Below are 57436 nucleotides of genomic sequence, written 5' to 3'. Positions count from 1 at the left end.
GAGCGTCTGGGGCTGGACGTGCTGGTGCATGGCGAAGCCGAACGCAATGACATGGTCGAGTACTTCGCCGAACAGCTGGATGGGTATGCCTTTACCCGCTTCGGATGGGTGCAGAGCTACGGTTCGCGCTGTGTGAAACCGGCAATCATCTATGGCGACCTGAGCCGTCCCAAAGCCATGACGGTCGACTGGATCAGCTACGCGCAGAGCCAGACCGACAAGGTCATGAAAGGCATGCTTACCGGTCCCGTGACCATGCTGATGTGGTCATTCCCCCGCGAAGACGTGTCACGCAAAGTCCAGGCGCAGCAACTGGCCCTCGCCCTGCGCGATGAGGTGCTGGATCTGGAAGCCGCCGGCATCAAGATCGTACAGATCGACGAAGCGGCGTTCCGCGAAGGGCTGCCACTGCGCCGGGCGCAATGGCAGGAGTATCTGGAGTGGGCGGTAGAGGCGTTCCGCTTGAGCGCCAGCGGTGTGCGTGACGAAACGCAGATTCACACCCACATGTGCTACAGCGAGTTCAACGATGTGATCGAGGCCATCGCAGCGATGGACGCCGATGTGATCACCATTGAAACCTCGCGTTCGGACATGGAGTTGCTGCAAGCCTTTGAGGCGTTCGACTACCCGAACGATATCGGTCCGGGTGTCTACGACATCCATTCGCCACGGGTGCCGGACACCGCCGAAATGGTCAAATTGATCAGCAAGGCCGTCAAGCGGATCCCGGCCGAGCGGCTGTGGGTCAACCCCGATTGTGGTTTGAAGACCCGGGCGTGGCCGGAAACCGAGGCTGCCTTGGTGAACATGGTCGCCGCGGCACGACAACTGCGCAGCCAACTGGCTTGAGGACGATAACGGGAGTGGTTCAACCGCTCCCGTTATCGCGTGTCAGGCCTGATCGAAATGTCGCAATACCGTTGACCGTTTGCCAATGTCGGCATAGGGCAGGGTGGCGTCATCGGCGTGGGTCAGATACCGGTACTGCGGCAGTTTCAGGTGCGCCTTTTCGAATTCGGCGAAGGCGGGTGTGGCCTTGCTGTAATGAAAATGGGCGTACCACAACACGTTGGACGGGACGCTGGTCAGGTCCCAGATTTCGTATTCCTGCAGGTAGTCGGCTCGGCCACCCGGGCGTTTTCGCAGGCTTTTGATCGGGCTGGTTTTACGTATCTCCACAGCGTTGTGGGTAATCAAGTCATCGAGCATGCCATCCGTAGGGTTTTTGCTCAGTAGCGACTGCCGAGTACGCATCTGGCGTCCGGTGGCGATCAGTTCCGTCGCCTTGTTACGCAGTTGCTCGATGACGGGGCTCTGTGGAACAACGGCTTCGATGTCCAGCGCCCGCCGCGTCAGCTCGCTGGCTTCACTGACCATCATGTGCTCCAGATCGACCGGGAGCATGTCTTGCGCCGCATAGGTTTCGATCTTCGACTGGTAGGCCTGCTGCGACTGAAGGCGGTTACGGGCGTCTTCGAGCATGGCGGCAGGGTTCCTTTGCGCGGGACGAGCGGTCGGCGCTGCTGGATTGAGCAAGCGAAACTTGCCGTTTGCACCCTGTTCCCACGTTTCCTGGACACCACCCTGGCCAGTCAGGATGTATTGGTGCTTCTGGGTTGTCGGCTCCCAGCGTTCGACCCCGATTAACAGATGGTCGTCTTCAGTGGTGAAGATTTTCTTGCTGCGTTGCCCGGAGGGCAGGGCTGGAGCCGGTTGGTCGATAGCCTTGCGTGCCCGTTCGGCCATTTTCTCGATACCCTCGAGCAAGGGCGCAACAGCGTCGAGATGAAAGTGCCCGGGGTAGCTGGCGGTCCAGGCGTTCATGCCGCGACGAAATTGCTGATAGTGCTCAAGGCACTCCTGAAGAATCTGATTGCGCTGGGCTCGGTTGGCGGTGACTTCCGGCAGGCTGTATTGGGTAAACAATGCACGGTCGACTTTGGTCCGCAGGCTGTCGACCTGGGCCTGTAGATGGAACCAGGAGAGATCCTGTGTCGTGTCGAAGCGCTGGACGGTTTCCAGCAAATGCCCGGTTTTCAAGTAAAGCAGATTGGCTTCACTCAGGCGTGCGTTCAACATCGTTACTTCGGGCGTCATTTGCGCCTTTTCGGTACTGATCGTAATGCGCTCGTACCACCGCTTGAGCTCGCCCATTGCCGTTTCCATCTGCCCCAGGTGGCCGATCAGTTCGACGCGAATTTTTCGGATGTCTTGCAGAATCCGAAGGCGTTCGGCGTGCGCGTTGTCCGGTAACTCGTCCAGTTGGTCGATTAGAGCGTCGATCCTGTCCATGAGCGGGTTAGCTCGATGATTGATGAAAAAGACCCGCTGCTTTTGGCGATCGGCGATCACGAGGGCATCATTACTTTGCATGTCCTTGAGTACACGCCGTTTGTTGCCATGTGTCAGGGGCGCCAGTTCGACCAGCGTCTGATAGTGCCTGTTGACTATTTCGATGTCGCTGAGACAGGCTGTATCGGCGGCTGGCAACAGGTCCGGGCGGGCTTCGACGGGGCTGCTGTTGTACCGGTTCAGCGTTGCGTTAGTGCCCTGGATCCGGGTCTCGATTTGCGGCGCCAAGTCATCGGCGGCTTCGGTCAATTCATGGTGACGACGAAACACCCGATCGGCCCACCAGCGTGGCAGTCGCTCGCGAATGGCGGCCGGCCAGAGCGGGTCGAAGGTGTCCGCCAGATGTCCGAGCACGCCACCACCACCCAGCCCGCCGCCGTCGAAAGTCGACCCGTAAACACCGAACCAGGTGTCCCACCGGCCTGCTTCATCGAGAGCGATGGGTTGCTTGTAGGTTTTTTTATGAGTGCCGCTCAGTCGCCAGCCGCGTGAGTCCTTGCTCAGTTCAGCCTGGAAGATTCGGCCATGGCGCGTGATGAAGTCACCATCGGCATGACGGTACACATTGCGATAGACACCGTGCTCGACCGGTTGCAACCCGACGAGGGAGATTGGTTTTTCATACTCGTAACCGGCGAAACGTTGGGCGATGTGCCGCGCCTGGTGTTTTGAGGTCGGTGGCAAGGCCAGGGTGCCTTTGCCAAGCGCCTTTAACTGACGAGCACGCGTCAACGTGCGGGCGGCTGCGGCCGATCGGGTGCCCATCGTACTGGGAAGGAGGTCTATGGCGGCATCGATCAGAGACAACAGCACCGACTCTATCTCTGTCAGGCCTTCACCCGCGTCCGCGCGTAACAGCGCTGCGACAGCCCGATTGGCGCTGCTCCAGGCATCGTAGAGAGCAATGGCTGCGCCCACGTAGGGCACAAGGCCCAAGGCCATTTTTATGTAGTTCAACGCCTTCGGTCCGCTGAGCGCGTAGCGTTCCAGGAATAACGCTTCGTTGGAACGCGATGTGCCGCGATGGGCTTCGATCAGGCGTCCCATCTGGGTATTGAGCAGGTGCGCGGCCAGTGAAGTGACCGCCGGCCAGCGTGCCCCGACACCGATCATGGCGTCGAAGTGTTTGAGGACGGCCTGGTTGATCCGGCTTTCATGAGCCCGCACGTCTCCCTGCAAAGCGCGATCGGCCAGGTAGCTGACCATCTCACTGCGCAGGCACAGGTTGAACAGGGCCTTGCGCGCGTCTTCGAGGCTGTCGTGACGGCGCAGGAACTGGCCATCGGGACTGTCGGGCAGGTACAGCAAAGTCATGCCGCTGACCTGTTCGTGAATGAACGTCACCCCGGACAAGGTCACCGGGCCCTCGTTGGGGGTGTCCTTGCCGCCCGCGCTCAGGTAGGCCGGCAATAATTCGATGCGCTTGCCGCCCGCGAGCCAGGCTTGCGGGGTATCGGCGTCGATGGCGGCGTTCAGGACGAGCAGGTCGTCGAGGCCGATGTGTCGTTGCAGGCGTGCACACTCCCCTTGCAGCTTGAGGGTCTGGCGCCAGGGCTCGATCAGGCATTCCCGGCGATGTTCCCTTACAAACAGCGGTTCGCCGTGACTGCCCATGAACGTGTCATAGATGAGTTGTTCGTAGACCTTGGGCAAGTCGAGTTCCGGCAGCGTCTTGCGCAGGTAGGCATGGGTGATGCCGGTTGTCAGGGCCTGGCGTTCGCCGTCGTCCGGCGCCTTGACTTCCACCCGCATGAAGCCCAGGCGCAAGGACAAGGGCTCAAGCTGCATCGACGGCTTGTTGTCGATGTTGAGTTGGGCGAGTTCTTCGAGTGACATCTTGCTTCTGGCGGTACTGGGCACCGTCACCAGTTTTTGCGGGGTACCGGGAGCCGCGCCGTCCGTCAGTTGTTTTTGCAGCGTGACGGAGTCGGGCAAGTCCAGTTGGACGTCGAAGTCGCCTTTGAGCGAGAAATCCTGGCGCAGGCGCGCCTGAAGGTGTCGACGGGTGAAGACTTCGCGAGGCGCCAGGGTTTTTTCCAGTTGTTCGTGGCCGCGTTTCATGGCCTGGATACAAGCGCTGGTCAGGCTCTTGAGCCTGGCACGGTCGGGAGCTGCCAAGGTCGTCAACCAGGTGGGAAGCCTGGCAACCATCGCGGCGCTGCGCTGCTGTTCCAGAATATGCATGAGCGCCAGGCTTCTCGCTGCGTTCACCGGGACCTGCAGTAGTGCCAGCGTTTGTTTGCGCAGCTTTTCCAGTGCCTGCGCACGTTGTGTCGCCTGGCCGCTGTCAGGATAGCGCTGGCGTGTTTGCGCGGCTTGTTCTTCGAAAAAGCTGATCTGTTGATTGAGGCTGTATAACAGCGGATCGGTCGTGATGGTCTTCAGGTGCAGGGCCAGGACCGGGTCCCGTCCCTGGATTTTCAACAACTGCTCTTCCAGGTCCTTGCGGTTGGCGAATCGTTGCAAGCCGCCGCCAATACCGGGCCAGTAGAGCAGCAGGCTGTGAGGGGATTCTGGATCGGACAGCGCGTGTGTCCGGCCAATCACAAACACCCCTTTGAGCTCATGGGGCAAAGGATCGCCGGCGTCTGTTCTCACACTCAGCATCAGGCTGGCGAATGCAACGTCAGGGTCTGGCTCGGCGGCTGTGTCCAGCAGGCCCCTGAGCAATTCGAGTTCCGTGCTATCGAGCTGATTAAGCGTGCGTTGCAGTTCCACCTCGGCCTTCAGGCCGTCTTTGTGTGCCTGGTAGAGTGCGTTGAAGCCACGATTGAACGTTATCAGGTCCAGTGTGCGCGATCGGTAGAGCAAGGTGGATGCGGCAGCGTCTGCAGCAAGCTCTGCGGTTTCCAGCGCCTTGAGTGTGTCCTCAAGTGCTTGTTGAAGGTCACTGTCCAGCGCCTCACCCAGCAGTGTTTCGAGCACCGCACGCTGTTTGCCAAGCGAGGCCTGGCGCAGCGACAGTGGAATATCCGCAGACAGGCTATCGAATAGCGATGATTGATCTTCATCGCCAACGCCTTCGGTCTGATCCAGGTCCTCAAGGGGCGGCGCTTGGGCGAATACCTCGGCGAGGCGCCCTTGCGGTCCGGGCGAAAACAGGTCCGCGATGCCTGTCGTCAATGGCCCGGTCCGGGCCGTGTATTCAAACCTGTAATGGCTGGGGAGCTCTGGCGGGGCGAGTAGTTGCGCGGACAACCAGTGCTCCATGTCGCTGCGGTCTTTGAAGGCCTGGACGGGGACCGGTCGAGACGGCAAGTACAGCAATTGCGCGACGGGGTGCTGGTTGCCCACGCTGATCACCCAGGCCGCGGGAAGTTTGAGGATGCTGTTGTCGCTCAGCTTCAGCGCCAGGTGTTCGCAGTGGATCAACTGATCGTCCAGCTGCATTGCCTGGGGCCCTGAATCCAAAACCAACCACAACGGTTTCAATTGTTCGGCGCTCACGGTGCTCAGGGCGAATGCCACCTGGGCCGCGGCTTCGATATGTTCGCGGTACAACTGACTGGCCCGATCACGCCGTGACAGCGGTGTTCCGGGGGCGCGGGCATCCCAATAGGCATTGGCGTCTTCGCTGCGCGGCGCGTCGGCGAACAGCGCCTGCAAACCTTCCTTGCATGCTTGCCAACGGGTCAAGGCGCCTTGCAGCAGGCTCTGATCGATATGGCTCGGCAGCGTCGAGAACTCGGGGATGGGGATTAGAGAGGGGGTGGGGAGAGTTGGGGGCAGCAGCGTCGGGAGCAGTCTTTCGGTCATGGTGGAGGGCTCTTCTACGGGGAGCGGCAAGTCCACTCCTGATCCAGCGCCATTAAAAAAAAATCCCCCAGGCCCGTGGTACTACATAGTTACCGCAGCGACCGCTGAGCGGCATTCATCAAATTGTCATGCAACTGTGGCAGCGCGCTTGAACAAACTTCATCAGACTTTCGCTCTACTGGGGTTCTGCGTTTCGGTGTTTTTCATGCGTGCACGATTTTTATCGACAGCGGCCTTTTTGGCCGCGTTGTTGTTGAGTTTTCCTTCTTTTTCGGCGTCCCGCTGTGACGTCAATGTGGCCACCGAGCGGGTCGACCTGGATCAGGTAAGCCTGGCGTACCAGAGCATCGGTCGCGCCTCGGACCCGGCGTTGCTGCTGGTGATGGGCCTGGGGGGGCAGTTGATTCATTGGCCTGACGAAGTGGTGGTTGCGCTCTGTCAGCAAGGGTTCCGGGTGATTCGCTACGACAATCGCGACGTCGGCCTGTCGACCTGGCGGCAACCCCCCGTCGAGGCCAACCTGACCTTCGAAGTGTTGCGCTATAAGCTCGGCTTGCCCGTGTCGGCGCCATACTCCCTGACCGATATGGCGGATGATGCACTGGGCCTGATGGATGCGTTGCACATCGAGCAATTTCACGTGCTGGGCGCCAGCATGGGCGGGATGATTGCCCAGCACATGGCGGCGATGGCGCCACAGCGGGTTGAAAGCCTGACCCTGATCATGAGTACTTCCGGCGCCGAAGGTTTACCCGCACCCAGTGCGGCGCTGCTGCAGTTGCTGGCGCGCCGGGGGGCGCCCAATCGTGAAATCGCACTGGAGCAACAGGCGGACCTGCTGGCGGCGCTGGGCAGCCCGTCGGTGACCGATGATCGTCAGGCACTGTTGCATCAGGCGGCACTGGCCTATGACCGGGCATTCAATCCCGAGGGGGCCAAGCGGCAGATCCTGGCAATCCTGGCCGAGCCTAGCCGGGTGGCTTTGCTCAACCAGCTACGGGTGCCGGCGCTGGTGGTGCATGGCACGGCCGATCCGTTGTTGCCGGTGATGCACGGTGTGCACCTGGCGGCGCATCTGCGTGGCAGTCAGTTGAAGTTGATACCGGGGTTGGCTCATCGTTTCCAGGAAGCGTTCAAGGCGCCGTTGCTGGCGGCGGTGTTGCCGTACCTACGGGCGCATCGAGAGGACACTTCGCATTGGGCGCAGATTGAGCCCGTGGCGGAACACAATCTTCTGTAACACCGCCTTCTCCTGTGGGAGCGAGCCTGCTCGCGAAAGCGGTGGCACAGTCAACATTGGCATGACCGACCCTCCGTCTTCGCGAGCAGGCTCGCTCCCACAGGGGAATTGTGATCAGGCCTGTAAGCGAATCCAAACTGTGACCAGCGCCGTCGCCGCGATCAACCACGCTACCGCCGCCACGGCCAGCGATGCCTCGAGGCGCAGGCGATCGACCAGCACATAGAGGGTTGCCAGGTAGATGAAGTAAGGAATGATCGACCACATGCCAAATATGATGGTGGTCTTCAAGTCATCCAGCGAGCGACCCTTGCCGACAATGTAGTGGGCAATCAGTGCAAAGGTCGGAAACAGTGGCACCAGTCCGGCGATGTAATAGTTTCTGGTCTTGGCCAGGGCGGCGAGGATCACCACCACTGCCGCGCCCAGGGTTGCTTTGAGAATCAGGTCCATCAGTGGCTTAGCCCGTACTTTTTCACTTTGTCGAACAGCGTGGTCTTGGCCATGCCCAGTTCCTGGCTGGCCTGGGTCAGGTTGCCGCCGCTGCGTTGCAAGGCATCGCTCAGCAAGTTGCGTTCAAAGGCCTCCACCGCTTCAGCGAACGCCAGGCCTTGGGCGGCACCGCCCGCACCCGGTTTCTTGAATGCCGGCAGGCCCAGGGCAAATCGCTCGGCGACGTTGCGCAATTCGCGCACGTTACCTGGCCAATCGTGGCTCATCAGGTTAGACAGGGTCTGGTTATCCAGCTCCGGTACGGCGCGGTCGAAACGCAAGGACGACTGCTGCAAGAAATACTCGAACAATTGCAGGATGTCTTCGCGGCGCTCGCGCAGAGGTGGCAGTTCCAGGGTCACCACATTAAGGCGGTAATACAGGTCGCTGCGAAATCCACCGGCCTTGCTCGACTCGTCGAGATCGGATTTGGTGGCCGCGATCACCCGGCAGTCCACCGCCACGCTCTGGTTCGAACCGAGGCGTTCGAGGGTGCGCTCCTGCAATACCCGCAGCAGTTTGATTTGCAGGGGCAGGGGCATGCTTTCCACTTCGTCGAGGAACAGCGTGCCGCCGTCGGCATGCTCGATCTTGCCGATCCGCCGTTTGCCTGCGCCGGTGAAGGCGTTGGCTTCGTGGCCGAAGATTTCACTTTCGAACAGGTTTTCCGGCAGGCCACCACAATTGAGCGCCACGAATTGCCGGGTGTGCCGACGACTGAAATCATGCAGGCAGCGCGCGACCAGTTCCTTGCCGGTGCCGGTTTCGCCTTCGATCAGCACGTTGGCTGACGTATCGGCAACATTGGCAATGAGTTCGCGCAAGTTCTGCATGGCTGGCGAACGGCCGATGATTCGACCTTCCAGTGAGTCGCGCTCGGCCAGTTGCCGGCGCAACGACGAGACTTCTCGTGCCAGGCTGCGTTGCTCCAGGGCACGGCGCGCTACATCCACCAGGCGTTCGGGAGAGAAGGGCTTCTCCATGAAGTCGTAGGCGCCTTTCTGCATGGCGCCGACGGCCATGGAGATGTCGCCGTGACCGGTAATCAGCACTACCGGCAAGCTGCGGTCGCGGGCCTTGAGTCGGTTCAGCAGTTCCAGTCCATCGATGCCGGGCAGGCGAATGTCACTGATGACGATGCCGGCGAAGTTTTCGCCCACCCGCTCCAGGGCTTCCTCGGCACTGCCGACACCGATGCAGGGAATATCTTCCAGGGTCAGTGCCTGCTGGCAGCCGAGCAAAACATGGGGGTCGTCTTCGACGATCAATACACTAAGGTCGTTGTTCATATTGGCTCAGCGGAAGTGGGGCTTACCAACGGTAAACTGAGGACGAAAGCAGTACCACCGCTGGCCGGGTGTTCGACACCCAGGTGACCGCCAGTGGCAGCGGCCAGGCTCGCGGAAAGGGTCAGGCCTAGGCCCAGGCCTTGTTCGCCGGGCTTGGTGGTGAAAAATGGTTCGAACAGGTGTTTGCGCGCTTCGGCATCGATGCCGTGGCCATTGTCCCGTACACGCAGCCGATATTTACCCTCCAGTGCTTCGCCTTCAAGCCACAATTCGGGCTGCGGCTGCGCCTGCATGGCGTCCAGGGCGTTGCCAACCAGGTTGACCAGGATCTGCTCCAGGCGCGTCTGATCGATCTGCATTTGCACATCGTCGAAGTGGCGATGCACCTGCAGATGGGCGTTTTCCACACGCCCGCCGAGCAATTGCAAGGCGGCGTCCACGGCTTTGCCAAGACAAGCCTGGCCCTTGTCGTCACCGCGCCGGGCGAAGGAGCGCAGGCTGGCGGTGATCCGGCCCATGCGGTCGATCAATTCGTTGATGGTCTTGAGGTTGGTGCTGGCCACATCCAGTTGACCGCGCTCGAGAAACCGCACGGTGTTGCCGGACAAGGTGCGCAGCGCCGCCAACGGCTGGTTCAATTCGTGGGCGATGCTGGTGGACATCTGGCCAATCGCGGCGAGTTTCCCGGCCTGCACCAGTTCGTCCTGGGCACGGCGCAGCGTCTCTTCGGCGTGACGACGCTCGCGGATCTGCCCCTTGAGCCGCTCGTTGCTGGCGCGCAGGTCGGTGGTGCGTTCGGTAATCCGACGCTCCAATTGGTTGTTGGCTTCCTGCAAGGCTTCTCGGGCAGCGAGGCGGGTGGCGATCACTTTGCGCCGCTCGTTCCAGGCGATCAGCAGGAACGCCACAAGGGCAAAGGCCACGGCCACCAGAATCCCCTGGTTGACCGCTTCGCGGCGCAGATCCTGCAGTGGCGTGAGCAGGGTGAAATTCCACGGTGTATCGCTCAGGGGACGAGTTTGTGACAGGTAGCTGATGTTTTCGTCATCGGAAACCAGTTCGCTATTGGCGGGGAAGGTGAGTTTCTCCACGCCCTCGGACAGGGTTTCCCGGGCCAACGGTTGCAATTCGTTCAGTGGGAACCAGTAGTACTGGAGACTGCGGGCGAGCTTTTCCTTGGTTTCTTCGCTCAGCGGCACCACCGATTTCAGGCGTCGAGCGGGGTCACTGGAGAGAATGATGATGCCGTTCTCGTCGCTGACGAAGGCTTCAAGGCGCGCGCGTTGCCAACGCTCCTCCATGGCCTCGAGGCGGACCTTGACCACCGCGACGCCGATGATCTTGCCGTGTTCTTCCAGGCCATGGGCCAGGTAGTAACCGGGTTCGCCGTTGGTGCTGCCAATGCCATAGAAGCGTCCGGGCTGGCCACGCACGGCGTTCTGGAAATAGGCACGGAAAGACAGGTCTTCACCCAGGTAACTGTCGACATCGCGCCAGTTGCTGGTGGCCATGACGCGGCCGGTGGTGTCCATCACGTAGATGGCCCGGCTGCGGCTGCGCCGGTTCAGGCCTTCTAGGTAATCATTGACGGTCTGCCGGTGCTCCGGCGTCGGGTCGGCCAGCAACTTCGAAACACTGGTTTCGAGTTCCAGCAGGCTGGGTAGGTAAGTGTATTTGCTGATCTCGCTCTCGACAGCGCGGGCGTGCAGTTCCAGCTGGCGCTGGCCATTTTCGCCGAGGCTGCGGATTCCGTAGTGTTCACTGGTCCAGAAGCCGATATAACCCAGTCCGATCATCAGGGCGATGATCAGCGGCGGCAGGAACAGATGGCGAATCAGGCGAGGTTTCACGGCGAGTGATGGCGACGCGGCGCGATAGAGATTGGGGTCGCATTTCATCACAGATGCCTTGGGTCAACCAGCGTCGGCCTCCTGTAGGAGCGAGCATGCTCGCGATGGTCGTCAACGAAGACGCGTTCATCCTGGATGTACGCGGTGTCTTTGAGGTCATCGCGAGCATGCTCGCTCCTACAGAGGGGCGGCCGTGTTGCTGTTAGTGTTGCAGGATCTTGTTGAGGAAGTGCTGCGTACGCTCGGCGCGGTGGCTGATGTCGCCGAAGAACTCCTCTTTCTTGCAGTCTTCGATGATCTTGCCCTGGTCCATGAAGATCACCCGGTCGGCCACTTTACGGGCGAAACCCATTTCGTGGGTTACGCACATCATGGTCATGCCTTCGTGGGCCAGTTGCACCATCACGTCCAGCACTTCGTTGACCATTTCCGGGTCCAGCGCCGAGGTCGGTTCGTCGAACAGCATGACGATCGGGTCCATCGCCAGCGCGCGGGCAATCGCCACACGCTGCTGCTGGCCACCGGAGAGTTGGCCCGGGTGCTTGTGGGCGTGAGCCGAGAGGCCAACACGTTCAAGCAGTTGCAGGCCTTTCTTGGTGGCCTCTTCCTTGCTGCGGCCCAGCACCTTGATCTGCGCGATGGTCAGGTTTTCAGTGATGGTCAGGTGCGGGAACAGTTCGAAATGCTGGAACACCATGCCCACGCGCGAACGCAGTTTCGGCAGGTTGGTCTTCGGGTCGGCGATGGAGGTGCCGTCAACCACGATGTCGCCTTTCTGGAACGGTTCCAGGGCGTTGACGCACTTGATCAGGGTCGACTTGCCGGAACCGGACGGCCCGCATACCACGATCACTTCGCCTTTCTTGACCTCGGTGCTGCAATCAGTCAGTACCTGGAAGTCCCCATACCACTTGTTGATGCTTTTGATAGAGATCATACGGCGAACCTTTTTTGCAGACGCTTGACCAGCAGCGAGGCGGAAAAGCTGATGATGAAGTACACGAGACCCGCGAAAATCAGGAACTCATTGGAGCGGCCAATGATGTCGCCACTGGCGCGCGAGGCATTGAGGAAGTCCACCAGACCGACGGCGTACACCAGCGAGGTGTCCTGGAACAGGATGATGCTCTGTTGCAGCAGCAGCGGGGTCATCTTGCGGAACGCCTGGGGCAGGATGATCAGGCGCATCATCTGGCCGTAAGTCATGCCCAGTGCCTTGGCAGCCCCCATCTGGCCCTTGGGAATCGACTGCACGCCAGCACGGACGATTTCGCAGAAGTACGCCGCTTCGAACATCATGAACGCCACGATGCAGGAGGTGAACGCACCGATCGGGGTGTCTTCGCCGGTGATCCAGCGCAGCACGAACGGCACCGCCAGATAGAACCAGGTGATCACCAGCAGCAACGGGATCGAGCGGAAATAGTTGACGTACGCGCCGGCCAGGTTCGACAGCAATTTGTTGTGCGACAGACGGCACAGCGCCAGGATGGTACCGAGGATGATCCCGCCGATCACGCCCATGGCCATCAGCTTGAGGGTCATGACCATGCCGTTCCACAGGCCCGGCAGGGACGGGATGATGCCCGAGAAGTCGAATTCCATCATTTACCCCCTACGGAAATCAGGCCCGGTACGGCGACTTTCTTCTCGACCAGGCGCATCAGCAACATCAGGCTCATGTTCAGGGTGAAATAGATCAGCGTGGCCAGGGTGAAGGCTTCGAACAGGTTCGCGGAAAACTCCGCAGTCTGTTTGGTTTGCGCCAGCAGCTCCATCAAACCGATCAGCGAGGCCACGGAGGTGTTCTTGAAGACGTTGAGGAATTCCGAGGTGAGCGGTGGAATGATGATCCGATACGCCTGGGGCAGCAGTACGTTCCAGTAGATCTGCGGCAACTTGAAGCCCATGGCGCGGGCTGCAGACTCCTGGCCGCGGGGCAGCGCCTGGATACCGGTGCGCACCTGTTCGCAAACGCGGGCGGTGGTGAACAGGCCCAGGCACACGACAACGCTGAGGAATGCCGAGGTAGTCGGGTTCAGGTCCTGCTTGTACCACTCTTGCAGGTCGGCAGGCAGCAGGTCGGGTACCAGGAAGTACCAGATGAACAGCTGAACCAGCAGCGGCACATTACGGAAGAGTTCGACGTAGCAGGTGGCGATGCCCGATACGATGCGGTTCGGCACGGTACGCATGACACCCAGGATCGAACCCAGTGTCAGGGCAATGATCCAGGCCGCGATGGCAATGCCGATAGTCCAGCCCAGGCCGGCGATGTACCAGTCGAGATACGTCTCGCTGCCAACGCCAGTGGACTTGAAGAACACGCCCCAGTCCCAGTTGTAATTCATTAGGGTCTCCCCTTGAGATCAATCGATGTACCCGCTTGGGGGAAGCTCCGTTCCCGCCCGAACGAGATGCTCGGGCACACGCCACCGGCTCGACAGCCACCAGTTCGAGTGTTTCCAGAAATGCCAGCAGGGAGTGACAACCTCCCGAGAGGGCAGTGGCCCTCTCAGGAGATAAGGTTAGTCAGAAATCAGGATTTCTTGTCGTCAGCCGCTTTATCGGTCGGATTGGCGATCAGGGCCTTGAGCTCGTCGCTCATCGGGAAGTTCAGGTTCAGGCCTTTTGGCGGGATTGGCTGCATGAACCATTTCTCGTAGATCTTGTTGATCTCGCCCGATGCGTAGGTGGCCTTGATGGCGTCATCCACGGCCTTTTTGAACGGCTCGTCGCCTTTGCGCACCATGCAGCCGTAGATTTCGTAGGACTGTGGCGTACCGGTCACGGCCCAGTCACTGGCTTTCTTGGCCTTGGCCGCTTCACCGGCCAGCAGGGCGTCGTCCATCATGAACGCAACGGCGCGACCGGTTTCCAGCATCTGGAAGGACTCGCCGTGGTCCTTGGCGGAGATGACGTTCATGCCCATCTGCTTGTCGGCGTTCATCGCCTTGAGGATGCGCTCGGACGTGGTGCCGGCGGTGGTCACGACGTTCTTGCCTTTGAGGTCGTCGAAATCCTTGTACTTGGAGTCTGCCTTGGACAGCAGGCGCGTACCGATTTCGAAGATGCCAACGGAGAAGTCAACTTGTTGCTGGCGCTCGACGTTGTTGGTGGTCGAACCGCACTCCAGATCCACGGTGCCGTTCTGTACCAGCGGAATTCGGGTTTGCGAGGTGACGAGGTTGTACTTGACCTGCAGGTTCGGCAGATCCAGTTCTTTTTTCAGGGCCTCGACGACTTTGAGCTGGATGTCGTGGGAGTAGCCGACCGGTTTGCCGGAAGCGTCCGCAATGTAGGAGAACGGGATGGAAGCGTCACGATGCCCGAGGGTGATGACACCGGACTCTTTGATCTTTTTCAGGGTGCCGGTGAGTTCGGCGGCGAAAACTGGCGTGCTGATCAGAGCGGCAGCAATGGCTGCGCCCAGGATATGGGGAACGATGCGCATCAAATTTTCCTCGACATTGTTTTTTTTATGGAGCCAGTTCGTCGGCCCTTTTGTGCTTCGAATGCCCGACGGCTCCTGGAGCGTCGGTACAACAAACATTCGTCCAAGAGTGTAGAGCATGACTCGTGCCAGGCCAGGCTCTATGGCTCAATGCATTGATTTATAAGGAGATTAAATATTTATTGAGGTTTTTTTTGGTAACGGAAATCCGGTTAACCGAATCGACCGGCAAGTCGCGTTCGGAAAACCGAATGCAAAAAGATCGCAACCTGCGGCAACTCGCTCTGTAGGAGCTGCCGCAGGCTGCGATCTTTTGATCTGCTGCTCTATTCAAGCAATCCGTCAGGCTGCTTCGATCTTGCTGCGGTTCTGCTCGACCTTGCTCAAGTAATCGGCGAGCCTTTGCTGTTGTTCGGGGGTGGTGAACAAGCCGAGCTTGCTGCGCCGCCACAGAATGTCGCGGGCGCTGGTCGCCCACTCTTCGCTGCACAGGTAATCGACTTCGCGGGTGTAGAGACCGCCGCCAATGTGTTCGCCCATGTCGTTGAGGTTCTGTACGCCTTCGAGCATGCGCCAGGTGCGACTGCCGTAGGTGGTGGCCCAACGGCGCGAGATTTCGCTGGGGATCCAGTCGAATTTGTCACGGATCTGCGCGCTCAGCGCCTGCGGTGTGCTCATGTCTTCGCCGCCCGGCAGGGGGGCGCTGGCGGTCCAGCTTGGCAAGATGTGCGGGAAGTGCGACGCCAGTTGCGCCAGCGCCGATTCGGCCAGCTTGCGATAGGTGGTCAGTTTGCCGCCGAATACCGACAGCAGGGGCGCTTCCTCGCCACTGCCCGACAGCGCCAGGGTGTAGTCGCGGGTGACGGCCGACGGGTTGTCGGACTCGTCGTTGCACAGCGGACGAACGCCGGAGTAGCTGTGCAGGATATCGCCACGGCCGATCTGTTTTTTGAAGTGGGCGTTGACCACTTGCAGCAGGTAATCGGTTTCGGCCTCGGTAATCGCCACTTTTGCCGGATCACCGGTGTACTCGCGGTCGGTGGTGCCGATCAGGGTGAAGTGATTGAGGTATGGAATGGTGAAGACAATGCGCTGATCTTCGTTTTGCAGGATGTGCGCGTGATCGCCTTCGTACAGCTTCGGTACGATCAGGTGGCTGCCCTGGATCAGGCGGATGCCGTAGGGCGATTCCATTTTCAGGTCGTCACGAATGAACTTGGCGACCCAGGGACCGGCCGCGTTGACCAGCGCCTTGGCACGGATCGAAAACAGGCTGCCATCGGCGCGCTCCAGGTGCAGGTGCCAGAGGCCTTTGGTGCGACGCGCGCTGACGCAGCGGGTCTGGGTGTGGACGTGGGCGCCTTTTTCCCGGGCCGCCATGGCGTTCAATACCACCAGGCGTGCATCGTCGACCCAGCAGTCGGAATACTCGAAGCCTTTGGTGATTTCACTTTTCAGCGCGCTGTCGGGACCGAACTTCAGGCTTTTGGAACCGGCCAGCTTTTCCCGTTTACCCAGGTTGTCATAGAGGAACAGGCCAGCGCGGATCATCCAGGCCGGACGCAGGTGCGGGCGATGCGGGAGTACGAAGCGCATTGGCTTGACGATGTGCGGGGCCTTGGCCAGCAACACTTCGCGCTCGGCCAGGGCTTCGCGCACCAGGCGGAATTCGTAATGTTCAAGGTAACGCAGGCCGCCGTGGATCAGCTTGCTGCTGGCCGATGAGGTGTGGCTGGCCAGGTCATCCTTTTCGCAAAGGAACACCGAGAGCCCGCGGCCCGCGGCGTCTGCCGCGATCCCTGCGCCATTGATCCCGCCACCAATGACGGCGATATCGTAGACCTCGGCGAGAGGAGGCGTAGGTGAAATAGAAGTGGGCATCGGCTAAGGCCTCGGAATTCTTTGATTTTCTGTATTTGAATTCGAACATTAATGTTCATTTGCGAAAATCTTAGCCCATAAAGACACGCACAGCCAGTCGACTTCGATTGAAAAAACTCATCGAAGGGCGGTTAAAGGAAAATATTCGAACATTCTCGCGCTGATCGTTCCCACGCGGAGCGTGGGAACGAGAATCGCGCAGGGGTTAAACGACTTCGAGGCGAATCTTGTGTTGATTCAACAACTGCGTCAGCGCCGGCACCGGCTGCTGGTCGGTCACCAGGCAATCGATCAGGCTGATGGGCCCCAGGCGGATCATGGCGTTGCGCCCGAATTTGCTGGAGTCGGCGGCGAGAATCACTTTGCGCGCGTTGGCGATGATCGCCTGGGATACCCGCACTTCCTGATAATCGAAATCCAGCAGGCTGCCATCTTCATCGATGCCGCTGATGCCGACCAAGGCAAAGTCGACCTTGAACTGGTTGATGAAGTCGACGCTGGCCTGGCCGACCACGCCACCGTCTCGCCGCACATTGCCTCCGGTCAGCAGGACGTCGAAGTCGTCCTTGGCGCTGAGCATCGAGGCCACGTGCAGGTTATTGGTGATGATCTTCAGGTGATTGTGATTGAGCAGGGCGCGGGCAATCGACTCAGTGGTCGTACCGATATTAATGAACAGCGAAGCGTGGTCGGGGATCTGTGCGGCAATGGCTTCGCCGATGCGCTGTTTCTCGTCGCGCATCTGATCGGCGCGCATGGCGTAGGCAGTGTTTTCAACACTGGAATCGTAAGCCGCGCCACCGTGGTAGCGGCGCAACAGATTGGCTTCCGCCAGCTGATTGATGTCGCGGCGGATGGTCTGCGGGGTAACAACGAACAGCGTGGCCATTTCCTCGATGCTCACATAACCGCGTTCGCGAACCAGTTCGAGGATTTGCTGCTGACGGGGAGGCAGATTCATGGGGCGTCCTTTGGGCTGCCGTGCAAAATTTGCCCATGATGCCGCAGGAATCTGCTCCCTACCAGTTACATCCCGATACGAGCCTTACAGCCTGGCTTATTCAGCCCCTTCGTGAGGCTCCCAATCGCGTGTGCGGCTGACGGCTTTTTTCCAGCCGGCGTAGAGTTTTTCCTTCGCCGCTTCATCCAGGGTCGGTTCGAACTGGCGCTCGATCACAGCCTTGCCGCGCAACTCGTCCAGGCTGCCCCAGAAGCCACAGGCCAGTCCCGCCAGGTAAGCGGCGCCCAATGCCGTGGTTTCGCGCATCTGCGGACGCTCGACCTGGGTGCCGAGAATGTCGGCCTGGAACTGCATCAGGAAGTTGTTCGCCACTGCACCGCCGTCAACGCGAAGGGCCTTGAGGCGTTCGCCGGCATCCTGCTGCATGGCGTCGAGGACGTCGCGGGTCTGATAGGCAATCGATTCCAGCGCGGCGCGAATGATGTGGTCGACGCGCACGCCACGGGTCAGGCCGAACAGCGCCCCACGGGCGTAAGGGTCCCAGTACGGCGCGCCGAGGCCGGTGAAGGCTGGCACCAGGTACACGCCGTTGCTGTCCTTGACCTTGTTGGCGAAGTATTCGGTGTCGTGGGCGTCGTTGATGACCTTCAACTCATCGCGCAGCCATTGGACGGTGGAGCCGCCGTTGAACACCGCCCCTTCCAATGCATAGGCGACTTCGCCGCGTGGGCCGCAAGCGATGGTGGTGAGCATGCCGTGGTTGGATTTCACGGCTTTGTCACCGGTGTTCATCAGCAGGAAGCAACCGGTGCCGTAGGTGTTTTTCGCTTGGCCGGATTCGACGCACATCTGCCCGAACAGGGCGGCCTGCTGGTCGCCAGCGATACCACCGATGGCGATGCCGCTTTTGGTGTGGCCGTAAATTTCCGAAGAGGACTTCACCTGCGGCAACATTTCCCGGGGGATGTCCAGCAACTCCAGCATCTTCGCATCCCACTCCAGGGTGTGGATGTTGAAGAGCATCGTGCGCGAGGCGTTGGTGTAGTCAGTGACGTGCACCTTGCCGCCGGTAAATTTCCAGATCAGCCAGCTGTCGACAGTGCCGAACAGCAGCTCACCGTTGCGCGCGCGCTCGCGGCTGCCCTCGACGTTGTCGAGAATCCACTTGAGCTTGGTGCCGGAAAAGTACGGGTCGGTAACCAGTCCCGTGGTTTCGCTGATGTATTGCTCATGGCCATCGCGCTTGAGCTGTTGGCAGATTTCGGTACTGCGCCGACATTGCCAGACGATCGCGTTGTAGATCGGGCGGCCGGTATTCTTGTCCCAGACCACCGTGGTTTCACGCTGGTTGGTGATGCCGATGGCTGCGACCTGATCGTGATGCAGGCCAGCTTGCGCCAGGGCCTCGACCATCACCGCGCTTTGGGTGGCGAAGATTTCCATCGGATCGTGTTCGACCCAGCCGGCTTGTGGATAATGCTGCGCGAACTCGCGCTGTGCGGTGCAGACCACGTTGGCGTCACGGTCGAAAATGATCGCGCGCGAGCTGGTCGTACCCTGATCGAGGGCAATGATGTAATTCTTGTTCTGAGTGTCGGTCATGTCGATTGCCTTGGACGAAAAAGGGAAGTGAGGTCTGGCGCGCGAGCAAACGGGCAGGTTTCGCGCGCCAACGCTATCAGGAAATTCTGGGCTTGCCGTCAATGGCCGGTGTTGCATCCTGTGTAGCAGGCGCGGCGCCAGGCAAGTGACGGGCAATCAAGCCGCGGTAGGCGGCAGCACCCAGGCAGGCACCGACAATCGGCGCAAAAACCGGAATCAGGAAGTACGGGATATCGCGGCCGCCAGTGAAGGAAATTTCACCCCAGCCAGCGAAGAAAGTCATCAGTTTAGGACCGAAGTCCCGTGCCGGGTTCATCGCAAAACCGGTCAGCGGGCCCATGGAACTACCAATCACCGCAATCAGCAGACCGATCAGTATCGGCGCCAGCGGGCCGTTGGGCAGGCCATTGTTATCGTCGGTCAGCGACATGATCACGCCCATCAGGATGGCGGTGATGATCACTTCGACAAGGAACGCCTGGGCCGTGGACAAGCCTGGATTGGGGAAGGTGGAGAACACCGACGCCAATTCGAGGCTGGCCGCACTGCCGCGAACCATTTGGTGAGTTTGTTCGAAATCGAAGAATAGATTGCTGTATAGCGTGTACACCAGTAATGCGCCGCAAAAGGCACCCGCCACCTGGGCGACGATGTAGAAAGGCAGTTTGCGCTTTTCGAAGTCGGCAAAAATGCTCAGTGCGATACTGACGGCAGGGTTCAGGTGAGCGCCGGAAACCCCGGCGGTCAAGTAGATCGCCATGCTCACGCCAATACCCCAGATAATGCTGATTTCCCAGAGGCCAAAGCTGGCACCCGCGACCTTGAGCGCGGCAACGCAGCCCGTACCAAAGAAGATCAGCAGCGCAGTGCCCAGGAACTCGGCCATGCATTGGCTCGACAGCGACGGTTGTTGTAAAGCAGTTGTCATTGAAACCTCATTTTTTTTCTTGTCTGGCGCTTTCATTTCATCATGGTCGAAGCGCGTTCTTCATTGAGGCAGGATCCCCATCCTGTTCCCGTTTTGCAGCTGGGTACTGCGGTAAGACATTTCATACAGTTTCAGAAACGAAAAAATATAGACAAGAAACGCTGATGTCAAAGGTCGAAAGTGAACCGCTGGTCACAAATAATCTATTAGTTCTGTGAATGATCGCGTCGGTGAGTGTGCAAAATCACATGGGCTTTTTTAAGGCAGTGCCGCAATAGAGCCTTTTGTGGGTCAATGTCTTAGAATCCGGCCGAGGATTTCTACCGCCACCCAGTCTGGAGCTGTCATGACACCCGCATTGGATTTGCTGAAAAAGGTTCGCGCCGAACACCGTGTGCACAGTTATGAACATGACCCGAAGGCCGCTTCCTATGGGCTGGAAGCGGCGGAGAAGCTCGGACTGGACCCGGCGCAAGTGTTCAAGACCTTGCTGGCGGCCAGTGAGAAAGGCGAATTGCTGGTTGCGGTGGTGCCCGTCGGCGGAAGCCTGGACTTGAAGGGCCTGGCCCATGCGGCCAAGGTGAAGAAGGTCGAAATGGCCGACCCTGCGGCGGCGCAACGCTCCACCGGTTATCTACTGGGCGGTATTAGCCCGCTGGGACAGAAGAAGCGCTTGCGGACCTTTATCGACAGTTCGGCCCAGCCGTTGGCGAGCATTTTTGTCAGTGCGGGACGGCGGGGGTTGGAGGTCGAACTGGCACCGGCGGTGCTGGCGGAGCACACCCAGGCAACATTCGCCGATATAGGCCGAGCTTGAACTTGGGTTGAAAACGAAAAGATCGCAGCCTGCGGCAGCTCCTACAGGGAGCGCATTCCAATGTAGGAGCTGCCGCAGGCTGCGATCTTTTGCTGTTGATCAGTGCGCAGTGCTGTAGCGCCGAACCCCGGAATCAACCGTCGGAATATGCGCCGCCGTACTGCCGGACGCCTGGAACAGCACCAGGTGTTCCGCTGCCACACGAATGCCGACTTCTGCGCCGATCAGATGATCGACGTGGCTCGGGAAAATCGATTCCAGTTGTGCGCCGGTCAGCATTTGCAGGCGGTAAAGCGTCGAGGCACCCTGGAAAGACTTGCCGACGATCCGCGCCTTCAATGCACTGTCTGGCGCATAGACGATATCGTCCGGACGCAGCAATACATCCACCGCACCGCCGACCGGCCAGGTGTAGGCGCGGTTGCCGCGCAATTCACCGAGTTCCGTCTGCACCGACTCCGGGCTGCTCAACTGGCCGCGAATGAAGTAACCCTGGCCGATGAAGCTGGCCACATAGGGTGTCAGTGGTTCGTGATAGAGGTTGTAGGGCGTATCCCATTGCTCAAGCCGGCCTTCCTTGAACACGCCGACGTGATCGCTGACCGCGAAGGCCTCTTCCTGGTCGTGGGTCACCAGGATCGCGCTGGTGCCACGGGCCTTGAGGATGTCGCGCACCTCGTGGCTGAGTTTGCGGCGCAATTCTCCGTCGAGGTTGGAGAACGGTTCGTCCAGCAGCAGCAATTGCGGTTCTGGCGCCAGGGCGCGAGCCAGGGCGACCCGTTGCTGCTGGCCACCGGAGAGCTCGTGGGGGTAACGCTTGCCGAGGTTTTTCAGGTTGACCAGTTCGAGCAACTCTTCGGTGACGCGATCCTTGTTCGGATGTTTGCGAATGCCGAAGGCGATGTTGTCAGCCACGCTCAAATGCGGAAACAGGGCGTAGTCCTGGAACACCATGCCGATGCGACGTTTCTCGGGCGCGAGGGTGAAACCGGCACTGGAGATGGTCTCGCCAGCCAGCTGGATGTCACCTTCGTGCACCGGTTCGAAGCCGGCAATGGCACGCAGGGTGGTGGTCTTGCCGCAGCCCGAGGAGCCCAGCAGGCAGCCGATGTCACCGGCGTTCAAATGCAGGTTGAGGTTTTGCACCACGCGCTGGTCTTGATAGCCGCAGGCGAGGTTGCGCAGGTTAAGCAGTAATGGCTGGCTCATGCGTGGTGGTACGCCGCTTCGACCAGAAACTCGAGCAGGGCCTTTTGTGCGTGAAGCCGGTTTTCAGCCTGGTCCCATGCCACCGAGCGCGGGTCGTCGAGCAGGTCGAGGCTGATCTCTTCGCCGCGGTGAGCTGGCAAGCAATGCATGAACAGTACGTCCGGGGCGGCCAGGTCGAGCAGGGCACGGTTGACCTGGTATGGAGCAAACAGCTGCAGGCGCTTGGCAGTTTCTTCTTCCTGGCCCATGGAGGTCCAGACGTCAGTGCTCACCAGATGCGCACCGCGCACGGCGTCCTGGGGATCACGAACGATGGTCACCCGATCGCCGGCCTTGGCCACGAATTCGGGATTGGGTTCGTAACCTTCCGGGCAGGCGATGCGCAACTGGAAGTCGAACTGGATCGCCGCTTCTATATAACTGTTGCACATGTTGTTGCCGTCACCGATCCAGGCAACGGTCTTGCCCTGGATGGAGCCACGGTGCTCGAGGAACGTCTGCATGTCGGCCAGCAACTGGCACGGGTGCAGGTCGTCGGACAGGCCGTTGATCACCGGCACACGGGAGTTAGCGGCGAATTCGGTCAAGTTGCTGTGGGCAAAGGTGCGGATCATCACGGCGTCGAGCATGCTCGACATGACGATCGCGCAGTCGCCGATTGGCTCGCCACGGCCCAATTGGGTATCGCGCGGCGACAGGAAGATCGCCTGGCCACCGAGCTGGATCATGCCGGCTTCGAACGAAATTCGGGTGCGGGTCGAGGACTTTTCGAAAATCATCCCGAGCACGCGGTTTTTCAAAGGCTCGAACAGTACACCGCGGTTACGCAGGTCTTTGAGCTCAACGCCTCGACGGATCACGCTGACCAGCTCTTGGGGCGTGCAATCCATCAGGGAGAGAAAGTGCCTTGCGCTCATCATTGACTACCTTTTTGCTACAAACCGCAGATGCTCAAAGCCTTGTTTAACGGAACAACGGGCGAGACCTGCGGCGTAAGCCGCACGGGGCGACGAAATAGGGGAAGGCGCGATCTTATAATTAAATGTCGCGTCTTACCAATAGGGCTACGGTTTTTAGGGGATTTCAGAGGGGCTATCGGTGGACCGCAATAGCGCTTTTGAAGCCTGTTTCCTGACTGCAGCCAGTCATTTGTACACCGGGGCCTTGGAACTTGGCAATCCAGAGGGGCGGGGATGGCGAACAGACAGTCGGTTTTCGGCCGGTGGTTCGTGACCTTGGTGCCGGGCGCAGCCGATCTGAAATACTTGCGAATGCAAAGTGCTGGGTTATAACTAATTCACGAGTGACGCAGGAAGCTCAGCGATGGAATCGAAAGAACAGCAGCTTATGGAATTGCTCGGCCTCACGGCACGCTCCCTGACTCACCTGACCGCCTCCATGACATCGATGTCTTTCGAACTGCTGCGCAGCGACGACCAGGTCACACGCGACGCAGGACGGCGCATGATCGATCGCATGGTCACCATCAGTGCCGGGCTTGACGAACACTGGCGCCTGATTGGCGAGCTGACCGGTGTGCACGCAGCCCAAGGGCCGGTCGAAACCCTCCAGGAAATCCAGTTGCAGGCGCCGCCGAGGTTGCCTTCGAGCTGATGGCTTGCGGTTATCGGCAGGCCTGATAACCACCGATTCACAAGATGAACGTCGCTGGCGCGCTGGAGGGGCAGGCACCATAGTTTTGTTTCCGCGGTCGCTATTGCCCGCCCAGAACAAGACAGAGACTGGCCATGACCAAGACTCTCCATCACCGTGCGTGCCATTTGTGTGAAGCCATTTGCGGGCTGACCATCGAAACCACCGAGCTCGAGGGCAACCTGCAGATCACCTCGATCAAGGGCGACCCCCAGGACAGCTTCAGCCGTGGGCACATCTGCCCCAAAGCGGTTGCCCTGCAAGACATCCAGAACGATCCGGATCGCCTGCATCAGCCAATGCGACGGGTGGGCAGCGAGTGGCAACCCATCGAATGGGACGACGCCTTCAACCTGGTCGCCGAACGCCTGGCCGCGATTCAGGAGCGCCACGGGCAGAATGCGGTGGCGGTCTATCAAGGCAACCCCAGCGTGCACAACTATGGGTTGATGACCCACAGCAATTACTTCCTTGGCTTGCTGAAAACCCGTAACCGGTATTCCGCGACGTCGGTCGACCAGTTGCCCCATCACCTGACCAGTCACTTGATGTATGGCCACGGTTTGCTGTTGCCGATACCGGACATCGACCACACCGACTTCATGTTGATCCTAGGCGGCAACCCGCTGGCCTCCAACGGCAGCATCATGACCGTGCCCGACGTGGAAAAACGCTTGAAGGCGATCCAGGCCCGAGGCGGCAAGGTCGTGGTGGTCGATCCGCGTCGCAGCGAAACGGCGGCAATCGCCGACCAGCATCTGTTCGTGCGCCCCGGTGGCGATGCGGCGCTGCTGTTCGGTCTGCTGCATACCCTGTTCGCCGAAGGCCTGACCCGCGACAGTCATTTGCCAGTGGACGGTCTGGACCAGGTGCGCGAAGCCGTGACCGGTTTCTCCGCCGACGTCATGAGTCCATTGTGTGCGGTGCCGGCGGAGCGGATCCGCCAATTGGCACGGGATTTTGCCGCCGCACCCACGGCGGTTTGCTACGGACGCATGGGCGTCTCGACCCAGGCATTCGGCACCCTGTGCCATTGGCTGGTGCAGTTGATCAACCTGGTTACCGGCAACCTCGACCGCGTCGGCGGTGCCTTGTGCACGGAACCGGCGGTGGACCTGGTGGCTTCGACGTCGGGCGGGCACTTCAATGTGTGGCAGAGTCGGGTGTCCGGGCGCCCGGAGTACGGTGGCGAACTGCCGGTGTCGGCGCTGGCCGAAGAGATGCTCACCGAAGGCGAAGGGCAGGTCCGTGCATTGATCACCGTGGCGGGCAACCCGGTGCTGTCCACGCCCAATGGACGCCAGCTCGAGCAGGCGCTGGACGGCCTGGAGTTCATGGTCAGTGTCGACCTGTACATCAATGAAACCACGCGTTATGCCGACCTGATCCTGCCGTCTACTTCTGCGCTGGAAAACGATCATTACGACACCACCTTCAATATGTTTGCGGTGCGCAATGTCAGCCGCTTCAACCGCGCCATCCTGCCCAAGCCCGAGGGTGCATTGCACGACTGGGAGATTTTCGTCGGGTTGGCCCAGGCGTTTGCAGCGAAGACCGGCAAGGAGTTGAAGCCCACTATCGCCCCGGCGCAGATGATCGACCGCGGTTTGCGCATGGGACTGTACGGCGACGCGTCGCCACACAAGCTGTCGCTGGCAACCCTGTTCGATCATCCCCATGGGGTTGACCTGGGCGCACTGAAACCCAACCTGGCGCCCCGCCTGAAAACCGCCAATCAACGAATCCAGGCTGCCCCCGCCGCAATCCTCGCCGACCTGGCGCGTTTCGCGACATTGCAGGCGCCGACCAGCGATGAGTTGTTGATGATCGGTCGGCGACATGTGCGCAGCAATAACTCATGGATGCACAACTATCACCGTCTGGTGAAGGGCAAGCCGCGTCATCAGTTGTTGATGCACCCGGATGATCTGGCGAGTCGCAAGTTAAGCGACGGGCAGAAGGTGCGGGTCAGTTCGCGGGTCGGGGTGATCGAAGTGGAAGTGTTGGCCAGCCTGGATATGATGAAAGGTGTGGTCAGTCTTCCACACGGTTGGGGCCATGCCCGGCCAGGTGTGCAAATGAGCATCGCCAGTGGTCAGCCGGGTTCCAGCGCCAATGACCTGACCGACGAGTGTCAGCTCGACGAGTTGTCGGGTAATGCGGCGTTGAACGGTGTGCCAGTGACCGTGGTAGCGGCCTGATCGCATCTGACGGAGAGACCGAGCAGGGCGCTCGGCTTTCCGTTACAATGCGCCACCGTGCCGACCCATGAGTCGGAAAGTTCAGCCGAGGTGCTCCATGGATATCATCGAAACGATTAAAGAGCAGATTGCCAACAACACCATTCTGCTTTACATGAAAGGCTCGCCGAATGCCCCGCAGTGCGGCTTCTCCGCGAAAGCCGCGCAGGCCGTGATGGCGTGTGGCGAAAAATTTGCGTACGTGGATATCCTGCAGAACCCGGAAATCCGCGCCAACCTGCCTAAATACGCCAACTGGCCAACTTTCCCGCAATTGTGGGTAGCTGGCGAGCTGGTTGGCGGTAGCGACATCATGACTGAAATGTCCGCTGATGGTTCGCTGCAGGCGCTGATCAAGGACGCGGCTGCCAAAGCAGCGGCAGCCAAGACCGAAGCCTGATACACGTGCATCAAAAAAGGCCCTTCACGGCAAACCGTGAAGGGTTTTTTTTCGCCTGCCAATCCTGCCGTCCCTGCCATCCCAGTAGGAGCGAGCATGCTCGCGAAAAACCTGAGTGCTCCGCGGGGTGCCAGGTTTCCAACGTTATCGTTGACGACCATCGTCGGAACGCCACCCGGAGCATGCTCGCTCCTACCTCCTACAGAGGGGAGGGTTGTTCTCTGGCGTTAAGCTGACTAAGATGTCAGAAAATTCATCCTATGATTGGATGAAAGGATGAATCCCATGTCAGATACTTCTCCGTTAATCAAGCGCTCCCTGGTCGATCAGGCCTTGGAGCAGTTGCGCTTGCGCATCAACCAGGGCGTCTGGGCGGTCGGCCAGCGTTTGCCCACCGAGCCCGAGTTGTCCGCAGAGCTGGGCATCAGCCGCAACACGGTGCGCGAAGCCATGCGCGTGCTGGCGTTTTCCGGGTTGATCGAGATCCGTCAGGGAGACGGCAGTTACCTGCGCGCGGTGGTCGATCCGCTGGACACCCTAAAGGCGTTGTCCCGCTGCTCACTCGAACAGGCCCGGGAGACACGGCACATCCTTGAAGTCGAGGCCATCGGCCTGGCCGCCATGCGCCGCACCGATGAAGACCTGGTGGCCTTGCGCGAGGCACTGGGCGTCAGCGGTACCCACTATCACGGCGATCTCGACACCTACATCGCCTGTGACCTGGTGTTCCACCGACGCCTGGTGGACGCCGCGCACAACCCGACGCTCAGTGAGCTGTATCGCTATTTCTCCAGCGTTGTCGGCGAACAATTGCGCCACTGCCTGAACATCACGCCCCGGCGCCAGGAGGTGTTCGACCTGCACGTCGAACTGCTTGATGCCGTGGAGCAACGCGACCCGGAGCGGGCCAAAGCCCTGTCGAGGCAGTTGATCAATGAACCTTGAAACCGAGAACGCCATGTCCAGCCAGCACACCGATGTCACTTCACCCAAGCGCACGGCAGAGCTGGAAGAGCTGCTGATCGACGCCGAGGCCGATGACGAGCAGGTCCAGCAAACCCAGCCAGTTCTGCGGCATCCGTGGTTGTTGCTGCTGGGCCTGATCCTGGTGGCTTTGAATCTGCGCCCGGCGCTGTCGAGCATGGCGCCGCTGCTGAGCGAGGTGTCGAAAAGCCTCGGCCTGTCGGCGGCCCAAGCCGGTTTGCTGACGACGTTGCCGGTACTGTGCCTCGGTTTGTTCGCTCCGCTGGCACCGGTGCTGGCGCGCCGCTTCGGGGCCGAGCGTGTGGTGTTGGGCATTCTCCTGACGCTGGCGGGGGGGATCATCCTGCGCAGTTCCTTCGGCGAAATCGGTCTGTTTGCCGGCAGTGTGCTGGCAGGTGCCAGCATCGGCGTGATCGGCGTGTTGCTGCCGGGCATCGTCAAGCGCGACTTCGCTAAACACGCCGGTACCATGACCGGTGTCTACACCATGGCCCTGTGCCTGGGCGCGGCAATGGCCGCGGGCGCCACGGTGCCGTTGAGTGAACACTTCGACAACAGCTGGAGCCTGGGCCTCGGGTTCTGGGTGATTCCAGCCTTGATCGCGGCGATGTTCTGGCTGCCACAAACCGGGCAGAAACACGGCGCGCATAACGTTGCCTATCGCGTGCGAGGATTGCTGCGCGACCCGTTGGCCTGGCAAGTCACCTTGTACATGGGCCTGCAATCGTCCCTGGCCTACATCGTGTTCGGCTGGTTGCCGTCGATCCTGATCGGTCGTGGCCTGAGCGCAACCCAGGCCGGGCTGGTGCTGTCGGGTTCGGTGATCGTTCAATTGATCAGCTCCCTTGCAGCGCCATGGCTGGCGACTCGCGGCAAGGACCAGCGCCTGGCGATCGTGATCGTCATGGCGCTGACCCTGGCAGGTTTGTTCGGTTGCCTGTACGCCCCGATCGAAGGCTTGTGGGGATGGGCGATTGTGCTGGGGCTGGGGCAGGGCGCCACGTTCAGCCTGGCATTGACCCTGATCGTATTGCGCTCGCGCGATTCCCACGTGGCGGCGAACCTGTCGAGCATGGCCCAGGGTTTCGGCTACACCCTGGCCTCCATGGGGCCATTCGCGGTCGGCATCGTGCACGACTGGACCGGCGGCTGGAACGCCGTGGGCTGGATCTTCGGGGTGATCGGCCTGGGTGCGATCATTGCCGGGCTGGGCGCCGGGCGTTCGCTTTACGTTCAGGTGGTCAGCGAAAAAGTCTGAATTCGCTCCTTGGCAGGACGAGCAAGCGGCATGAGTCCTTGCCCGGGGCATGAGTCCGGGCAAGGTGGGCTGCGGTGTTATGGATACTCGACTTCGAGGGTAATCGAGCCGTCGAGGGCGACATCGTTGGTCAGGTCGAGTGAGTCGGCGCGGGCAATCTGGGTGTATATCCGAAGGTCGGTTATCAGTTCCTTGATGGCGATCGGCGTGTACGGTCCACCGGTAGACCTGAATGCCGCGAGGGTACTAGGTGCCAGAAAGGCCGATTGAAACCAGGTGTTGCCATCGTCGTTAGACTGCAAAGGCTGCACCGGAACACCATCGGCCAGTGGAGCCCTGATTTGCACATCGACACTGCCGAGCTTCTGATTGCCGTTGATGTAACCCAGGCCGAACAAATTGCTACCTATACCGGAACCAATCCGGTTATCGATCGGTTTCAGCCTGAACGCAATGGCTGAACCGCAACTCACGGAGAGTTGCAAGGTCTTGTCAGGCAGGTTCGTGGATTTGTCCTGATTCAAGTCGTTGGACGAAATCGTCTTGTGGTCGACGACCCCGCCGCCAGACAAGGTCGGCGTGCACGCATTGGGGGTGATGGTACCGATGACCGTCAAATCGGTGCTGGGGGCTGCAAGCGCATAAGGCGCGATGCCGATCAATGCGGTGGCCGAGAGTGCTGCCAAGTATTTTTTCATTATGTGTTACTCACTTCTAGGGTTGTTGTCCCGGCTGGCCACGATGCTTGATTGCATTCGGGGCGCGTACCAGGTTGGGTGGTTTGCTACAGGTAAATAATCTCGATCGTCCCCGAGCCATCGAGGTCGATGGCGCTGCTCAAATCCAGGCTGTTGGTAGGGGCGATGACGGCGTTGACGGTGAGCCGGGTGCTGAGGTTCTGGATCAGTGCCGGGCCGGAATTTGCGGGGTTGTCGGTAAAACCCAGGTAGCTGTTTTTGCCGATGGCCATCGAGGTCGGGCCGGCCGTGCTCCATGCCATGCCGCCATTGGCGGAACCGGTTAGAAAGAGGCTGGCGAACGGGTCGGCGCTGGCGTCGACCGGGTCGAAGTTCAGCGAAAACGAACCGATCTTGCCGTTGCGGCTATCCGTCCCCAGGCCGTAGTCCGTTTCGTTGTTGGCTATCGCCGTACCCAAGCGGTTGTCATGCATGAGCATGGCGAACGTAGTCGGTGCATCGCAGCGCACGTTCAACGTCAGGGATCGCGCAGGCAGACGCGTGCTTTGGGTCGCGTTCAGGTCGTTTACCGACAGCGTGCCAAAGTCGACCAGCCCACCGTTGGATAGCGCCGGTTCGCAGGCCGCCGGTGCGAATCGGGCGCGCAAGGTCGCCTGTTGGCGACGTCCGATGCTAGTCGCGTCGAACTCCCCCGTGGTTTCCCAGGTGACTGCATCACGCACCTGTTGACCTTGCTCTTGTACCCAGGCGGTCAGCTCGAGCTGCGCCGTGAAATGGCGGCCCTGCGCGGGCACACCTGCCTGTACCGGAACGATCCCGTGCGCCGGTCGCCAGATCAGGTTCGATGCCGTCATCACGGGCGCCTGACCGACACCGGCAATCAAACCGATCTCGACTGACCGACCATCAAGCGCTGCGTCGCGAACACGGATCTGGTAGCTGCCGCGTTCGGCAAAGCGAAAGCGTTCGGCCGTTGTCGCCATGGCCCGGTAAAACACGCTCATGTCGACCGGTTGCGAACAGCTCAGGCTCAGGCCGAGGCGACGCTCACCCAAGGATCGCTCAGGACTGGCATCGGGGCGTATCGCCCGATTCATCAGACCGTAATCAAGCAGCGGTTGACTCAGGTTGAACTGACAGTCATCAGTGGATGCCCGGGCGACCGGCATGAGCCCGCTCAGTACCGCAAAGACGAGGCCCGGCAGCCAATAGCGCAACAGGTTCATATCATCATCCTCAAAGAGCCCCGCACTGGGCGGGTGCTGTTTCGTAATAGGCGCTGGGATCGGCGTCCTCCGGCAGTGTGAAACGCAGTTCACAACGTTCCATCCCCGGCGCGCTGATCCACAGCGCACGGGTGTCGAGGACGTTGGGCAGGAACACCAGGCCGCCGTCCTGCACCAGGGTGACGAACTCACCCTCCCCGGTATTCACAGCCGCGCCACGGGGTAGTGGCTCCCCGTTGTTGTTAGTCACTTTGAGCAAGGCGCGCCGTGTCAGGCTGATGCCGAACTCAACGTTGTCGACGGCACCGCGACCGGCCGAAATCACCGCCAGCCCGTTGTTGATGTCGGCGTTGCGCGGCAGGGTTCTGGTGTCCACTTCCACCGCGCTGCGACCGTAGGCCACCACTTGCGGGACCACCGCCCGGCCTTGCCAGTCGGTCCAGACCGGGCCGCTGGGCGTCGTCACTTTGATCGCACCCATATCGCCCACCGAAAGCAGCGCGAAGGTGTCGCTCACCTGATAGGGCGACAGCGTCACGCCACCGCCGTGCAGCACGGCCCCGCCCCGGGCACCGATCTGATAACTGTCACGCTCGGCATCGGTACGTGTGTAGTTCAGGTCCAGTTGGGTGTAGCGCGGCAGCAAGGAAACCCCCGCGCTCGATTGCACCTGCCGGTCTCGTGTGTCGTGCTCGACGCCGACCCGATACGCCAGTTGATCGTTGATCTGTTCACTCACGCCCACGCCGCTGCGGTACTCGCCGCCCGTGCTGCGCGCCCAGGTGCGTGCCCGGCGGTTCTGGCCCAGCGGGATGCTCAGGTTCACATATACGCTGTCGTCGCTGCGGTTGGCGCCACTGACTTGCCACTCAGCCGTAGCCGAGATCGATACACCGCCGATGTTGGTCCCCCAGGAGGCGAGCGCGCGGCTGCTGCTGTCACCGTCGAACGTGCCAGAACGACTGAAGCCGGCACTGAATGCGCCGAGCCAGGGATGGGACCAGGACAGTGCAGCGCTTTGCTGATCGCGGTAACGGGAATTGCGCTGGTCACTGGTGCTATCGAACACTGCGTCTTCCAGTTCCCGGTAACCCGGGGTCCGGTAAGAACCGCCGGCATTGAGTGACCACTGCTCGCTCAAAAGGTGCGAGGCGCTCAGGTCGATCTGAAGCCCTTTACCGGGTTGTTGGCCGCTGGCGTTGGCACCTGTCAACGTGGCTTGAATCTGGGTGACAGGTGAGGGTAACAGCGCGATGCCGGCACCCGCCGCGCGGTACTCGTCGGCGCCGGTAATGCCGACGCTCAGCAGGGCTTGTGCGCCGAGTGCACCGCTCCAGCCGCTACTGATCACCCAGGGATCGCCACCTTCTTCGTCGCCGGTATTGCGCACCCTGCCAGCCGCCAGCGAGTAACCCGGAGCCGGTAAACCGATGCCGAGCATCGCGGCAGGAACGGTGAAGCGGCGCTCGCTGCCATCAGCCTCCTTGACCGTGACTTCCACATCGGAGCGGCTGTTGAGGCGACGTACATTGGTCAACGCAAACGGTCCGGCGGGCACCACCGTGGAGTGGATCAACGCGCCGTTCTGGCGGATTTCGACCTGCGCCTGACTGTTGGCAATGCCTTCGATGACCGCGCTTTGTCCTTCGACCTGCAGTGCCTGTTCGTTCAGTACTTGCACGCCGGTGATCTGCGCACCGGCCAGCACCGGGTTGTAGAGATTGATCTGGCCCGCCTGCAGCACCGCTTCCTGGCTGGCGAATGTGCGCTGGGCGTACGCCGCAATGTGCGTCGTGCGGGAGATATCGTCCTGCCAGGTCTGAATTTGTCGGCTGCGCACGATCCAGTCACCGGCATTGAAACCCAGCTCGGTGCTGGCCGAGGCGTAGCGACTCGAATCATCGCCGTATCGGCTGTGCAGACCGATTACGTCGTAATTGAGCAGGCCGGCGATGCCGCCGGTTTGATAGCCGGACACATCTCGAAGAACCGGGCGCAGTGCGTCGCCGGGCACGATCAATGACAGGGCAAGATTGGCCGGGTCCTGATCGACGACGGTTTGCGGCCAGGTGCCGAGCACATCGTGACACGGGGTGTCGTTTGCAGGTTGTGCGTCCACCAACTGTTCAGGCACACCCAGGTTCGCCGCGTCGAGCAAGTCGCGATCAAAGCACAACGTCCCGTCGCGATTGAACCGGACGTCGACCCGACCCTGACGCTGGCCATTGACCGACAACGTGACCGGATGCCGCCCTGCGGGGAAGCTCGGTGCCGCCAGCAACAGCGTCGCCAGCGCCGGATCGATACCGCGTTGCTGCAGGGTGTTTTTATCGAACGATGCCGGCGACGGCACGTCGGCTCGAGCATCGAGCGCCATCAGCACAATAGCTAGCAGCAACACTGCTTTCATCCACAGCCGGCAGGCGTGAGGATGAGCAATCAACCGAATCGCGGGCATGGCTTCGCCGTCACGGTAAATCATCACTGTGTTCATGGGTTTCACTTGGTTTATGCGCGCGTGCCGGCCGATTGCACTGTGGCCTCAGTCACGCTCGGATTCCACTTCACTGAAAACAAGGCGCTCACTGTTCCTTTGTGGCGTCCTGGGTCGCTGCAATCGTCAGGAGCTGATCGGCGCGTCATAGAGCGGTACCGCAAAACCGTAGACGGTGGCCGGTTGAAAGCGCACATGCGTGGCAGTCCCGGCTGGTACCGAAACGCTGATGTGCTCACCGGGCAACACGTAGGTCTTGGGCAACATCGCACTGCCCGCCGAAGGCAGCAGATGTACCTGCTGGCCCAGACGGACCACGTAGGGAGTGTCATTGCGCACGGTCAGTTGATCGCCATTTAGTGACCATTGAAGATCAGTCCATGGGGTGCGATTAGGCGCCAGGCCCTTAGGGTGCAGAATCACCGGCAGGTTCTGGCGCACCGTCACCCCTACACGGGCCTGTCCAGCTTCGGCGGCGGGTTTGCCTTGCGGTATGCCTTCAAAGATCACCCGCTTCAAACGCTGGGTGAGCAAGGGTTTTTCCGATTGCAGAATAAAGCGCACCAACTGGGTCTTCGACGCTTCAACCCGGGCCAGCGGTGGTGTCACAAACACCAGCGATTCAGGGTCTTCGGCAATGTTTTCGAGAGTGACGTGCATCAACGCCAGAGTGGTATCAGTGTTGGTCACTGTAACGGACGCCTCGCCATCGGCCTCATTGATGATGACCACGGAAGTGTTCGGGACCATCCCGTCAGCTTGGGCGTAAACGGTCATCAAGAGCGGGAGTAAGCCAGCGCTGGCGTGGATCAGAAGGCGCACGAAAGCAGAAAACATCGTCATGACGTGTCTCGTTGAATGATCAAAAAAAGGGTGCTGGCGTGACACGGGTTGCTGGTGTCAGCGCTCCAGGCTGATATTGCGCAGCACGCGGTCTGTCAGTAATCCAGTTGCACGGTGATATGGCCGTCGATGGGGATTTCATCGGTCAGAGTCAGGTCGCTGGCACGCACGATAATGGTGAATGCCGTCAGCCTTGCATGCAGGTCTTTTATGGCGATCGGTGTGTCAGGGGCATTCATCGCCGCAAACGAAGTCTTGCCGGCATGTCCCAGGTAGGGCGACGCTCGCCAACTGACACCATCGTCCCGGGACGAGATGGTTTTTACCGCGGCTTTGTCGGCAATCGCGTCAAACAGACCAAGGGCTACACTGCCCAGTTTTTCGTCATCATTAACGATCCCCAGCCCGTGCTGGCTCGGGCTGATGGCAGAAGATCCGCTGCGGTTATCCACCGTGGTCAGGGTAAACAGGGTGGCCGCCTCGCAGTTCACGTCGAGGTAGAGCGTGCCGTTTTCCAGCCGGGTGGGCTGGTCCGGATGCAGGTCCTTCATCCCCACCCTGCCGTGCTCGACGATACCGCCGCTTGAGAGACTGGGCTTACAGGCACTGGGAGTGATCATGCCGGTGACACTCAAGTCGGTGTTGGACCTGGCCAAAGCGGACGGAGCGCCTGTCAGCAGCAAGACTGCGGCCAGCAACGATAAAGGTGTGTTCATGCGTTGGCTCTTCCTTGAAGGAGGTTGTCAGTCATTACCCTGGGTGGGCAGGAGGCAATCTATAGGTCGGGGTAGACGGAAGGAATGCAACTAATACGAAAACGCGGCGTTCGGAGCACGAAGGATGACGACGGACTACAACTCGTCATGGTTCGCTGTATTGTCTGTAGTCTTTTGGCGTGGGTGACGTAGCTTAAAAAAGTAGGGGGCGTCTGTTTGTTTTGTAAGAGAAAGGACAAAACCCCGAAGGCATTGAGTGTCGCTGTTTTACTGATGAGATTGGTTGTTGTAGTGGCCAGTGGACAGCGCTATTTTTCGCGCATTCCAGTCACCTCACAGGAAAACTACGACCATGCGCGTCATCATCGCTGACGACCATCCCGTCGTTCGTATCGGCTTGCGGATGCTCATCGATTCAAGCACAACCTGCGTGGTTGTCGGTGAAGCCGACGGCCCCGACAGCCTGCTGAGTCTTCTTTCCACACTACCTTGTGATCTGCTGATCACAGACTTCTGCATGCCGGGCGACGGGCAGGCCGATGGCCTGAAGATGCTGAGCAGGGTGCGCCGGCACTACCCGGCGCTGCCGATCATTCTGGTCACCATGTTTGCCAACGTCGCGACACTGAGGTCGGCCTTCGCTGAAGGTGCGACGGCCATCGTTGCTAAAGGCGCGTCGGCGACGGAGCTGCCCGACGCGATCAAATCGGTGAGTCAGGGACGGCGGTTTATCAGCGAGTCCCTGCGCGCCGAACTGACCGAGGCCGGCACCGGGGACTCGTCCCCGTTACCGTCACTGTCGGCCAAAGAACATGAAGTGGTGAGAATGCTCGCCAGCGGCATGACCGTCAGCGAGATTGCTTGTTACTTCAAACGCAGCGTGTCGACGATCAGTAAACAGAAAAGCATGGCCATGCAGAGGCTGGGCATTTCCACGGACGTGGATCTGTTTGCTTATGCCCGTGACAGTGGCATGGTGCATTAGCGTGCCAGAGGGTATTCCCACCACGAATGTCGATAGTGTTCGGCGGCTTTGCAGACTATCTTGCTGGCCATCCTTTATTCGTACGGAGCCTGACCATGAGTGATGCCCATCGCGCATTGATCACCCAGTTCTACCAAGCCTTCCAGCGGCTGGACGCCGAGGCCATGAGCGCCTGCTATACCGATGACGTGGTGTTCAGTGATCCGGCGTTCGGCGAGCTTCGCGGGCGCGATGCTGGCGACATGTGGCGCATGCTCACGACCCGGGCCAGGGATTTCTCCCTGACCTTCGATAGCGTTCACGCCGATGAGCACACGGGCACCGCGCATTGGGTCGCGACGTACCTGTTCAGCCAGACCGGCAACACCGTGGTCAACGACATCCAGGCACGATTCGTCTTCCGTGACGGCAAGATCTGCGAACACCACGACCGTTTCGATCTGTGGGCCTGGTCCCGCCAGGCATTGGGTTTCAAAGGCCTGATCCTGGGCTGGACGCCATTGGTAGGGAACGCCGTTCGGGCACAGGCCCTGAAGGGGCTGAAGGCATGGCAGGCCAGTCGCTGATAAGATCGCGGCTTGTTTCCTTTCAAGTTTTGATTGTGCCGTGACCACCCTCAGCGAAAATTCTCTCGACGCCAATGCACCGGTGAGTAAACCCTGGTTCGTCTACCTCGTGCGCGCGGCCAATGGCGCGCTCTACTGCGGGATCAGCGACGATCCGGTACGCCGCTTTGCCACTCACCAGAGCGGCAAGGGCGCGCGCTTCTTTCTTTCCAGCCCGGCCGTGGCGCTGGTCTATACCGAACTCTGCCGCGATAAAAGCGAAGCGCTGCGCCAGGAACGGCTGATCAAGAAACTCAGGAAAAGCGCCAAGGAATGCCTGGTGGCGAGCTTTGCTGCCGGCTTATCAATCTGACTGATAAGTTCCCATCAGGCATATCGGTGTGATGCTTATGGATTGCGCGCTAAGCTGCGGATTCCTTACCCGTGCGGCGGAGCCGAGCATGTCCGAGTTGATTCTTCATCATTACCCGACTTCCCCTTTTTCTGAAAAGGCCCGCTTGCTGCTGGGCTTCAAGGGGCTGTCCTGGCGCTCGGTGAACATTTCGCCGGTGATGCCAAAGCCTGACCTGACGGCCCTGACCGGAGGCTATCGCAAAACCCCGGTGTTGCAGGTTGGCGCCGATATTTATTGCGACACTTCGTTGATTGCCCGCCGCCTGGAACAGGAAAAGGCCTTGCCGGCGTTCTTCCCCGAAGGCCAGGAAATGATCGCGGCCTCCTTCGCCGCGTGGGCCGATTCGGTGGTGTTCCAGCATGCAGTCAGCCTGGTGTTTCAGCCGGAATCGGTAGCTGTGCGCTTTGGCAATATGCCGCCGGAAGCGATCAAGGCATTCATCGCCGACCGCGCCGCGTTGTTCAGCGGTGGCAGTGCTACACGCTTGTCCGCCGAGCAGGCCAAACACCAATGGCCGACGATCATGGCGCGCCTGGAGCAGCAGCTGCAGCGCGAGGAGGGCGATTATCTGTTTGGCGAGCCGTCGATTGCCGACTTCGCAATGGCTCATCCGCTGTGGTTCCTCAAGGCAACCGCCGTGACTTCACCGTTTGTGGATAGCTATCCGGCGGTGTCGGCCTGGTTGGCGCGGGTGCTCGGTTTCGGTCACGGTGCGCCGAGCGAGATGACTTCCGGACAAGCCCTGGAGGTGGCGCGCAATGCCACGCCGGTTGATCTGCCGGACGAGCAGTTTGCCGATCCGAACGGGTTCCAGCCCGGTCAGCAGGTGGTAATCGCCGCGACTGACTATGGTGTTGATCCAGTAGCGGGGGAGCTGCTTTTCGCCGGTCGCGAGGAATTGATTCTGCGTCGTAAAGACGAGCGCGGCGGTTGGGTGCATGTGCATTTTCCGCGGTTCGGGTTTCGCATCGAGGCCTGCTAAAAGCGAAAGATCGCAGCCTGCGGCAGCTCCTACAGGGGATCGATGTACACCCTGTAGGAGCTGCCGCAGGCTGCGATCTTTTGACCTTTAAATCATTTCAACGCCGCCAGAATCGCATCCGGGTCATACCCGCGAATCAACGTCCCGTTGACATCGATGATCGGAATCCCGCCGCCGCCCAGCGCCTGGTAAGCCTTGCGCGCTTCGTCATCCTTCTCGATATCGAATTCCTTGTAGGGAATGCCTTTCTGATCGAGGAAGCGCCGGGTCAGCTTGCAGTAGCCGCACCACTCGGTGGCGTAAAGCACGACGTTGGCCTTGGCCTGGGTCTGCTCGGGCACTACTTGCGACGGGTTGAACACCCGCTCGATCTTGCCCCAATGCTGATAGACCACGACCACCAGCAGGATCAACAGGCATTTCTTCAATACGCTACCGAGCATCAGTTGCGGCGCTTGAGCTGATCGGTGAGCGACGTTGGCAGTCCCTTGATGATCAGCGTGCCGGCTTCTTCGTCGTACTCGATTTTCGAACCCAGCAGGTGCGCTTCGAAGCTGATGGACAGGCCTTCGGCGCGGCCGGTGAAACGGCGGAACTGGTTCAGGGTGCGTTTATCAGCCGGGATTTCTGGCGACAGGCCGTAGTCCTTGTTGCGGATATGGTCGTAGAAGGCTTTCGGGCGGTCTTCGTCGATCAGTTCCGATAACTCTTCCAGGCCCATCGGTTCGCCGAGCTTGGCCTGGCTGCTGGCGTAATCCACCAGGGTCTTGGTTTTCTCGCGCGCGTCGTCTTCGGGCAGGTCTTCGCTTTCGACGAAGTCACTGAAGGCCTTGAGCAGGGTTCGGGTTTCACCGGGGCCGTCAACGCCTTCCTGGCAACCGATGAAGTCGCGGAAATACTCCGAAACCTTTTTGCCATTCTTGCCTTTGATGAACGAAATGTACTGCTTGGACTGCTTGTTGTTCTGCCACTCCGACACGTTGATTCGCGCCGCCAGGTGCAACTGGCCCAGGTCCAGGTGACGGGAGGGGGTCACGTCCAGTTGTTCGGTCACCGCGACGCCTTCACTGTGGTGCAGCAGGGCGATCGCCAGGTAATCGGTCATGCCTTGCTGATAGTGGGCGAACAGCACGTGGCCGCCGACCGAGAGGTTGGACTCTTCCATGAGTTTTTGCAGGTGTTCCACCGCTACGCGGCTGAAGGCGGTGAAGTCTTTGCCGCCATCGAAGTACTCCTTCAGCCAGCCGCTGAACGGATGCGCCCCGGATTCGGCATGGAAGAAACCCCAGGCCTTGCCCTGTTTGGCGTTATAACTTTCGTTGAGGTCGGCAAGCATGTTCTCGATGGCGCTGGACTCGGCCAGTTCGGAGTCCCGAGCGTGCAGAACTGCAGGTGTGCCGTCGGGTTTTTTGTCGATCAGGTGGACGATGCAATGACGGATCGGCATGGGCTTCTCGGCTGAAGGAAGACGGGAGGGCGTGCTCCCCGAAAAAGCGCCCAGTGTACCGCAACCACTGGTTTTGGCGCGGTGCGAACGGCAATTGCGGGGCGACCGGTGGCGCTTATGCGTTTTTTTGCCGATTTTGAGCAATAAAGCTGACCAATTGGGTAGCTAGAGGCGGATATTTCCCCGCCTCTGTGCTAGTTTTGCGCGGTCTTACGCGTAGTCACTGCGTTAAGCGTGCATTCAGCATTTGTCAGGTCGAACCAAACCCTGATTTCGGAATCTATAACCCCGATCCCGTGGTTATTTGGCCGAGGGTGCCGGATCCAAAAGATCGGGCTCGATGGCTGACACTGCACTCTGCAATCCATATGAATTTGATAGGGAAGGAACACTACATGGCTCTTACTAAAGACCAACTGATCGCCGACATCGCTGAAGCTATCGACGCGCCAAAAACCACCGCGCGTAACGCTCTGGACCAACTGGGCCAAATCGTTGCCGATCAGCTGGAAAACGGCGGCGAAATCACTCTGCCAGGTATCGGCAAACTGAAAGTGACTGAGCGTCCTGCCCGTACTGGCCGTAACCCTTCGACTGGCGCCGCCATCGAAATCGCTGCCAAGAAAGTGATCAAGCTGGTTGTGGCTAAAGGCCTGACCGACGCTGTTAACAAGTAAGACTTGTTAAAAAAAAACCGTGCGCCGGAGCGATCCGGGCACGGTTTTTTTTGTGTCTGCAGATTATTGCGCTGCAGGTTTCACCCAGCGCGACTGACGCCAGGTTTGTTGTTGCGCTTGGGTCTGGAACGTCCAGGCCACAAAGCGACTCTGTTTCTGGCCCTGGGACATTTCCACCACCTGGCTTTGCAATGCCCCGGCTTTTTTCAGCGCGGTCTGGATTGCCGGCAGGTTCGAAGCTTTCGATACCAGGGTACTGAACCACAACACCTGCTGACCCACCTGAGCGCTCTCGCTGATCAGTTGGGTGACGAATCGCGCTTCACCGCCCTCACACCACAACTCCGCCGCCTGACCGCCAAAATTCAGTACTGGCAGTTTGCGTTTCGGATCGGCCTTGCCCAGCGCGCGCCATTTACGGCTGCTGCCTCGGGTGGCTTCCTCCAGCGAGGCGTGGAAGGGCGGGTTGCACATCGTCAGATCAAAGCGCTCGGCGCTCTCCAGCAGACCCAGCAAAATATGCTTGCGGTTGCCCTGCTGGCGAATCTGGATGGCCTTGTTCAAACCGTTGGACTGGATGATGGCCCTGGCGGCGGCGATGGCGGTGGCGTCGATTTCCGAGCCGAGGAACTGCCAGCGGTAGTCGCTATGACCGATTAACGGATACACGCAGTTGGCGCCCATGCCCACGTCCAGCACCTTGACCGCGGCGCCCCGGGGAATCTCGCCATCATTGCCGCTGGCCAGCAGGTCGGCGAGGAAGTGCACGTAGTCCGCACGACCCGGAACGGGTGGACACAGATAGTCGGCCGGAATGTCCCAGTGGGCGATGCCGTAGAACGACTTGAGCAGCGCCCGGTTGAACACCCGCACCGCGTCCGGGCTGGCGAAGTCGATGCTTTCCTTGCCGTAGGGGTTGATGATCACGAACTTCGCCAGTTCCGGCGTGGTCTTGATCAGCGCCGGGAAGTCGTAACGACCCTGGTGGCGGTTGCGCGGATGCAAGCTGGCCTTTTCGCGCGGCTCCACGGCTTTGGCCGGGGTCGTGGATTCAGGCTTTTTACGCGCAGGTTTGGGTGTACGAGGGGTGTTCATGGGGGCGGTCGATTCGGGTATGGCTAAAAGTGGCGAGCATTGTCCCACATCCGGGACTTGGGAACCCAATTGGGAGGTTAACCGCATTTCCCCTTGTGGGAGCGAGCCTGCTCGCGAAAGCGGTTTATCATTCAACATTGATGTTGGCTGACAGGACCTCTTCGCGAGCAGGCTCGCTCCCACAAGGGATTCAAGGTGTTTGAGAGAAAGTGGCGGGCATAAAAAAGGGAGGCCACTTGGGCCTCCCTTTTTTATTGCGATTTGCCGTTACAGACTGGCAATCCGCGCATGCTGCTCGGCCAGCTTGCCCAGAGCCTGTTCGGCTTCGGCCAGTTTGGCGCGTTCCTTGTCGATGACTTCGGCCGGAGCCTTGTCAACGAACCCGGCGTTGGACAGCTTGCCGCCGACGCGTTGCACTTCGCCTTGCAGACGCTGGATTTCCTTGTCCAGGCGCGCAAGCTCGGCACCTTTGTCGATCAGGCCAGCCATTGGCACCAGCACTTCCATCTCGCCGACCAGGGCAGTGGCGGACAGCGGTGCTTCTTCGCCAGCAGCCAGCACGGTGATCGATTCCAGGCGCGCCAGCTTCTTCAGCAGGGCTTCGTTCTCGGTCAGGCGACGCTGGTCTTCTGCACTGACGTTCTTCAGGAACAGCGGCAGCGGTTTGCCCGGGCCGATGTTCATCTCGCCACGGATGTTACGCGTGCCGAGCATCAGGCCCTTGAGCCATTCGATGTCGTCTTCGGCGGCCTGGTCGATGCGCGCTTCATTGGCCACTGGCCAAGGTTGCAGCATGATCGTCTTGCCTTCGATACCGGCCAGCGGCGCGACGCGCTGCCAGATTTCTTCGGTGATGAACGGCATGAACGGGTGCGCCAGGCGCAAGGCAACTTCGAGCACGCGAACCAGGGTGCGACGGGTGCCGCGCTGGCGTTCGACCGGGGCGTTTTCGTCCCACAGCACTGGCTTGGACAGTTCCAGGTACCAGTCGCAATACTGGTTCCAGATGAACTCGTACAAGGCTTGCGCGGCCAGGTCGAAACGGAACTGGTCGAGCTGGCGGGTGACTTCGGCTTCGGTGCGTTGCAGCTGCGAAATGATCCAGCGGTCAGCCAGAGAGAGCTCGTAGGCTTCGCCGTTCTGGCCGCAGTCTTCGCCCTTGTCCAGCACGTAGCGCGCGGCGTTCCAGATCTTGTTGCAGAAGTTGCGATAGCCTTCGACGCGGCCCATGTCGAACTTGATGTCGCGACCGGTGGACGCCAGCGAGCAGAAGGTGAAGCGCAGGGCGTCGGTGCCGTAGCTGGCGATACCCTCGGCGAACTCTTCACGGGTCTGCTTCTCGATCTTCTTCGCCAGTTTCGGCTGCATCATGCCGGAGGTGCGTTTCTGCACCAGCTCTTCGAGCTCGATACCGTCGATGATGTCCAGTGGGTCCAGGACGTTGCCCTTGGACTTGGACATCTTCTGGCCTTGGCCATCACGCACCAGGCCGTGCACGTACACGGTCTTGAACGGCACCTGCGGTGTGCCGTCTTCGTTCTTCACCAAATGCATGGTGAGCATGATCATCCGGGCAACCCAGAAGAAAATAATGTCGAAGCCGGTGACCAGGACGTCGGTGGAGTGGAATTTCTTCAGGAATTCGGTCTGTTCCGGCCAGCCGAGCGTGGAGAAGGTCCACAGGCCCGAGCTGAACCAGGTGTCGAGTACGTCGTTGTCCTGTTGCAGCGCGACGTCCGGGCCGAGGTTGTGCTTGGCGCGCACTTCGGCTTCGTCGCGACCGACGTAGACTTTGCCCGACTCGTCGTACCAGGCTGGAATCCGGTGGCCCCACCACAGCTGACGGCTGATGCACCAGTCCTGGATGTCACGCATCCACGAGAAGTACATGTTTTCGTACTGTTTCGGCACGAACTGGATGCGACCGTCCTCGACGGCGGCAATCGCAGGTTCGGCCAACGGCTTGGTGGACACATACCACTGGTCGGTCAGCCACGGCTCGATGATGGTGCCGGAACGGTCGCCTTTCGGTACTTTCAGGGCGTGATCGTCGACGCTGACCAGCAGGCCCGCAGCCTCGAACGCCGCAACGATCTGTTTACGCGCTTCGAAACGGTCCAGGCCGGCATACTCGGCCGGGATCTTGCCGTCGATCGTTTCGTTCAAAGTGCCATCGAGGTTGAACGCCTGAACGGCTGGCAAGACATGGGCGTTCTTGTCGAAGATGTTCAGCAGCGGCAGGTTGTGGCGCTTGCCGACTTCGTAGTCATTGAAATCGTGGGCCGGGGTGATTTTCACGCAGCCGGTGCCGAATTCGGGATCGCAGTAATCGTCGGCGATGATCGGGATGCGGCGGCCGACCAGCGGCAGCTCGACAAATTTACCGATCAGGGCTTTGTAGCGCTCATCGTTCGGGTTAACCGCGACGGCGGAGTCGCCGAGCATGGTTTCCGGGCGGGTGGTCGCGACGATCAGGAACGGGTTGCCTTCAGCGGTCTTGGCGCCATCGGCCAACGGGTACTTCAGGTTCCACAGGAAACCTTTTTCGTCGTGGTTTTCCACTTCAAGGTCGGAAATCGCCGTGTGCAGCTTGGTGTCCCAGTTGACCAGGCGCTTGCCGCGGTAGATCAGGCCGTCTTCGTGCAAGCGCACGAACGCTTCCTTCACGGCTTCCGAGAGGCCGTCATCCATGGTGAAGCGCTCGCGGCTCCAGTCCACGGACGAGCCGAGACGACGGATCTGACGGCTGATATTGCCGCCGGACTGATCCTTCCATTCCCAGACTTTCTCGAGGAATTTGTCGCGGCCCAGGTCGTGGCGATTCTGGCCCTGGGCTTCGAGTTGACGCTCCACCAGCATTTGCGTGGCGATACCGGCGTGGTCGGTACCCGGTTGCCACAGGGTGTTGCGACCCTGCATGCGGCGGAAACGGATCAGGGCGTCCATGATCGCGTTGTTGAAGCCGTGTCCCATGTGCAGGCTGCCGGTGACGTTCGGCGGCGGGATCATGATGGTGTAGGACTCGCCCGCGCCTTGCGGGGCGAAGTAATTCTCTGACTCCCAGGTGTTGTACCAGGAAGTTTCAATGGCGTGCGGCTGGTAGGTCTTATCCATGCGCGGCGGGACCCTATTGGCATTAATTCAGGAAAAGCCGACGAGTATAGCGGGGCATCAAGGATAGGGCGAGCAGGTGCAGACAGGCGCAGAGCGAATGTGGGAGCGAGCCTGCTCGCGAAAGCGTTGTGCCAGTCGACTTAAAGGGTGACTGTTACACCGCCTTCGCGAGCAGGCTCGCTCCCACAGGGGGGGGGCAGTGTGTGGCTCAGTCGTTGTACTGACTGAGAAGCCGTTCCATGCGCGCGCTGAGGCGGCGTTTGATTTCGGTTTCGATGTGCGGCGCGAAGTCGTCGATCACGTCTTGCATGATCAATTGCGCAGCGGCGCGCAGTTCGCTGTCGAGGTAGAGCAGGGCGTCGGCGTTCTGATTGGCGCTCGGCGCGGGTTCGGCAGCAGGTTTGAGGGGTGTTGGTGCGACGGCCGGCGCGGGTTCGCGGACGGTGTCGAACAACATCGGGATCTGTTCCTGGTCACCTTCCTCGACCGTGTCGGTCAGCAGCGGTGGTTGCAGGTTGTCATCGCCGAGCAGTTGGCGGATCGACTCGAGGTCGTCCAGCAGGTGCGCGGATTGTTGCAGCGGTTTTGGAGTGTCCATCGGAATGCTCAGAGTCGCTGTAAACGGTGATCTTGCAGAGGATAGCCCTGTTCGCGGTAGAAACGGAAACTCTCCCGCGCAGCCGTGCGTATGACCGGATCTTCAACCACCACTTCCGCCACGCGGGCGAAACGCTGGGCAAAGGCCGGTACTTTCAGGTCGAGATTGACCAGCAGGTCCTGATGCGAACCGCAGTCATCGCCAACGCCCAGCACGATCAGGCTGTCGGGCTCATTTTCAGCGGGGCCGTGGGGCACGAAGCTTTCACCCTTGAATGCCCACAGGCGCGCATCGAGATCGTCACGCTGGGCCGCATCGCTGCAATGCAGGTAGACGCGATGGCCCATGCGCCAGGCTTTTTCGGTGAGCTTGCAGGCGAAGTCCAGCCGCGCCGAAGGATCGGCGCTGGGCAGGATATAAAAGTCGACTTTGGTCATTGCGGTTCCTGAGCCCGGGTCGACGTCGCCCAAAAGTGACGTCGCCCCAGGGTCATTGGTTTCAGGCTTTGGCACGGTCCAGCAGGTATTGGGTCAGCAGCGGAACCGGACGACCGGTGGCGCCCTTGTCCTTGCCGCCGCTGGTCCAGGCGGTGCCGGCGATGTCCAGGTGCGCCCAGTTCAGGTTCTTGGTGAAGCGCGACAGGAAGCAAGCCGCGGTGATGGTGCCGGCTTTCGGACCGCCGATGTTGGCGATGTCGGCGAACGGGCTGTCCAGCTGCTCCTGGTACTCATCGAACAGCGGCAGTTGCCAGGCGCGGTCGTCGGCAGCCTTGCCGGCGCTGAGCAGTTGGTCGATCAATTGCTCGTTGTTGCCCAGCAGGCCCGAGGTATGGGAGCCCAGTGCAACCACGCAGGCGCCGGTCAGGGTGGCGATGTCGATCACCGCTTGCGGCTTGAATCGCTCGGAGTAGGTCAGGGCGTCGCACAGCACCAGACGGCCTTCGGCGTCGGTATTGAGGATTTCCACGGTCTGGCCGCTCATGGTGGTAACGATGTCGCCCGGGCGCGAAGCGTTGCCGCTGGGCATGTTCTCGGCGCAAGCCAGGATGCACACCAGGTTGATCGGCAGTTTCAGTTCGAGCACGGCACGCACGGTGCCGAACACGCTGGCGGCGCCGCCCATGTCGTACTTCATTTCATCCATGCCGGCACCCGGCTTGAGGCTGATGCCGCCGGTGTCGAACGTGATGCCCTTACCGACCAGGGCGTAGGGCTTCTCGGACTTCTTGCCACCGTTATATTGCATGACGATCAGGCGTGGCGGTTGGGCGCTGCCCTGGCCGACGGCGTAGAACGAGCCCATGCCCAGGGCCTTGATCTTTTTCTCGTCGAGGACTTCGACTTTCAGGTCCTTGAATTGCTTGCCGAGGTTTTTCGCTTGCTCGCCGAGGAAGGTCGGGTGGCAGATGTTCGGCGGCAGGTTGCCCAGGTCACGGGTAAACGCCATGCCGTTGGCGATGGCGGTGGCGTGGGTCACGGCGCGTTGCACTTCAGCCTCGGCGGCCTTGATGGTCACCAGGGTGATTTTCTTCAGCGCGCGCGGCTCGGCTTTCTGGCTCTTGAACTGGTCGAACTGGTATTCGCCGTCCACCAGGGTTTCGGCCAGCAGGCGGGTCTTGCCATAGCTGTCGCGGCCCTTGACCACGATTTCGTCCAGGGCCAGCACGGCGTCGCTGCCACCCAGGCCTTTGAGCGTGTTGAGGATGCCGGCAACGATTTTGCGGAACGGGCGGTCACCCAGTTCTTCGTCCTTGCCCACGCCGACCAGCAATACGCGTTCGGCTTTCAGGTTCGGCAGGCTGTGCAGTAACAGGCTCTGGCCAACCTTGCCGGCCAGGTCGCCGCGCTTGAGTACGGCACTGATGGCGCCAGCGCTGAGTTCGTCGAGCTGTTTGGCAACGGCGCCGAGCTTGCGGCCCTCGCCGACGGCAACCACCAGCGTGGCGGTTTTCAACGTTTGCGGGTTGACGCTTTTTACAACCAGTTCCATGTCCGGATCCCTGAATTGATGGTCAATAGCAAGCGCTGGACAAGGTATGGGCAGCGCTTGCTTATAAATAGAAAGGCGCCAGGATCGACCGGCGACGAAGGCGGCAGTTTGAACCTCGCCAGCGGCGCCTGACAACCCTCGGTTGTAGATTGTGGGAGCAGCCGGTCGACGCTCGACTGCTCGCGAAGAACCTGAGGCCGCCGAGGGGCTTTAGACTTCCCGCGTTATCGTTGACGACCATCGTCGGATCGCCGCCCGGAGCGCTCGCTCCTACAGTCCTCCCCATGCATTGCGCAGTGACAGGCGCACCCAATCACAGGATAATGCGCAATCTTTTTTTCGGCGGCCCTGCCTTGCGGGCTGTCTGACGTGTTTGCTTGTTTGGCCGCCATAGCCTGACAACCCTGGAGTGTCTGGTTTGATCGTCTTTCGTTATCTATCCCGCGAAGTCCTGTTGACCTTGAGTGCCGTCAGTGCGGTGCTGCTGGTCATCATCATGAGTGGACGCTTCATCAAGTACCTCGCGCAGGCCGCTTCGGGTCAACTGGATCCGGGCTCACTGTTCCTCATCATGGGTTTTCGCCTGCCGGGATTCCTGCAACTGATCCTGCCGCTGGGCCTGTTTCTCGGGATACTGCTGGCCTACGGCCGCCTGTACCTTGAGAGCGAGATGACCGTGCTGTCGGCCACGGGCATGAGCCAACAACGCCTGTTTCGCATGACCCTGTTTCCGGCCACCCTGGTTGCGCTGGTCGTTGCCTGGTTGAGCCTGAGCCTGGCGCCACAAGGCGCCAATCAGTTCCAGCTGCTGCTGAACAAGCAGGACGCCCTGACCGAGTTCGACACCCTGGAGCCTGGCCGTTTCCAGGCCCTGCGCGATGGCACGCGGGTGACCTATACCGAGCAGTTGTCTGATGACCGCGTCCATCTGGCGGGGGTCTTCATCTCGCAAAAGAACCTCGGTTCCGACAACAAGGATCGCGGGATCTCCGTGCTGGTGGCGGAAAAAGGCCGCCAGGAAATCCGCCCCGACGGTAACCGCTACCTGATCCTCGATAATGGCTACCGCTATGACGGCAGTCCGGGGCAGGCCGATTACCGGGCGATCAAGTACGACGAATACGGCGTGCTGCTCCCCAAGCCGGACGTCAGCGACGAAGTGACCGACCGTGACGCGATGCCCACGAGCTCCTTGCTGGGCAGCGATGACCTGCGTTCTCGCACCGAGCTGCAATGGCGCTTGTCCCTGCCGTTGCTGGTGTTCATCGTCACCTTGATGGCGGTGCCGTTGTCGCGGGTCAACCCGCGCCAGGGACGTTTCCTCAAGTTGTTGCCGGCAATCCTTCTTTATATGGCCTACCTGACTATCCTGATTGCCGCTCGCGGTGCGCTTGAAAAGGGCAAGATCCCACCAGCGCTGGGCTTATGGTGGGTGCATGGGATATTCCTGGCCATTGGCCTGGGTCTGCTCTATTGGGAGCCTTTGCGCTTGAAGATGGCGAGTCGCCGCAGTGCGCTGGAGGTGGCCCGTGGTTAAGCTCGACCGCTACATCGGCAGCAGTGTGTTCATGGCGATCCTGGCGGTATTGGGGATTATTCTCGGCCTGGCCACGTTGTTTGCGTTCATCGACGAGATGGGCGATGCCAGTGATACCTATACATTGCTCGACGTCATGAGCTACGTGCTGCTGACGGCACCACGCCGGCTCTACGACATGCTGCCGATGGCAGCCTTGATCGGTTGCCTGATCGGTCTCGGCAGCCTGGCCAGCAACAGTGAACTGACCATCATGCGTGCGGCTGGCGTGTCCATCGGGCGGATCGTCTGGGCGGTCATGAAGCCGATGCTGGTGCTGATGGTGGTGGGAGTGCTGATTGGCGAATACGTCGCGCCGGCGACTGAAAGCACCGCCCAGGCCAACCGCTCGCTGGCCCAGGGCAGTGGCGATGCGCAAAGCGCCAAACACGGTTTGTGGCATCGCCAGGGTGACGAATTCATCCACGTCAACTCCGTACAACCCAATGGCCTGCTGTACGGCGTGACCCGCTACCACTTCGACAAGGAGCGGCACATGCTGTCGGCGAGCTTCGCCAAGCGCGCCGAGTTCGACAAGGATCACTGGCAGTTGTCCGATGTCACCACCACGGTGTTCCACGAAAGGAACACTGAAGTGGTGAGCGCCCCGGTCGAGCGCTGGGATGTGGCATTGAGCCCGCAGTTGCTGAGCACCGTCGTCATGGCGCCGGAATCGCTGTCGATCTCGGGGCTGTGGGGCTATATCCACTATCTGGCTGAGCAGGGGCTGAACAATGGCCGTTACTGGCTGGCATTTTGGGTCAAGGTGTTGCAGCCGCTGGTTACCGCTGCCCTGGTGCTGATGGCGATCTCCTTCATCTTTGGTCCGTTGCGCTCGGTGACCCTCGGTCAGCGGGTATTTACCGGTGTGCTGGTCGGTTTCACCTTCCGCATTGCCCAGGATTTGTTGGGGCCTTCAAGCCTGGTCTTCGGTTTTTCGCCACTGTTTGCGGTGCTCGTGCCAGCCGGTGTCTGTGCCCTGGCGGGGCTGTGGTTGCTGCGTCGCGCCGGTTGATGGCGACTTGTTCATCGCTTCGCTGCTGATAAAAAACGCCCCTGTCACAAGACCGGGGCGTTTTTGTACGGGCCGTCTGGCCTGCAAACGTGACGCTTGCGCCGTGGATCAGGTACAATTCCCGGCTATTTTTCGGCGGGCTATGCCTGCAGCCTTTTTGAGTGTTGATCCGTGAGTGATTTGAGTCATATCCGCAATTTCTCCATCATCGCCCACATTGACCATGGCAAGTCGACGCTGGCCGATCGCTTCATCCAGATGTGCGGCGGCCTGGCCGAGCGTGAAATGGAAGCCCAGGTACTGGATTCCATGGATCTTGAGCGCGAGCGCGGGATCACCATCAAGGCGCACAGCGTCACGCTTTACTACAAGGCTCGTGATGGCGTCACTTACCAGCTGAATTTCATCGATACTCCAGGTCACGTTGACTTCACCTATGAGGTGAGCCGATCGCTGGCCGCCTGTGAAGGCGCGCTGCTGGTGGTCGATGCCGGTCAAGGCGTTGAGGCGCAGTCGGTTGCCAACTGCTACACGGCGATCGAACAGGGCCTGGAAGTGATGCCGGTGCTGAACAAGATCGACCTGCCACAGGCTGATCCGGACCGCGTAAAAGAAGAAATCGAAAAAATCATCGGCATCGATGCCACCGACGCGGTCACTTGCTCTGCCAAGACCGGCCTGGGCGTCGATGAGGTGTTGGAGCGTCTGGTTACCACCATTCCTGCACCCACCGGCAACATCGAAGATCCGCTGCAAGCGTTGATCATCGACTCCTGGTTCGACAACTACCTGGGCGTCGTGTCCCTGGTGCGCGTGCGTCACGGCCGCGTGAAGAAGGGTGACAAGATCCTGGTCAAGTCCACTGGCAAGATCCACCTGGTGGACAGCGTCGGTGTATTCAACCCGAAACACACCCCTACCGCTGACCTGAAGGCCGGTGAAGTGGGCTTCATCATCGCCAGCATCAAGGACATTCACGGTGCCCCCGTGGGCGACACCCTGACCTTGAGTTCGACGCCGGACGTCGATGTGCTGCCAGGTTTCAAGCGCATCCAGCCGCAGGTCTACGCCGGTCTGTTCCCGGTCAGCTCCGACGACTTCGAAGATTTCCGTGAGGCCCTGCAAAAGCTCACCCTGAACGATTCGTCGCTGCAGTACACCCCGGAAAGCTCTGACGCCCTGGGCTTCGGCTTCCGTTGCGGGTTCCTCGGCATGCTGCACATGGAAATCATCCAGGAGCGCCTGGAGCGCGAGTATGACCTGGACCTGATCACCACGGCGCCGACGGTAATCTTCGAGCTGCTGCTCAAGACCGGCGAGACGATCTACGTCGATAACCCGTCGAAGTTGCCGGACCTGTCTTCCATCGAAGACATGCGCGAGCCGATCGTGCGCGCCAATATCCTTGTGCCGCAAGAGCACTTGGGTAACGTCATTACGTTGTGCATCGAAAAACGTGGTGTGCAGGTCGACATGCTGTTCCTGGGCTCCCAGGTACAAGTGACCTACGACTTGCCGATGAACGAAGTGGTCCTGGACTTCTTCGATCGCCTGAAATCCACCAGTCGCGGCTATGCTTCGCTGGATTACCATTTCGATCGTTACCAATCGGCTAGTCTGGTGAAACTGGACGTGCTGATCAACGGCGACAAGGTCGACGCGCTGGCGTTGATCGTGCACCGTGACAATGCGCACTACAAAGGTCGCCAGTTGACCGAGAAGATGAAAGAACTGATTCCGCGGCAGATGTTCGACGTGGCAATCCAGGCCGCCATTGGCGGGCAGATTGTGGCGCGTACAACCGTCAAGGCGCTCAGAAAGAACGTATTGGCCAAATGCTACGGTGGTGACGTGAGCCGTAAGAAAAAGCTGCTGGAAAAGCAAAAGGCCGGTAAGAAACGCATGAAGCAGGTCGGCAACGTGGAAATTCCACAAGAAGCCTTCCTTGCCGTGCTCAGGTTGGATAGTTAGGTCCTATGTCACTAAATTTCCCGCTGTTGCTGGTCATCGCCGTATTCGTCTGCGGCCTGTTGGCGTTGCTTGATCTGTTGATCCTGGCGCCGCGTCGGCGTGCCGCCATCGCCTCCTATCAGGGCAGCGTCAGCCAGCCTGATGGGGTGGTGATCGAGAAACTGGGCAAGGAACCGTTGCTGGTCGAATACGGCAAGTCGTTCTTCCCGGTGCTGTTCATCGTACTGGTGCTGCGTTCGTTCCTGGTGGAACCGTTCCAGATCCCATCGGGCTCGATGAAACCGACCCTGGACGTCGGCGACTTCATTCTGGTGAGCAAGTTTTCCTACGGGATTCGCTTGCCGGTGATCGACAAGAAAATCATCGAAGTCGGTGAGCCACAGCGTGGCGATGTGATGGTGTTCCGCTATCCGAGTGATCCGAACGTCAACTACATCAAGCGTGTAGTGGGGCTGCCGGGCGATACGGTGCGGTACACCGCTGACAAGCGTCTGTTCGTCAACGGTGAGTCGATTGCCGAAAAGCTGGTCGGCTCCGAGCCGGGCACGCTGGGCAGTGCCGAGCTCTACAAGGAAAAACTCGGTGTCGCCGAGCACTTGATCCGCAAGGAAATGAGTCGCTATCGCGCAACACCGGACCGTACATGGACAGTGCCTGCCGGGCACTACTTCATGATGGGCGACAACCGCGACAACTCCAACGACAGTCGCTACTGGGATGATCCAGCCATTCCCAAGGATCTGCTGGGCATGGTTCCCGACAAGAATATCGTCGGCAAGGCCTTCGCGGTCTGGATGAGCTGGCCGGAACCCAAACTCAGTCACCTGCCGAATTTCTCGCGGGTTGGCCTGATCCAGTAATCAAGCACGGCGCTGTTCAACACAGCGCCGAATGCATTTCTGGAGTCGGCACAATCGGCGACAGAGGCATGAAAACAACGATATTCAGGACGTTATTTTTGAACACAGCGTTAATTGTCCCAGGCCTGCGCCGACTCCCGGCGATGGCGGTGGAATCCAACCACGAACTCAGCGTGGGTAAACCGTGAGCGTCTCCTTAAGCCGTCTCGAGCGTCAGCTCGGCTATACCTTCAAGGATCAGGAACTGATGGTCCTGGCCCTGACTCACCGCAGTTTTGCCGGGCGTAACAACGAACGCCTGGAATTCCTCGGTGATGCCATCCTCAACTTCGTTGCTGGCGAGGCGCTGTTCGATCGCTTCCCGCTGGCCCGCGAAGGCCAGTTGTCGCGTTTGCGTGCACGCCTGGTCAAGGGTGAGACCCTGGCCGTACTGGCCCGTGGTTTCGATCTGGGCGAGTACCTGCGCCTGGGCTCCGGCGAACTGAAAAGCGGCGGTTTTCGTCGCGAGTCGATTCTGGCCGATGCCCTGGAAGCGCTGATTGGCGCGATCTACCTGGACGCCGGCATGGAAGTGGCGCGCGAGCGCGTGCTGGCCTGGCTGGCCGGGGAGTTCGAAGGCCTGACGCTGGTCGACACCAACAAAGATCCAAAAACCCGCCTGCAGGAATTCCTGCAGTCCCGTGGTTGCGAGCTGCCGCGTTACGAAGTGGTGGATATCCAGGGTGAACCGCATTGCCGGACGTTCTTCGTCGAATGTGAAATCATCCTATTGAATGAAAAAAGCCGAGGTCAGGGTGTGAGCCGTCGTATTGCCGAACAGGTAGCGGCCGCCGCAGCACTGATTGCCCTGGGTGTGGAGAATGGCAATGACTGATACAAACGCAACGCGCTGTGGCTATGTTGCCATCGTCGGCCGTCCGAACGTGGGCAAGTCCACGCTGCTCAACCACATCCTCGGCCAAAAGCTGGCGATCACCTCGCGCAAGCCGCAAACCACCCGTCACAACATGCTCGGCATCAAGACCGAGGGTGATGTGCAGGCGATCTACGTCGATACGCCCGGTATGCACAAGGGCGGCGAAAAGGCCTTGAACCGCTACATGAACAAGACCGCTTCGGCGGCGTTGAAAGACGTCGACGTGGTGATCTTCGTGGTGGATCGCACCAAGTGGACCGACGAAGACCAGATGGTCCTCGAGCGCGTGCAATACGTGACCGGCCCGCTGATCGTTGCGCTGAACAAGACCGATCGCATCGAAGACAAGGCCGAGCTGATGCCGCACCTGAGCTGGTTGCAGGAGCAGTTGCCGAACGCACAGATCATCCCGATTTCGGCGCAGCACGGGCACAACCTCGACGCGCTGGAAAAAGTCATCGCTGATCATCTGCCGGAAAACGATCACTTCTTCCCGGAAGACCAGATTACCGACCGCAGCAGCCGTTTCCTCGCCGCCGAGCTGGTACGCGAAAAAATCATGCGCCAGTTGGGCGCCGAGCTGCCGTACCAGATCACCGTCGAAATCGAAGAGTTCAAGCAGCAGGGCAAGACCCTGCATATCCATGCCTTGATCCTCGTCGAGCGTGATGGCCAGAAAAAGATCATCATTGGCGACAAGGGCGAGCGCATCAAGCGCATCGGCACTGAAGCGCGCAAGGACATGGAGCTGTTGTTCGACTCCAAGATCATGCTCAACCTGTGGGTCAAGGTGAAGGGCGGCTGGTCCGACGACGAGCGTGCCCTGCGTTCGCTGGGCTACGGCGACCTCTAAGACTGCATAACGATCCACTGTGGGAGCGAGCCTGCTCGCGAAGAGGATGTAACATTCAGCATTGATGTTGACTGTTCCACCGCTTTCGCGAACAGGTTCGCTCCCACAGTGGTTTTGGGTTGTCAGCAAAATCGCGATCCATCATTGAGAGCTCCATGTCCCAACCCATCCCCCAACCCGCCTACGTCCTCCATTCCCGTGCCTACCGCGAAAACAGCGCCTTGGTGGACTTCCTCACGCCGCAAGGTCGGCTGCGGGCGGTATTGCGCAGTGCGCGGGGCAAGGCCGGGACGCTGGCGCGGCCGTTCGTGCCGCTGGAGGTCGAGTTTCGCGGGCGTGGCGAGCTGAAAAATGTTGGGCGCATGGAGAGCGCCGGCATCGCCACCTGGCTCAACGGTGAGGCACTGTTCAGCGGTCTTTATCTCAATGAGCTGTTGATTCGCCTGCTACCCGCCGAAGACCCTTTCCCTTCGGTGTTCGATCACTACGCCGCGACCTTGCTCGCCCTGGCCGAAGGTCGGGCGTTGGAGCCGTTACTGCGTTCGTTCGAATGGCGCTTGCTGGATGACCTGGGCTACGGCTTTTCATTGACTACCGATATCCACGACGAACCCGTTGCGCCAGACGGTCTCTACCGTTTGCAGGTGGATGCGGGGCTGGAGCGGGTCTATCTGCTGCAGCCCGGTTTGTTCAACGGCGCCGAATTGCTGGCCATGGCTGAAGCTGACTGGAGTGCCCCTGGTGCATTGTCAGCGGCCAAGCGTTTGATGCGCCAGGCACTGGCTGTTCACTTGGGCGGTCGTCCACTGGTCAGTCGCGAGCTGTTTCGCAAGCCGTAGTCTCCCCGTATGCTGTGCACCGAACTTTTTCTTATTCTGGAGCGCTTCCGTGACCACCAGCACCCGCATTCTTCTTGGCGTGAACATCGACCACGTTGCCACCCTGCGTCAGGCCCGGGGCACGCGCTACCCGGATCCGGTCAAGGCGGCACTGGATGCGGAAGAGGCGGGCGCGGATGGCATCACCGTGCACCTGCGCGAAGACCGCCGGCACATCCAGGAGCGCGACGTGCTGGTGCTCAAGGACGTGCTGCAAACCCGCATGAACTTCGAAATGGGCGTCACTGAAGAAATGATGCAATTCGCCGAGCGCATCCGTCCGGCGCATATCTGCCTGGTGCCGGAAACCCGCCAGGAGTTGACCACCGAAGGTGGGCTGGACGTGGCGGGGCAGGAGGCGCGGATCAAGGCTGCTGTGGAGCGCCTGTCGAGGATTGGCTCTGAAGTGTCGCTGTTCATCGATGCCGACGAACGGCAAATCGAAGCATCGCGTCGCGTCGGTGCGCCAGCCATCGAACTGCACACCGGTCGTTATGCCGATGCCGAGACGCCGACCGAAGTGGCTGAAGAGCTAAAGCGCGTCGCCGACGGCGTAGCGTTCGGCCTGGCGCAGGGCCTGATCGTCAATGCCGGCCACGGTCTGCACTATCACAACGTCGAGGCGGTGGCCGCGATCAAGGGCATCAACGAACTGAACATCGGCCATGCGCTGGTAGCCCATGCGTTGTTCGTGGGCTTCAAGTCGGCGGTTTCGGAGATGAAGGCGCTGATTCTGGCGGCTGCCCGGTAGGAGCGAGCATGCTCGCGAAAAACCTGAGGGCGCCGCGGGGCATCAGGTTTTTCGCGTCATCATTGACGACCATCGCGAGCAAGCCGGCTCCCACATTTGATTGAGGTGTCTGTTAGAGCGGGGCAGGTTCCTGGGCCGGCTTGGTCTTGTCGATGCCCGGCACATGCAGGTTGCCCTCGGCGACCTGATCGCCTTCAAGCTGCGGCTGCGTTACCCAGGTCAGGATGTCGTAGTAGCGACGGATGTTCGCCACGAAATGCACGGGCTCGCCGCCACGGGCGTAGCCGTAACGGGTTTTGCTGTACCACTTCTTCTCGGACAGGCGCGGCAGGATTTTTTTCACGTCCAGCCATTTGTCGGGATTCAACCCTTCCTTGGCCGCCAGCTTGCGGGCGTCATCAAGGTGACCGCTGCCGACGTTGTAGGCGGCCAGGGCAAACCAGGTGCGATCCGGTTCCTGGATCGACTCGTCGAGCTGATCCTTTATGTAGGCCAGGTACTTGGCGCCGCCCATGATGCTCTGCTTGGGATCGAGGCGGTTGGACACGCCCATGGCTTGCGCGGTGTTCTGGGTCAGCATCATCAGGCCGCGCACACCGGTCTTGGACGTCACGGTCGGTTGCCACAGGGACTCCTGATAACCGATCGCCGCCAGCAGGCGCCAGTCGACCTGTTCTTTCTTGGCGTAGGCCTTGAAGTGCGGTTCGTACTTGGGCAGGCGCTGCTGCAAGTGCTGGGCGAACGTGGTCGCGCCCATGTAGCCGAGTACATCGACATGCCCGTAATAACGGTCCTTCAGGCGTTGCAGGGTGCCGTTTTTCTTGACCTTGTCCAGATACTCGTTGATCTCGTTGAGCAGGCTGTTGTCGTCGCCCGGCGCCACGGCCCAGCTCTGGTTGCTGGCGTCACCCAGGTCGAAGGCAACGCGGATGTTGGTGAAGTACACCTGGTTCATCGCGACTTCATTGGAGTCTACCAATGTCAGATCGATCTGACCTTCGTCGACCATGCGCAGGAGATCCACGACCTCGACCGCGTCGGATTCTTCGTATTCGATACCGGGAAATTTCTGTTTCAGCTGTGCGAGCTGCTCGGCATGGGTGCTGCCCTTGAGCACCATGATCTTCTTGCCGACCAGGTCTTTCGCGTCGGTAGGGCGCGACTTGCCGTTGCGGTAGATGACCTGTGGGGTGACTTCCAGGTAGGGATGGGAGAACCGCACCTGTTTTTTGCGTGCTTCGCTGCTGACCAGGCCGGCAGCCGCCAGGACCGGGCCATTGGGCTTGCCCACCTGATTGAACAGGTCGTCGAGGTTGTCGGCCGTCTCGATCTTGAGATCGACCCCCAGATCGTCGGCGAAGCGCTTCACCAGCTCGTATTCGAAGCCGGTTTCACCGTTGCGATCCTGAAAGTAGGTGGCGGGGCTGTTACGGGTAACCACCCGCAGCACACCATCCTCCTTTACGCGCTCCAGTGTGTTGGGTTTATCAACACAGCCACTGAGCATCAGGAAGAGTCCGGTTGCGATCAGCCATTTGGCGTACCGCGGACGCAAAGCCGTTGGGGAAAACATTTGCGCAGTATACGCAAAGGACCACGAGCGCCATATCTCGACAGCAACAGGGTAGTCTGCTAGAGATCGCAAAAGCCGCCAAAACCCCACTGGAACGGGCCTTTTCAGCATTTTGATACAGTAAAAATAAGCTGTCGTCACCCGGCGGGTTAACCTGACTTTCGGGGCAGAAACACAGATCGGCACTCGAGTGCAACCGTGCGTAGCGTTTCGGGTGCTGTCGCTGGCTGTTTAGGCTAGAATGCACGGCCTCAAAGCACACCCCTTCCCGAGGCTGTCCCGAAGATGTTGATCCTGCGCGGCGCTCCTGCCCTTTCTGCCTTTCGCCACAGCAAGCTCCTTGAGCAACTGAGCCAGAAGGTTCCGGCTGTCAGTGGCCTGTATGCTGAATTCGCTCACTTCGCCGAAGTTACCGGCGACCTGACCGGCGACGAACAGCAGGTGCTTGCGCGCCTTCTGAAGTACGGTCCAAGCGTTCCGGTCCAGGAGCCGACCGGTCGTCTGTTCCTGGTTTTGCCACGTTTCGGCACCATCTCGCCCTGGTCGAGCAAGGCCAGCGACATCGCTCGCAACTGCGGCCTGACCAAGATCCAGCGTATCGAGCGCGGCATTGCCTTCTATGTGGCTGGCCAGTTCAGCGACGCTGAAGCCCAGTTGATCGCCGACGCACTGCACGACCGCATGACCCAGATCGTCCTGGGCAACCTCGAACAGGCTGCCGGCCTGTTCAGCCACGCCGAACCCAAGCCCCTGACCGCGATCGACGTGTTGGGTGGCGGCCGCGCCGCGCTGGAAAAAGCCAACACCGAGCTGGGCCTGGCCCTGGCTGAAGACGAAATCGACTACCTGG

At 60.1% G+C, this 57436-nt stretch carries 49 protein-coding genes (2 of these 49 only partly in view); 22 read left to right on the top strand and 27 right to left on the bottom strand.

Going from position 1 to position 57436, the window contains the following annotated elements:
• Window positions 1-852 carry the end of a 5-methyltetrahydropteroyltriglutamate--homocysteine S-methyltransferase gene (gene metE / locus AC1Q8Q_RS06600; protein WP_492614905.1) on the top strand. Its footprint begins 1461 nt before the window's first position, so only the last 852 of its 2313 coding nucleotides appear in the window; its start codon lies beyond the left edge, outside the window; its stop codon occupies window positions 850-852.
• A 42-nt stretch (window positions 853-894) separates the two neighbouring features.
• Here metE and AC1Q8Q_RS06595 read toward each other — a convergent pair whose 3' ends face one another.
• Window positions 895-6111: a dermonecrotic toxin domain-containing protein gene (locus AC1Q8Q_RS06595; protein ID WP_492614904.1), complete on the bottom strand. Its 5217-nt coding sequence runs from the start codon at window positions 6109-6111 to the stop codon at window positions 895-897.
• A gap of 205 nt (window positions 6112-6316) precedes the next feature.
• On the opposite strand from AC1Q8Q_RS06595, the gene AC1Q8Q_RS06590 reads away from it, so the two are divergent.
• Window positions 6317-7351: an alpha/beta fold hydrolase gene (locus tag AC1Q8Q_RS06590; protein WP_492614903.1), complete on the top strand. Its 1035-nt coding sequence runs from the start codon at window positions 6317-6319 to the stop codon at window positions 7349-7351.
• A gap of 114 nt (window positions 7352-7465) precedes the next feature.
• Here the strand turns inward: AC1Q8Q_RS06590 and AC1Q8Q_RS06585 are convergent, their stop codons facing one another.
• From AC1Q8Q_RS06585 to AC1Q8Q_RS06535, 11 genes are all read right to left on the bottom strand, one after another.
• Window positions 7466-7795, bottom strand: a complete 330-nt coding sequence (locus AC1Q8Q_RS06585) for a GlpM family protein (protein WP_492614919.1) — start codon at window positions 7793-7795, stop codon at window positions 7466-7468.
• An 8-nt stretch (window positions 7796-7803) separates the two neighbouring features.
• Window positions 7804-9132 carry a two-component response regulator AauR gene (gene aauR / locus AC1Q8Q_RS06580; protein WP_492614902.1) on the bottom strand — a complete coding sequence of 443 codons (1329 nt, stop codon included), beginning with the start codon at window positions 9130-9132 and terminating at the stop codon, window positions 7804-7806.
• The gene (gene aauS, locus AC1Q8Q_RS06575; RefSeq protein ID WP_020800745.1) at window positions 9129-11030 is read right to left on the bottom strand and encodes a two-component sensor histidine kinase AauS; all 1902 of its coding nucleotides are present in this window, start codon (window positions 11028-11030) and stop codon (window positions 9129-9131) included. Before aauS ends, aauR begins: the two co-directional genes overlap by 4 nt.
• A 154-nt stretch (window positions 11031-11184) precedes the next feature.
• Window positions 11185-11919: an amino acid ABC transporter ATP-binding protein gene (locus AC1Q8Q_RS06570; protein WP_015093699.1), complete on the bottom strand. Its 735-nt coding sequence runs from the start codon at window positions 11917-11919 to the stop codon at window positions 11185-11187.
• Entirely contained in the window at window positions 11916-12587 is a 672-nt protein-coding gene (locus AC1Q8Q_RS06565) for an amino acid ABC transporter permease (protein WP_020800743.1), read from the bottom strand. Before AC1Q8Q_RS06565 ends, AC1Q8Q_RS06570 begins: the two co-directional genes overlap by 4 nt.
• The gene (locus tag AC1Q8Q_RS06560; protein ID WP_020800742.1) at window positions 12587-13333 is read right to left on the bottom strand and encodes an amino acid ABC transporter permease; all 747 of its coding nucleotides are present in this window, start codon (window positions 13331-13333) and stop codon (window positions 12587-12589) included. Before AC1Q8Q_RS06560 ends, AC1Q8Q_RS06565 begins: the two co-directional genes overlap by 1 nt.
• Before the next feature lie 188 nt (window positions 13334-13521).
• Complete coding sequence (locus tag AC1Q8Q_RS06555) at window positions 13522-14436, bottom strand: glutamate/aspartate ABC transporter substrate-binding protein (protein WP_168758883.1); 915 nt, start codon at window positions 14434-14436, stop codon at window positions 13522-13524.
• 342 nt (window positions 14437-14778) lie between these two features.
• Window positions 14779-16317 (bottom strand): glycerol-3-phosphate dehydrogenase, encoded by a 1539-nt coding sequence (glpD, locus tag AC1Q8Q_RS06550; RefSeq protein WP_492614901.1) that lies wholly within the window; start codon window positions 16315-16317, stop codon window positions 14779-14781.
• Window positions 16318-16522: 205 nt separating this feature from the next.
• The gene (locus tag AC1Q8Q_RS06545; protein ID WP_008056633.1) at window positions 16523-17278 is read right to left on the bottom strand and encodes a DeoR/GlpR family transcriptional regulator; all 756 of its coding nucleotides are present in this window, start codon (window positions 17276-17278) and stop codon (window positions 16523-16525) included.
• 96 nt (window positions 17279-17374) lie between these two features.
• Complete coding sequence (gene glpK, locus AC1Q8Q_RS06540) at window positions 17375-18880, bottom strand: glycerol kinase GlpK (RefSeq protein WP_020799855.1); 1506 nt, start codon at window positions 18878-18880, stop codon at window positions 17375-17377.
• A gap of 76 nt (window positions 18881-18956) precedes the next feature.
• A complete protein-coding gene (locus tag AC1Q8Q_RS06535; RefSeq protein WP_020799854.1) occupies window positions 18957-19808 on the bottom strand; it encodes an MIP/aquaporin family protein in 852 nt (283 codons plus the stop codon).
• A 346-nt stretch (window positions 19809-20154) separates the two neighbouring features.
• On the opposite strand from AC1Q8Q_RS06535, the gene ybaK reads away from it, so the two are divergent.
• A complete protein-coding gene (gene ybaK / locus AC1Q8Q_RS06530) occupies window positions 20155-20625 on the top strand; it encodes a Cys-tRNA(Pro) deacylase (RefSeq protein WP_020799853.1) in 471 nt (156 codons plus the stop codon).
• 99 nt (window positions 20626-20724) lie between these two features.
• Here the strand turns inward: ybaK and AC1Q8Q_RS06525 are convergent, their stop codons facing one another.
• Together AC1Q8Q_RS06525 and argF are read right to left on the bottom strand one after the other, a co-directional pair.
• Window positions 20725-21834 carry an ABC transporter ATP-binding protein gene (locus tag AC1Q8Q_RS06525; protein ID WP_020799852.1) on the bottom strand — a complete coding sequence of 370 codons (1110 nt, stop codon included), beginning with the start codon at window positions 21832-21834 and terminating at the stop codon, window positions 20725-20727.
• Entirely contained in the window at window positions 21831-22751 is a 921-nt protein-coding gene (gene argF / locus AC1Q8Q_RS06520) for an ornithine carbamoyltransferase (protein ID WP_032831452.1), read from the bottom strand. Before argF ends, AC1Q8Q_RS06525 begins: the two co-directional genes overlap by 4 nt.
• Before the next feature lie 406 nt (window positions 22752-23157).
• Between argF and plzR the strand changes: the two genes are divergently transcribed.
• The 5 genes from plzR to AC1Q8Q_RS06495 all read left to right on the top strand — a co-directional run bounded on the left by plzR (window position 23158) and on the right by AC1Q8Q_RS06495 (window position 28369).
• Window positions 23158-23448 carry a PlzR type 4 pili assembly inhibitor gene (gene plzR / locus AC1Q8Q_RS06515; RefSeq protein WP_020799851.1) on the top strand — a complete coding sequence of 97 codons (291 nt, stop codon included), beginning with the start codon at window positions 23158-23160 and terminating at the stop codon, window positions 23446-23448.
• 134 nt (window positions 23449-23582) lie between these two features.
• Window positions 23583-25688 (top strand): molybdopterin oxidoreductase family protein, encoded by a 2106-nt coding sequence (locus tag AC1Q8Q_RS06510; RefSeq protein WP_020799850.1) that lies wholly within the window; start codon window positions 23583-23585, stop codon window positions 25686-25688.
• A gap of 97 nt (window positions 25689-25785) precedes the next feature.
• A complete protein-coding gene (gene grxD / locus AC1Q8Q_RS06505; protein WP_007938922.1) occupies window positions 25786-26127 on the top strand; it encodes a Grx4 family monothiol glutaredoxin in 342 nt (113 codons plus the stop codon).
• A gap of 285 nt (window positions 26128-26412) precedes the next feature.
• Window positions 26413-27072, top strand: coding sequence for a FadR/GntR family transcriptional regulator (locus tag AC1Q8Q_RS06500; protein ID WP_020799848.1), 660 nt, complete (start codon window positions 26413-26415; stop codon window positions 27070-27072).
• Window positions 27062-28369 carry a CynX/NimT family MFS transporter gene (locus AC1Q8Q_RS06495; RefSeq protein WP_168758879.1) on the top strand — a complete coding sequence of 436 codons (1308 nt, stop codon included), beginning with the start codon at window positions 27062-27064 and terminating at the stop codon, window positions 28367-28369. Before AC1Q8Q_RS06500 ends, AC1Q8Q_RS06495 begins: the two co-directional genes overlap by 11 nt.
• A gap of 77 nt (window positions 28370-28446) precedes the next feature.
• Here the strand turns inward: AC1Q8Q_RS06495 and AC1Q8Q_RS06490 are convergent, their stop codons facing one another.
• From AC1Q8Q_RS06490 to AC1Q8Q_RS06470, 5 genes are all read right to left on the bottom strand, one after another.
• Window positions 28447-29067, bottom strand: coding sequence for a DUF1120 domain-containing protein (locus AC1Q8Q_RS06490; RefSeq protein WP_168758878.1), 621 nt, complete (start codon window positions 29065-29067; stop codon window positions 28447-28449).
• Between the two features lie 86 nt (window positions 29068-29153).
• Window positions 29154-30293, bottom strand: coding sequence for a DUF1120 domain-containing protein (locus AC1Q8Q_RS06485; protein ID WP_168758877.1), 1140 nt, complete (start codon window positions 30291-30293; stop codon window positions 29154-29156).
• A gap of 10 nt (window positions 30294-30303) precedes the next feature.
• Complete coding sequence (locus AC1Q8Q_RS06480; RefSeq protein WP_492614900.1) at window positions 30304-32787, bottom strand: fimbria/pilus outer membrane usher protein; 2484 nt, start codon at window positions 32785-32787, stop codon at window positions 30304-30306.
• A gap of 126 nt (window positions 32788-32913) precedes the next feature.
• Window positions 32914-33630: a fimbria/pilus chaperone family protein gene (locus tag AC1Q8Q_RS06475; RefSeq protein WP_168758875.1), complete on the bottom strand. Its 717-nt coding sequence runs from the start codon at window positions 33628-33630 to the stop codon at window positions 32914-32916.
• Window positions 33631-33725: 95 nt separating this feature from the next.
• On the bottom strand, window positions 33726-34346 hold the full coding sequence (locus AC1Q8Q_RS06470) for a DUF1120 domain-containing protein (protein WP_033043300.1): 621 nt from the start codon (window positions 34344-34346) through the stop codon (window positions 33726-33728).
• A gap of 352 nt (window positions 34347-34698) precedes the next feature.
• Between AC1Q8Q_RS06470 and AC1Q8Q_RS06465 the strand changes: the two genes are divergently transcribed.
• The 4 genes from AC1Q8Q_RS06465 to AC1Q8Q_RS06450 all read left to right on the top strand — a co-directional run bounded on the left by AC1Q8Q_RS06465 (window position 34699) and on the right by AC1Q8Q_RS06450 (window position 37273).
• Window positions 34699-35331 carry a response regulator gene (locus AC1Q8Q_RS06465; RefSeq protein ID WP_020799841.1) on the top strand — a complete coding sequence of 211 codons (633 nt, stop codon included), beginning with the start codon at window positions 34699-34701 and terminating at the stop codon, window positions 35329-35331.
• A 95-nt stretch (window positions 35332-35426) separates the two neighbouring features.
• On the top strand, window positions 35427-35897 hold the full coding sequence (locus tag AC1Q8Q_RS06460) for a nuclear transport factor 2 family protein (protein ID WP_020799840.1): 471 nt from the start codon (window positions 35427-35429) through the stop codon (window positions 35895-35897).
• 40 nt (window positions 35898-35937) lie between these two features.
• Complete coding sequence (locus AC1Q8Q_RS06455; RefSeq protein ID WP_020799839.1) at window positions 35938-36249, top strand: GIY-YIG nuclease family protein; 312 nt, start codon at window positions 35938-35940, stop codon at window positions 36247-36249.
• Window positions 36250-36337: 88 nt separating this feature from the next.
• Entirely contained in the window at window positions 36338-37273 is a 936-nt protein-coding gene (locus AC1Q8Q_RS06450; RefSeq protein WP_168758873.1) for a glutathione S-transferase family protein, read from the top strand.
• 92 nt (window positions 37274-37365) lie between these two features.
• On the opposite strand, the gene AC1Q8Q_RS06445 is transcribed toward AC1Q8Q_RS06450, so the two are convergent.
• On the bottom strand, window positions 37366-37716 hold the full coding sequence (locus AC1Q8Q_RS06445; RefSeq protein ID WP_083349699.1) for a glutaredoxin family protein: 351 nt from the start codon (window positions 37714-37716) through the stop codon (window positions 37366-37368).
• Window positions 37716-38720, bottom strand: a complete 1005-nt coding sequence (gene yejK / locus AC1Q8Q_RS06440) for a nucleoid-associated protein YejK (protein ID WP_020799836.1) — start codon at window positions 38718-38720, stop codon at window positions 37716-37718. The genes AC1Q8Q_RS06445 and yejK overlap by 1 nt, the downstream gene beginning before the upstream one ends.
• A gap of 395 nt (window positions 38721-39115) precedes the next feature.
• On the opposite strand from yejK, the gene AC1Q8Q_RS06435 reads away from it, so the two are divergent.
• Window positions 39116-39397 (top strand): HU family DNA-binding protein, encoded by a 282-nt coding sequence (locus AC1Q8Q_RS06435; protein ID WP_007905514.1) that lies wholly within the window; start codon window positions 39116-39118, stop codon window positions 39395-39397.
• 63 nt (window positions 39398-39460) lie between these two features.
• Here AC1Q8Q_RS06435 and rlmF read toward each other — a convergent pair whose 3' ends face one another.
• From rlmF to AC1Q8Q_RS06410, 5 genes are all read right to left on the bottom strand, one after another.
• Window positions 39461-40492: a 23S rRNA (adenine(1618)-N(6))-methyltransferase RlmF gene (rlmF, locus tag AC1Q8Q_RS06430; RefSeq protein WP_492614899.1), complete on the bottom strand. Its 1032-nt coding sequence runs from the start codon at window positions 40490-40492 to the stop codon at window positions 39461-39463.
• Window positions 40493-40759: 267 nt separating this feature from the next.
• A complete protein-coding gene (locus AC1Q8Q_RS06425) occupies window positions 40760-43606 on the bottom strand; it encodes a valine--tRNA ligase (protein ID WP_020799449.1) in 2847 nt (948 codons plus the stop codon).
• 208 nt (window positions 43607-43814) lie between these two features.
• The gene (locus AC1Q8Q_RS06420; protein WP_020799450.1) at window positions 43815-44204 is read right to left on the bottom strand and encodes a hypothetical protein; all 390 of its coding nucleotides are present in this window, start codon (window positions 44202-44204) and stop codon (window positions 43815-43817) included.
• 8 nt (window positions 44205-44212) lie between these two features.
• On the bottom strand, window positions 44213-44641 hold the full coding sequence (locus tag AC1Q8Q_RS06415) for a DNA polymerase III subunit chi (RefSeq protein ID WP_020799451.1): 429 nt from the start codon (window positions 44639-44641) through the stop codon (window positions 44213-44215).
• A 61-nt stretch (window positions 44642-44702) separates the two neighbouring features.
• Window positions 44703-46193, bottom strand: coding sequence for a leucyl aminopeptidase (locus AC1Q8Q_RS06410; RefSeq protein WP_033039432.1), 1491 nt, complete (start codon window positions 46191-46193; stop codon window positions 44703-44705).
• A 418-nt stretch (window positions 46194-46611) separates the two neighbouring features.
• Between AC1Q8Q_RS06410 and lptF the strand changes: the two genes are divergently transcribed.
• From lptF to pdxJ, 8 genes are all read left to right on the top strand, one after another.
• On the top strand, window positions 46612-47730 hold the full coding sequence (gene lptF / locus AC1Q8Q_RS06405; RefSeq protein ID WP_492614898.1) for an LPS export ABC transporter permease LptF: 1119 nt from the start codon (window positions 46612-46614) through the stop codon (window positions 47728-47730).
• On the top strand, window positions 47723-48784 hold the full coding sequence (gene lptG, locus AC1Q8Q_RS06400) for an LPS export ABC transporter permease LptG (protein WP_020799455.1): 1062 nt from the start codon (window positions 47723-47725) through the stop codon (window positions 48782-48784). Before lptF ends, lptG begins: the two co-directional genes overlap by 8 nt.
• Before the next feature lie 171 nt (window positions 48785-48955).
• A complete protein-coding gene (lepA, locus tag AC1Q8Q_RS06395; protein WP_020799456.1) occupies window positions 48956-50755 on the top strand; it encodes a translation elongation factor 4 in 1800 nt (599 codons plus the stop codon).
• Between the two features lie 5 nt (window positions 50756-50760).
• On the top strand, window positions 50761-51615 hold the full coding sequence (lepB, locus tag AC1Q8Q_RS06390) for a signal peptidase I (protein ID WP_020799457.1): 855 nt from the start codon (window positions 50761-50763) through the stop codon (window positions 51613-51615).
• A 184-nt stretch (window positions 51616-51799) separates the two neighbouring features.
• Window positions 51800-52489, top strand: a complete 690-nt coding sequence (gene rnc / locus AC1Q8Q_RS06385) for a ribonuclease III (RefSeq protein ID WP_018927089.1) — start codon at window positions 51800-51802, stop codon at window positions 52487-52489.
• On the top strand, window positions 52482-53384 hold the full coding sequence (gene era, locus AC1Q8Q_RS06380; RefSeq protein ID WP_020799458.1) for a GTPase Era: 903 nt from the start codon (window positions 52482-52484) through the stop codon (window positions 53382-53384). Before rnc ends, era begins: the two co-directional genes overlap by 8 nt.
• Window positions 53385-53539: 155 nt before the next feature.
• Window positions 53540-54223, top strand: coding sequence for a DNA repair protein RecO (gene recO, locus AC1Q8Q_RS06375; protein WP_020799459.1), 684 nt, complete (start codon window positions 53540-53542; stop codon window positions 54221-54223).
• Window positions 54224-54272: 49 nt separating this feature from the next.
• Complete coding sequence (gene pdxJ / locus AC1Q8Q_RS06370; RefSeq protein ID WP_033039429.1) at window positions 54273-55013, top strand: pyridoxine 5'-phosphate synthase; 741 nt, start codon at window positions 54273-54275, stop codon at window positions 55011-55013.
• 112 nt (window positions 55014-55125) lie between these two features.
• Here pdxJ and mltF read toward each other — a convergent pair whose 3' ends face one another.
• The gene (gene mltF / locus AC1Q8Q_RS06365; RefSeq protein ID WP_020799461.1) at window positions 55126-56586 is read right to left on the bottom strand and encodes a membrane-bound lytic murein transglycosylase MltF; all 1461 of its coding nucleotides are present in this window, start codon (window positions 56584-56586) and stop codon (window positions 55126-55128) included.
• Between the two features lie 285 nt (window positions 56587-56871).
• On the opposite strand from mltF, the gene purL reads away from it, so the two are divergent.
• Window positions 56872-57436, top strand: partial view of a phosphoribosylformylglycinamidine synthase gene (gene purL / locus AC1Q8Q_RS06360; protein ID WP_020799462.1) — the beginning only. Its footprint extends 3332 nt past the window's final position; 565 of the gene's 3897 nt are visible here — the first part of the coding sequence; the start codon lies at window positions 56872-56874; its stop codon lies beyond the right edge, outside the window.

This window comes from Pseudomonas sp. GW823-FHT06B06, assembly GCF_058795195.1.
This window is presented reverse-complemented; position numbering and strand designations above follow the sequence as displayed.

What these genes read in the sequence shown, in the direction of transcription:
- AC1Q8Q_RS06495 (WP_168758879.1), top strand. Translation starts at nt 27,062, where the DNA reads ATGAACCTTGAAACCGAGAACGCCATGTCCAGCCAGCACACCGATGTC.
- aauR (WP_492614902.1), bottom strand. Translation starts at nt 9,132, where the DNA reads ATGAACAACGACCTTAGTGTATTGATCGTCGAAGACGACCCCCATGTT.
- AC1Q8Q_RS06525 (WP_020799852.1), bottom strand. Translation starts at nt 21,834, where the DNA reads ATGAGCCAGCCATTACTGCTTAACCTGCGCAACCTCGCCTGCGGCTAT.
- glpK (WP_020799855.1), bottom strand. Translation starts at nt 18,880, where the DNA reads ATGACCGACACTCAGAACAAGAATTACATCATTGCCCTCGATCAGGGT.
- AC1Q8Q_RS06420 (WP_020799450.1), bottom strand. Translation starts at nt 44,204, where the DNA reads ATGGACACTCCAAAACCGCTGCAACAATCCGCGCACCTGCTGGACGAC.
- AC1Q8Q_RS06410 (WP_033039432.1), bottom strand. Translation starts at nt 46,193, where the DNA reads ATGGAACTGGTTGTAAAAAGCGTCAACCCGCAAACGTTGAAAACCGCC.
- grxD (WP_007938922.1), top strand. Translation starts at nt 25,786, where the DNA reads ATGGATATCATCGAAACGATTAAAGAGCAGATTGCCAACAACACCATT.
- AC1Q8Q_RS06480 (WP_492614900.1), bottom strand. Translation starts at nt 32,787, where the DNA reads ATGAACACAGTGATGATTTACCGTGACGGCGAAGCCATGCCCGCGATT.
- AC1Q8Q_RS06450 (WP_168758873.1), top strand. Translation starts at nt 36,338, where the DNA reads ATGTCCGAGTTGATTCTTCATCATTACCCGACTTCCCCTTTTTCTGAA.
- ybaK (WP_020799853.1), top strand. Translation starts at nt 20,155, where the DNA reads ATGACACCCGCATTGGATTTGCTGAAAAAGGTTCGCGCCGAACACCGT.
- plzR (WP_020799851.1), top strand. Translation starts at nt 23,158, where the DNA reads ATGGAATCGAAAGAACAGCAGCTTATGGAATTGCTCGGCCTCACGGCA.
- recO (WP_020799459.1), top strand. Translation starts at nt 53,540, where the DNA reads ATGTCCCAACCCATCCCCCAACCCGCCTACGTCCTCCATTCCCGTGCC.
- era (WP_020799458.1), top strand. Translation starts at nt 52,482, where the DNA reads ATGACTGATACAAACGCAACGCGCTGTGGCTATGTTGCCATCGTCGGC.
- yejK (WP_020799836.1), bottom strand. Translation starts at nt 38,720, where the DNA reads ATGCCGATCCGTCATTGCATCGTCCACCTGATCGACAAAAAACCCGAC.
- AC1Q8Q_RS06595 (WP_492614904.1), bottom strand. Translation starts at nt 6,111, where the DNA reads ATGACCGAAAGACTGCTCCCGACGCTGCTGCCCCCAACTCTCCCCACC.
- AC1Q8Q_RS06555 (WP_168758883.1), bottom strand. Translation starts at nt 14,436, where the DNA reads ATGCGCATCGTTCCCCATATCCTGGGCGCAGCCATTGCTGCCGCTCTG.
- AC1Q8Q_RS06470 (WP_033043300.1), bottom strand. Translation starts at nt 34,346, where the DNA reads ATGAACACACCTTTATCGTTGCTGGCCGCAGTCTTGCTGCTGACAGGC.
- rlmF (WP_492614899.1), bottom strand. Translation starts at nt 40,492, where the DNA reads ATGAACACCCCTCGTACACCCAAACCTGCGCGTAAAAAGCCTGAATCC.
- AC1Q8Q_RS06460 (WP_020799840.1), top strand. Translation starts at nt 35,427, where the DNA reads ATGAGTGATGCCCATCGCGCATTGATCACCCAGTTCTACCAAGCCTTC.
- AC1Q8Q_RS06590 (WP_492614903.1), top strand. Translation starts at nt 6,317, where the DNA reads ATGCGTGCACGATTTTTATCGACAGCGGCCTTTTTGGCCGCGTTGTTG.
- AC1Q8Q_RS06465 (WP_020799841.1), top strand. Translation starts at nt 34,699, where the DNA reads ATGCGCGTCATCATCGCTGACGACCATCCCGTCGTTCGTATCGGCTTG.
- AC1Q8Q_RS06570 (WP_015093699.1), bottom strand. Translation starts at nt 11,919, where the DNA reads ATGATCTCTATCAAAAGCATCAACAAGTGGTATGGGGACTTCCAGGTA.
- AC1Q8Q_RS06490 (WP_168758878.1), bottom strand. Translation starts at nt 29,067, where the DNA reads ATGAAAAAATACTTGGCAGCACTCTCGGCCACCGCATTGATCGGCATC.
- AC1Q8Q_RS06435 (WP_007905514.1), top strand. Translation starts at nt 39,116, where the DNA reads ATGGCTCTTACTAAAGACCAACTGATCGCCGACATCGCTGAAGCTATC.
- aauS (WP_020800745.1), bottom strand. Translation starts at nt 11,030, where the DNA reads ATGAAATGCGACCCCAATCTCTATCGCGCCGCGTCGCCATCACTCGCC.
- AC1Q8Q_RS06415 (WP_020799451.1), bottom strand. Translation starts at nt 44,641, where the DNA reads ATGACCAAAGTCGACTTTTATATCCTGCCCAGCGCCGATCCTTCGGCG.
- AC1Q8Q_RS06485 (WP_168758877.1), bottom strand. Translation starts at nt 30,293, where the DNA reads ATGAACCTGTTGCGCTATTGGCTGCCGGGCCTCGTCTTTGCGGTACTG.
- AC1Q8Q_RS06500 (WP_020799848.1), top strand. Translation starts at nt 26,413, where the DNA reads ATGTCAGATACTTCTCCGTTAATCAAGCGCTCCCTGGTCGATCAGGCC.
- AC1Q8Q_RS06425 (WP_020799449.1), bottom strand. Translation starts at nt 43,606, where the DNA reads ATGGATAAGACCTACCAGCCGCACGCCATTGAAACTTCCTGGTACAAC.
- AC1Q8Q_RS06565 (WP_020800743.1), bottom strand. Translation starts at nt 12,587, where the DNA reads ATGGAATTCGACTTCTCGGGCATCATCCCGTCCCTGCCGGGCCTGTGG.
- mltF (WP_020799461.1), bottom strand. Translation starts at nt 56,586, where the DNA reads ATGTTTTCCCCAACGGCTTTGCGTCCGCGGTACGCCAAATGGCTGATC.
- argF (WP_032831452.1), bottom strand. Translation starts at nt 22,751, where the DNA reads ATGAGCGCAAGGCACTTTCTCTCCCTGATGGATTGCACGCCCCAAGAG.
- glpD (WP_492614901.1), bottom strand. Translation starts at nt 16,317, where the DNA reads ATGCCCACTTCTATTTCACCTACGCCTCCTCTCGCCGAGGTCTACGAT.
- AC1Q8Q_RS06535 (WP_020799854.1), bottom strand. Translation starts at nt 19,808, where the DNA reads ATGACAACTGCTTTACAACAACCGTCGCTGTCGAGCCAATGCATGGCC.
- AC1Q8Q_RS06445 (WP_083349699.1), bottom strand. Translation starts at nt 37,716, where the DNA reads ATGCTCGGTAGCGTATTGAAGAAATGCCTGTTGATCCTGCTGGTGGTC.
- AC1Q8Q_RS06545 (WP_008056633.1), bottom strand. Translation starts at nt 17,278, where the DNA reads ATGAATCTGCCTCCCCGTCAGCAGCAAATCCTCGAACTGGTTCGCGAA.
- AC1Q8Q_RS06560 (WP_020800742.1), bottom strand. Translation starts at nt 13,333, where the DNA reads ATGAATTACAACTGGGACTGGGGCGTGTTCTTCAAGTCCACTGGCGTT.
- lepB (WP_020799457.1), top strand. Translation starts at nt 50,761, where the DNA reads ATGTCACTAAATTTCCCGCTGTTGCTGGTCATCGCCGTATTCGTCTGC.
- AC1Q8Q_RS06510 (WP_020799850.1), top strand. Translation starts at nt 23,583, where the DNA reads ATGACCAAGACTCTCCATCACCGTGCGTGCCATTTGTGTGAAGCCATT.
- AC1Q8Q_RS06475 (WP_168758875.1), bottom strand. Translation starts at nt 33,630, where the DNA reads ATGACGATGTTTTCTGCTTTCGTGCGCCTTCTGATCCACGCCAGCGCT.